Origin of the sequence: Luteolibacter algae (genome assembly GCF_042683045.1) — a bacterium.
GTDB classification, from domain to species: domain Bacteria; phylum Verrucomicrobiota; class Verrucomicrobiia; order Verrucomicrobiales; family Akkermansiaceae; genus Luteolibacter; species Luteolibacter algae.
Genome location: NZ_JBHUIT010000027.1, coordinates 1 through 57,671 on the forward strand (window position 1 = coordinate 1; position 57,671 = coordinate 57,671).

45 protein-coding genes and 3 tRNA genes (1 of these 48 running past the window's edge) are annotated in these 57,671 nt (G+C 52.4%); 25 read left to right on the forward strand and 23 right to left on the reverse strand.

From position 1 onward, the window contains the following. Positions 1 to 540: 540 nt before the first annotated feature. Complete coding sequence (locus ACFSSA_RS11685) at positions 541 to 1,335, reverse strand: HPP family protein (RefSeq protein WP_386820632.1); 795 nt, start codon at positions 1,333 to 1,335, stop codon at positions 541 to 543. A 52-nt stretch (positions 1,336 to 1,387) separates the two neighbouring features. Here ACFSSA_RS11685 and ACFSSA_RS11690 point away from each other — a divergent pair, with 52 nt between their 5' ends. From ACFSSA_RS11690 to ACFSSA_RS11700, 3 genes are all read left to right on the forward strand, one after another. Beyond that, positions 1,388 to 1,816, forward strand: coding sequence for a MarR family winged helix-turn-helix transcriptional regulator (locus tag ACFSSA_RS11690; protein ID WP_386820633.1), 429 nt, complete (start codon positions 1,388 to 1,390; stop codon positions 1,814 to 1,816). Beyond that, positions 1,816 to 3,534 (forward strand): chloride channel protein, encoded by a 1,719-nt coding sequence (locus ACFSSA_RS11695; protein WP_386820634.1) that lies wholly within the window; start codon positions 1,816 to 1,818, stop codon positions 3,532 to 3,534. The genes ACFSSA_RS11690 and ACFSSA_RS11695 overlap by 1 nt, the downstream gene beginning before the upstream one ends. A gap of 119 nt (positions 3,535 to 3,653) precedes the next feature. Beyond that, positions 3,654 to 5,744, forward strand: coding sequence for an ATP-binding protein (locus ACFSSA_RS11700; protein WP_386820635.1), 2,091 nt, complete (start codon positions 3,654 to 3,656; stop codon positions 5,742 to 5,744). A gap of 41 nt (positions 5,745 to 5,785) precedes the next feature. On the opposite strand, the gene hemW is transcribed toward ACFSSA_RS11700, so the two are convergent. From hemW to ACFSSA_RS11715, 3 genes are all read right to left on the reverse strand, one after another. After that, positions 5,786 to 6,901: a radical SAM family heme chaperone HemW gene (gene hemW / locus ACFSSA_RS11705; protein ID WP_386820636.1), complete on the reverse strand. Its 1,116-nt coding sequence runs from the start codon at positions 6,899 to 6,901 to the stop codon at positions 5,786 to 5,788. Between the two features lie 9 nt (positions 6,902 to 6,910). Beyond that, positions 6,911 to 7,693 carry a 3-methyl-2-oxobutanoate hydroxymethyltransferase gene (gene panB, locus ACFSSA_RS11710; protein ID WP_386820637.1) on the reverse strand — a complete coding sequence of 261 codons (783 nt, stop codon included), beginning with the start codon at positions 7,691 to 7,693 and terminating at the stop codon, positions 6,911 to 6,913. 80 nt (positions 7,694 to 7,773) lie between these two features. Further along, positions 7,774 to 7,848 (reverse strand) — tRNA-Glu (locus ACFSSA_RS11715). A 378-nt stretch (positions 7,849 to 8,226) separates the two neighbouring features. Here ACFSSA_RS11715 and hisS point away from each other — a divergent pair. From hisS to ACFSSA_RS11755, 8 genes are all read left to right on the forward strand, one after another. Continuing rightward, positions 8,227 to 9,522 (forward strand): histidine--tRNA ligase, encoded by a 1,296-nt coding sequence (gene hisS / locus ACFSSA_RS11720; protein ID WP_386820638.1) that lies wholly within the window; start codon positions 8,227 to 8,229, stop codon positions 9,520 to 9,522. 55 nt (positions 9,523 to 9,577) lie between these two features. After that, complete coding sequence (gene aspS / locus ACFSSA_RS11725; RefSeq protein ID WP_386820639.1) at positions 9,578 to 11,368, forward strand: aspartate--tRNA ligase; 1,791 nt, start codon at positions 9,578 to 9,580, stop codon at positions 11,366 to 11,368. Positions 11,369 to 11,453: 85 nt separating this feature from the next. Further along, positions 11,454 to 14,954: a translocation/assembly module TamB domain-containing protein gene (locus ACFSSA_RS11730; protein WP_386820640.1), complete on the forward strand. Its 3,501-nt coding sequence runs from the start codon at positions 11,454 to 11,456 to the stop codon at positions 14,952 to 14,954. Further along, positions 14,951 to 16,993 (forward strand): BamA/OMP85 family outer membrane protein, encoded by a 2,043-nt coding sequence (locus ACFSSA_RS11735; protein ID WP_386820641.1) that lies wholly within the window; start codon positions 14,951 to 14,953, stop codon positions 16,991 to 16,993. The genes ACFSSA_RS11730 and ACFSSA_RS11735 overlap by 4 nt, the downstream gene beginning before the upstream one ends. 44 nt (positions 16,994 to 17,037) lie before the next feature. Continuing rightward, positions 17,038 to 17,499: a low molecular weight protein-tyrosine-phosphatase gene (locus ACFSSA_RS11740; protein ID WP_386820642.1), complete on the forward strand. Its 462-nt coding sequence runs from the start codon at positions 17,038 to 17,040 to the stop codon at positions 17,497 to 17,499. Positions 17,500 to 17,620: 121 nt separating this feature from the next. Beyond that, on the forward strand, positions 17,621 to 19,093 hold the full coding sequence (locus ACFSSA_RS11745; RefSeq protein WP_386820643.1) for a prenyltransferase/squalene oxidase repeat-containing protein: 1,473 nt from the start codon (positions 17,621 to 17,623) through the stop codon (positions 19,091 to 19,093). Between the two features lie 72 nt (positions 19,094 to 19,165). Next, a tRNA-Thr gene (locus ACFSSA_RS11750) sits at positions 19,166 to 19,241 on the forward strand. A gap of 660 nt (positions 19,242 to 19,901) precedes the next feature. Then, positions 19,902 to 20,348 (forward strand): 3D domain-containing protein, encoded by a 447-nt coding sequence (locus ACFSSA_RS11755; RefSeq protein WP_386820644.1) that lies wholly within the window; start codon positions 19,902 to 19,904, stop codon positions 20,346 to 20,348. Between the two features lie 45 nt (positions 20,349 to 20,393). Here ACFSSA_RS11755 and cls read toward each other — a convergent pair whose 3' ends face one another. Further along, positions 20,394 to 21,836: a cardiolipin synthase gene (gene cls, locus ACFSSA_RS11760; protein ID WP_386820645.1), complete on the reverse strand. Its 1,443-nt coding sequence runs from the start codon at positions 21,834 to 21,836 to the stop codon at positions 20,394 to 20,396. Between the two features lie 101 nt (positions 21,837 to 21,937). On the opposite strand from cls, the gene ACFSSA_RS11765 reads away from it, so the two are divergent. The 9 genes from ACFSSA_RS11765 to ACFSSA_RS11805 all read left to right on the forward strand — a co-directional run bounded on the left by ACFSSA_RS11765 (position 21,938) and on the right by ACFSSA_RS11805 (position 33,890). Beyond that, on the forward strand, positions 21,938 to 22,489 hold the full coding sequence (locus tag ACFSSA_RS11765; protein ID WP_386820646.1) for a shikimate kinase: 552 nt from the start codon (positions 21,938 to 21,940) through the stop codon (positions 22,487 to 22,489). After that, a complete protein-coding gene (gene queG, locus ACFSSA_RS11770) occupies positions 22,486 to 23,538 on the forward strand; it encodes a tRNA epoxyqueuosine(34) reductase QueG (protein WP_386820647.1) in 1,053 nt (350 codons plus the stop codon). The genes ACFSSA_RS11765 and queG overlap by 4 nt, the downstream gene beginning before the upstream one ends. 136 nt (positions 23,539 to 23,674) lie before the next feature. Beyond that, positions 23,675 to 25,108, forward strand: coding sequence for a complex I subunit 4 family protein (locus ACFSSA_RS11775; RefSeq protein ID WP_386820648.1), 1,434 nt, complete (start codon positions 23,675 to 23,677; stop codon positions 25,106 to 25,108). A gap of 53 nt (positions 25,109 to 25,161) precedes the next feature. Continuing rightward, the gene (locus ACFSSA_RS11780; protein ID WP_386820649.1) at positions 25,162 to 26,634 is read left to right on the forward strand and encodes an NADH-quinone oxidoreductase subunit N; all 1,473 of its coding nucleotides are present in this window, start codon (positions 25,162 to 25,164) and stop codon (positions 26,632 to 26,634) included. Between the two features lie 588 nt (positions 26,635 to 27,222). After that, positions 27,223 to 28,638 (forward strand): sodium:solute symporter family transporter, encoded by a 1,416-nt coding sequence (locus ACFSSA_RS11785; RefSeq protein WP_386820719.1) that lies wholly within the window; start codon positions 27,223 to 27,225, stop codon positions 28,636 to 28,638. A 177-nt stretch (positions 28,639 to 28,815) separates the two neighbouring features. Next, on the forward strand, positions 28,816 to 29,934 hold the full coding sequence (locus ACFSSA_RS11790; RefSeq protein ID WP_386820650.1) for an aspartate/ornithine carbamoyltransferase family protein: 1,119 nt from the start codon (positions 28,816 to 28,818) through the stop codon (positions 29,932 to 29,934). Between the two features lie 21 nt (positions 29,935 to 29,955). Then, positions 29,956 to 31,911 (forward strand): asparagine synthase (glutamine-hydrolyzing), encoded by a 1,956-nt coding sequence (gene asnB, locus ACFSSA_RS11795; RefSeq protein ID WP_386820651.1) that lies wholly within the window; start codon positions 29,956 to 29,958, stop codon positions 31,909 to 31,911. Next, on the forward strand, positions 31,908 to 33,170 hold the full coding sequence (locus tag ACFSSA_RS11800; RefSeq protein ID WP_386820652.1) for a Zn-dependent hydrolase: 1,263 nt from the start codon (positions 31,908 to 31,910) through the stop codon (positions 33,168 to 33,170). Before asnB ends, ACFSSA_RS11800 begins: the two co-directional genes overlap by 4 nt. Positions 33,171 to 33,173: 3 nt before the next feature. Next, positions 33,174 to 33,890: a cysteine hydrolase family protein gene (locus tag ACFSSA_RS11805; protein ID WP_386820653.1), complete on the forward strand. Its 717-nt coding sequence runs from the start codon at positions 33,174 to 33,176 to the stop codon at positions 33,888 to 33,890. A gap of 3 nt (positions 33,891 to 33,893) precedes the next feature. Here the strand turns inward: ACFSSA_RS11805 and thrC are convergent, their stop codons facing one another. The 4 genes from thrC to ACFSSA_RS11825 form a co-directional block, all read right to left on the reverse strand. Continuing rightward, entirely contained in the window at positions 33,894 to 35,198 is a 1,305-nt protein-coding gene (gene thrC / locus ACFSSA_RS11810) for a threonine synthase (protein WP_386820654.1), read from the reverse strand. Positions 35,199 to 35,219: 21 nt separating this feature from the next. Beyond that, the gene (locus tag ACFSSA_RS11815; protein WP_386820655.1) at positions 35,220 to 36,161 is read right to left on the reverse strand and encodes a homoserine kinase; all 942 of its coding nucleotides are present in this window, start codon (positions 36,159 to 36,161) and stop codon (positions 35,220 to 35,222) included. 99 nt (positions 36,162 to 36,260) lie between these two features. After that, a complete protein-coding gene (gene glnD / locus ACFSSA_RS11820) occupies positions 36,261 to 39,014 on the reverse strand; it encodes a [protein-PII] uridylyltransferase (protein WP_386820656.1) in 2,754 nt (917 codons plus the stop codon). Between the two features lie 240 nt (positions 39,015 to 39,254). Continuing rightward, positions 39,255 to 40,208, reverse strand: a complete 954-nt coding sequence (locus ACFSSA_RS11825) for an AEC family transporter (RefSeq protein WP_386820657.1) — start codon at positions 40,206 to 40,208, stop codon at positions 39,255 to 39,257. Between the two features lie 129 nt (positions 40,209 to 40,337). Here ACFSSA_RS11825 and ACFSSA_RS11830 point away from each other — a divergent pair, with 129 nt between their 5' ends. Then, on the forward strand, positions 40,338 to 41,366 hold the full coding sequence (locus tag ACFSSA_RS11830; RefSeq protein ID WP_386820658.1) for an Mrp/NBP35 family ATP-binding protein: 1,029 nt from the start codon (positions 40,338 to 40,340) through the stop codon (positions 41,364 to 41,366). A gap of 52 nt (positions 41,367 to 41,418) precedes the next feature. Here the strand turns inward: ACFSSA_RS11830 and ACFSSA_RS11835 are convergent, their stop codons facing one another. From ACFSSA_RS11835 to ACFSSA_RS11865, 7 genes are all read right to left on the reverse strand, one after another. Continuing rightward, complete coding sequence (locus ACFSSA_RS11835) at positions 41,419 to 42,810, reverse strand: TolC family protein (protein WP_386820659.1); 1,392 nt, start codon at positions 42,808 to 42,810, stop codon at positions 41,419 to 41,421. A gap of 43 nt (positions 42,811 to 42,853) precedes the next feature. Further along, on the reverse strand, positions 42,854 to 45,997 hold the full coding sequence (locus ACFSSA_RS11840; RefSeq protein ID WP_386820660.1) for an efflux RND transporter permease subunit: 3,144 nt from the start codon (positions 45,995 to 45,997) through the stop codon (positions 42,854 to 42,856). 33 nt (positions 45,998 to 46,030) lie between these two features. Next, positions 46,031 to 47,086: an efflux RND transporter periplasmic adaptor subunit gene (locus ACFSSA_RS11845; protein ID WP_386820661.1), complete on the reverse strand. Its 1,056-nt coding sequence runs from the start codon at positions 47,084 to 47,086 to the stop codon at positions 46,031 to 46,033. A 171-nt stretch (positions 47,087 to 47,257) separates the two neighbouring features. Beyond that, positions 47,258 to 47,959 carry a sensor histidine kinase gene (locus ACFSSA_RS11850; protein ID WP_386820662.1) on the reverse strand — a complete coding sequence of 234 codons (702 nt, stop codon included), beginning with the start codon at positions 47,957 to 47,959 and terminating at the stop codon, positions 47,258 to 47,260. An 84-nt stretch (positions 47,960 to 48,043) separates the two neighbouring features. Continuing rightward, positions 48,044 to 48,697, reverse strand: a complete 654-nt coding sequence (locus ACFSSA_RS11855) for a hypothetical protein (protein ID WP_386820663.1) — start codon at positions 48,695 to 48,697, stop codon at positions 48,044 to 48,046. After that, the gene (locus ACFSSA_RS11860) at positions 48,694 to 49,386 is read right to left on the reverse strand and encodes a response regulator transcription factor (protein WP_386820664.1); all 693 of its coding nucleotides are present in this window, start codon (positions 49,384 to 49,386) and stop codon (positions 48,694 to 48,696) included. Before ACFSSA_RS11860 ends, ACFSSA_RS11855 begins: the two co-directional genes overlap by 4 nt. Position 49,387: 1 nt before the next feature. Next, positions 49,388 to 49,864, reverse strand: coding sequence for a DoxX family protein (locus tag ACFSSA_RS11865; protein ID WP_386820665.1), 477 nt, complete (start codon positions 49,862 to 49,864; stop codon positions 49,388 to 49,390). A gap of 323 nt (positions 49,865 to 50,187) precedes the next feature. On the opposite strand from ACFSSA_RS11865, the gene ACFSSA_RS11870 reads away from it, so the two are divergent. Further along, positions 50,188 to 51,318 carry a porin gene (locus tag ACFSSA_RS11870; protein WP_386820666.1) on the forward strand — a complete coding sequence of 377 codons (1,131 nt, stop codon included), beginning with the start codon at positions 50,188 to 50,190 and terminating at the stop codon, positions 51,316 to 51,318. 224 nt (positions 51,319 to 51,542) lie between these two features. Then, positions 51,543 to 51,613 (forward strand) — tRNA-Gln (locus ACFSSA_RS11875). A gap of 224 nt (positions 51,614 to 51,837) precedes the next feature. Here the strand turns inward: ACFSSA_RS11875 and dgt are convergent. Further along, positions 51,838 to 53,145: a dGTP triphosphohydrolase gene (gene dgt, locus ACFSSA_RS11880; protein WP_386820667.1), complete on the reverse strand. Its 1,308-nt coding sequence runs from the start codon at positions 53,143 to 53,145 to the stop codon at positions 51,838 to 51,840. An 87-nt stretch (positions 53,146 to 53,232) separates the two neighbouring features. Here dgt and ACFSSA_RS11885 point away from each other — a divergent pair, with 87 nt between their 5' ends. Both ACFSSA_RS11885 and ACFSSA_RS11890 read left to right on the forward strand, forming a co-directional pair. Continuing rightward, the gene (locus ACFSSA_RS11885; protein WP_386820668.1) at positions 53,233 to 53,727 is read left to right on the forward strand and encodes a tetratricopeptide repeat protein; all 495 of its coding nucleotides are present in this window, start codon (positions 53,233 to 53,235) and stop codon (positions 53,725 to 53,727) included. Positions 53,728 to 53,796: 69 nt separating this feature from the next. After that, positions 53,797 to 54,231 carry a Minf_1886 family protein gene (locus ACFSSA_RS11890; RefSeq protein WP_386820669.1) on the forward strand — a complete coding sequence of 145 codons (435 nt, stop codon included), beginning with the start codon at positions 53,797 to 53,799 and terminating at the stop codon, positions 54,229 to 54,231. A 19-nt stretch (positions 54,232 to 54,250) separates the two neighbouring features. Here the strand turns inward: ACFSSA_RS11890 and ACFSSA_RS11895 are convergent, their stop codons facing one another. From ACFSSA_RS11895 to ACFSSA_RS11920, 6 genes are all read right to left on the reverse strand, one after another. Next, positions 54,251 to 55,252 carry a hypothetical protein gene (locus ACFSSA_RS11895; protein ID WP_386820670.1) on the reverse strand — a complete coding sequence of 334 codons (1,002 nt, stop codon included), beginning with the start codon at positions 55,250 to 55,252 and terminating at the stop codon, positions 54,251 to 54,253. A 32-nt stretch (positions 55,253 to 55,284) separates the two neighbouring features. Beyond that, the gene (locus tag ACFSSA_RS11900) at positions 55,285 to 55,755 is read right to left on the reverse strand and encodes a GNAT family N-acetyltransferase (protein WP_386820671.1); all 471 of its coding nucleotides are present in this window, start codon (positions 55,753 to 55,755) and stop codon (positions 55,285 to 55,287) included. A gap of 135 nt (positions 55,756 to 55,890) precedes the next feature. After that, positions 55,891 to 56,844 (reverse strand): transaldolase, encoded by a 954-nt coding sequence (gene tal / locus ACFSSA_RS11905; RefSeq protein ID WP_386820672.1) that lies wholly within the window; start codon positions 56,842 to 56,844, stop codon positions 55,891 to 55,893. A 39-nt stretch (positions 56,845 to 56,883) separates the two neighbouring features. Then, positions 56,884 to 57,231 carry a VanZ family protein gene (locus ACFSSA_RS11910; protein ID WP_386820673.1) on the reverse strand — a complete coding sequence of 116 codons (348 nt, stop codon included), beginning with the start codon at positions 57,229 to 57,231 and terminating at the stop codon, positions 56,884 to 56,886. 139 nt (positions 57,232 to 57,370) lie between these two features. Next, the gene (locus ACFSSA_RS11915) at positions 57,371 to 57,643 is read right to left on the reverse strand and encodes a CopG family antitoxin (RefSeq protein ID WP_386820674.1); all 273 of its coding nucleotides are present in this window, start codon (positions 57,641 to 57,643) and stop codon (positions 57,371 to 57,373) included. Positions 57,644 to 57,646: 3 nt separating this feature from the next. Then, a protein-coding gene (locus tag ACFSSA_RS11920) for a BrnT family toxin (RefSeq protein ID WP_386820675.1) crosses the window boundary here: on the reverse strand, positions 57,647 to 57,671 show its end. It continues 254 nt past the right edge of the window; the window shows 25 of its 279 coding nt (coding positions 255-279); the start codon falls outside the window, past its right edge; it ends in the stop codon at positions 57,647 to 57,649.

The window sequence follows — 57,671 nt, forward strand, 5'->3', positions numbered from 1 at the left end:
CCGCCCCTCTCCTTAGACAAACACCAGCCACGTTAGCTCTAGTTTAGAACTGTCCAGAAAATGGGGTCAGGCCATAGTGTGATCAAAGTGATTAAAAATATACCTGCGACCCATGTCCACTGGGTCGAGATGGCTCTATTTATCCCAAGAGGCTCGGTTGAGACGATGCTGTGTGAGTCTTCTACAGTCATGAAGCCCATAGTTTTTACAAGGAATGCGGTAAATCCAGCCACGCCGATAAATATGGAGGTATATCCTACTCTAAAGGAAGTCCTGAGAACAATATCTGTCGCTGGCTCCTTTGACTTGATGGCGTGAGCTATAATCACTCCTAGAATGGCAAGCAATCCCCATGATAACAAGCCCAGAATACAGCAGATTAGAGCTATATAGGCAGTGGTAAGATGGGATTCCCCGATTTTCATAGGTAAATTGGATCGATTGTCTGAAGCTCTACAACCTGTAAGATATGTATTATTCCCTGTTCCGATTGTCTATTAGATAATAGGACTACCAGTGACCTTATAGTGATCCCGTTTTCTAGGCAGATTTTTTGAACCTATATTTGGAAGGCTTCTCCGCTAATATTTGAACGAGTTTGACGAGGTCTGCCTCACTGATATCGATAAAGGAATCCAAACTGCGGATCGCTTCGACGATCTCCTCATGTGTGGGGGCTCTTGAGTCAGAATCCGTCGCCGCGATCGGAGAACCCAAGGCGCCGAGAGCAATCGGATAGCGGCGCCATTTGAAGGCGAGATTGAAAAGAACAGCCACCGCGACGATCATTACCGCGTTGATGGCTACGGGAAAAACTGCGTAGTAAAATCCCATTTTATGAACTGCCTGGCCACTGATCACTGCGGTCAGAGCGGTGGCTCCACCAGGGGGATGGATGCATTTGAGTTGATGCATGGCGGCAATTGCCATTCCGACTGCACATGCTGCCGCGAGGATTTGATAAGGAATCCACCTTGCGCACGCGATCCCGATGAGAGCGGAGACGATGTGTCCGGCAATGACCGGCCACGGCTGCGAAAGTTGTCCGTGTGGGACTGCGAATAGCAGAACCGTGCTCGCGCCCATTGAGGCGATCAACGCGGAGGCCTTTGGAATATCCAATACACTCCCTGTGATAAGCATTAACAATGCAATAGCGACAAAACCACCGAGGCCGGCGATAAGCTTTTCCTTTTGGCTGACAACATTGAGTTCCACCCCGGACCATCTGAAAAACTGGTCAATATTCGTCTTCAAAGCATGAGTGACACGTTTGCGGTAGCTCGGTCTGAGGGGGAGCTTTGGTTCTGAATTTTTGGTATGAAAATAATTCATAGTTTGGAAAACGCGCTTGATTTATGTCGGGATGCGATACAAATCAAGAGGGATGTCACACAAAATCACAAAACTTTCGGATGACGATTATGCCCGGTTGGCAAATTTCCGGTATTCACTGCGTTGCTTCTTTGAGTTTAGTGCGAAAGCGGCTGAAAACGAGGGGGTTACGATGCAGCAACATCAGGCCCTTCTGGGGATACGGGGAAATCCGAATCCTCCCACACATGTGGGATACCTTGCGGAATTTTTGAGAATCCGACCGAATACCGCTGCAGAGCTTAGCAAGCGATTGGAAGCGGCTGGGTTGATCACACGGACCATAAATGCGTCCGATCGGCGGGCAATGGATTTGGAGCTGACAGAGGAGGGTCTAACGAAGTTGGAGGCTCTGACCCATGCGCATCGGAAGGAGTTATCGCAGTTGAAGCCCGGATTTTTGGAACTGATCGAGAGCCTGAACCCGGAGGGAACAGATTAGTGCCAAGACCGCTCTCCGCGCAGAGGCTTAATTTGATTGCGGCAACTGTCGGATTGTTCAGTGCCGTGATCGGCTTGGGCCTGTTGGCACTAATCCATGGGATTACCAATCTTTCCTTTCACGGAGAAATTTCTTTCAACGAAAGAAACGCGGATTTCACGACCTGGGGAGTGTTGGCGATTTTTTTGCCAGCGGTCGGTGGGTTGATCATCGGGTTGATAGCCCGCTTTGGCAGTCCGGCCATTGCCGGCCATGGCATTCCCGAGGCGATGCAAGGAGTAATACAGAATCGCAGTCGGATTCCGCTAAAGGTTGCGATTCTCAAGCCCCTATCGAGCGCGATTTCCATCGGAACCGGCGGACCCTTCGGAGCGGAGGGGCCGGTCATCGCCACAGGCGGGGCGATCGGTTCACTTTTTGGCCAATGGTTTCCGGTAAAAGCAGTGGAACGGAAAATTTTGCTCTCGGCAGGCGCGGCTGCCGGGATGACGGCGGTTTTTGGCACTCCGTTGGCAGGAGTTTTATTGGCTGTGGAATTATTATTGTTCGAGTTTCGCTGGAGAAGCTTGATGCCTGTAGCGATCGCGGTAGGGGTAGCGATGGCATTCCGGGGGGTGACCGATGAGCCTTTTCCGATGTTGCCGCTGCCATCGCCGGAAGCGCCGGGACCTCTTATCGCGATCGGGGCTATCGTGGTGGGTATATTTAGCGGCGTCTTTTCTGTCGGTATGACCCATGCACTACACCGGATTGAGGATGGTTTTGAAAAAATTCCATTTCCAAAAATGTGGTTTCCGATGCTCGGTGGCCTAGGGGTGGGACTAATTGCTTATCTGGATCCACGGATTTTGGGCCCGGGATATTTCAATTTGAGGGATTTGCTGGGTGGTGAAATGACCCTTGCGGCAGTCTTCAGTTTGCTGGTCTTCAAATTTTTTGCTTGGGCGATATCATTGGGAAGTGGAACGGCGGGCGGAACCTTGGCACCGGTGATGACAATGGGCGGATCGATCGGGGTTATAGTTGCGCTGGGTTTGCGGTTATTGCCGGGTTTCGGCGATTTTCCCATAGGGATCGCGGCGCTGATAGGGATGGCGGCAGTATTCGCGGGGGCTTCAAGAGCTTTTCTCACATCAGTGGCATTTTCCTTCGAGGCCACTCATTCGAGTGCGGCGTTTGGTCCGCTGTTATTGGGGTGTGCTATGGCGGTGCTGGTTTCACGGTGGTTGATGAAGGAGTCAATAATGACCGAAAAGCTCTCGCGGGCGGGGGTGCGTGTGCCGTCGGATTACGCCCCCGACGTATTGGCGGGGCAGATTGTGGGGAACGTGATGCTGAACGAAGTTTTGACCGTGCCTCCCGGTATGTCGTTGCAGGCTTTGCTCCATAAAGTGAACGGTGATTTGAGTCCCTGGAATCGGGCGCGGCTATTCCCGATCGTCAATGAGCAGGGAATACTGTGCGGTGTCGTAAGCAGGGCTGATATTCTGGCTGCTGCCAGACATCCGTTGAAGAATGCTCTTACCGTTCTGGAAGTGGGGACCGAGGAGGTGTATAGCGTATCTCCTACCGATACCTTGGCTGAGGCTGCAAACCTGATGATTCTACACGAAGTGGGACGTATGCCGGTGGTGGCGGATAGGGAAAATCCGGTCTTTCTTGGCCTGATCACACGGCGCGAAATTCTGGCCGCGCACGGTGTGGATACCGAGGAGTGAAGCCATATGCTTATTTTTTCTATGTCACTGAATTTTAGTAAATTCCGGTTATCGATTTTTTAGTTCGAGATATAAATCGACAATTGACGTTAATCTCACTACTGAGCATTTTTACGGCCATGCCAGATCGTATTAGTGCCATTTCTTCCGCGGATAGGTTGTTGGCACTGAAAACCACCGGTTTGATGGATAGCGAGCGAGAGGAAGCTTTCGATCGGCTTACCGAGCTTGCTTCAAGAGTGTTGGAAGCACCGGTGGCATTGGTTTCACTTGTTGATGATAGTCGGCAGTTTTTCAAAAGTTCCTGTGGCCTCCCAGGGGCGGTGGAGGCCCAGAGAGGCACGCCCTTATCCCATTCCTTCTGCCAACATGTCGTCAATACGGGCAGTGCGCTGATTGTGGAAAATGCTGTGGAGCATGAGCTGGTGAAGGATAATCCCGCAGTCACCGAGCTTGGTGTGATTTCCTATCTTGGCTTTCCGATCCGGGTTTCCGGCGGCCACGTGCTAGGTTCTTTCTGCGTGATTGATACGAAGATCCGCAGATGGTCCACGAGCGAAATCTCCCTTGTTGAGGATCTGACTGCAATTGTTTCATCCGAGATAGAGCTGAGGATTTCACGAAACAATTCCGTGGATACGGCGGAGCGCTTGGAGCTTCTGCTCGACTCCGCCGGTGAGGGAATCTACGGCATGGATGTTGCCGGTAACTGCACTTTTGTGAATTCCACTTGCGTGGAGTTACTGGGTTATCCCGATGGCGGGGAGCTGCTGGGGAAGAATATGCATCAGCTGATCCACCATTCACATGGCGATGGAAGCGAGTTCCCCGAGGAGGATTGTGCGATTTTCAAGGCCTGCTGCGCGCGCGAGGTTTCAAAAGTTTCTGGAGAGGTCTTCTGGAAAAAAGACGGGTCTTCCTTTCCTGTGGAATACAGTTCCAGCCCGATTGTCCGCGAGGGAAAATTGGTTGGGGCAGTGGTTCTTTTTTCCGATATCACGAGACGTCTGGAAACAGAAAATGCGTTGGCAAAAGCTCTTGAGGATGCAGAAAAAGCCAAACGGCGCGCTGAGAGGGCCGATCGGGAGAAAAGCCGTTTCCTGGCAAACATGAGCCATGAGATCCGCACTCCGATGAATGCGGTAATCGGATTTACCGAGCTTCTCGGAGGATATATCCAGGATGCGAAAGCCAGACGCTACCTTGATGTGATCCGGAGCAGTGGCTCGTCGTTGCTCAATTTGATCAACGATATTTTGGATTTATCGAAGATTGAGTCAGCCGAGATAGAGCTTAGTCCCGGTCCGTGTAATTTACGTGATATGGCCTCGCGGCTCCAGTTGCTATTTAGCCAGAAAGCTGAGGACAAGGGGCTACGCCTGAATGTGGTAGTCGCTCCGGATGTGCCCAAGTCACTGAATCTGGACGGGGAGCGCATCCGCCAGGTGATGGTGAACCTGCTGGGAAATGCTCTCAAGTTTACCGAGGGAGGCGAGGTGTCGTTGAGTATTGCGACGCTGAAGGATGAGGGGTATCCGGAAAAGACCACATTGATTTTTAACGTCTCCGACACTGGCTATGGAATGACCGAGGAGGATCTGAAAAAGATCTTCAAACCATTCCAGCAGGCATCCAGTGCAGCCCGCACCTCGGAGGTGGGGACGGGATTGGGGCTGAGTATTTCCCAAAGTATCGTGCAGCTCAGCGGCGGGAAAATCAGTGCCCAAAGCACGTTCGGAGTAGGCAGCATGTTTTCTGTCCGGATTCCCGCAGTGGAGATACTCAAGGAAGAAGAGCAAAGCATCGATACACCTGCCCGCATTGATTTCGATGACTTCGAAACATCCAGAATTCTCATCGTGGATGACAATTTGCTCAATCGGGAATTGTTGGACGGGTATTTCGCGGCAAGTTCACACAAGTTGTTCTTCGCGCACAACGGCGAGCGGGCTGTTGAGCTGGCAAAGGAGCATCAACCGCACCTTATTCTGATGGATATACGGATGCCGGGTATATCTGGCTCTGAAGCCCGTGAGATCATCGCTTCCTCTCCGGAGTGCAATCAGGCCAATATCATTGCAGTAACGGCATCGAGTATGCTGGGACAGGAAATGAAGTTGCGCAAAGTTTTCCATGGTTACCTGCGCAAGCCAATCCGTCCGCACGAGCTGTATGAAGAAATTGCAAAATTCCTTCCTCAAAGAAAGTAGAGGAGGCGCAAAACGTTTGTAACCTACCCGTAGCTGGAAACCTAGATAAGTTCTGCCGCGATCGGATCGACCAATGGTCGGCCTAGCTGTGTTAGCGAAAGATGGGTCTTTCCAATGGTCAGAAGCTTCTCACAAGCCAGCGTCTGAGCTTTCTGCAAGGTTTCCGGATCCAATAGATGCAGAGGAATGCCACGGGTGGTCCGCAGACCCAGGGCGATGAGCTCAATGCGCCGATGGGCGGGCGTAAGAATTTCCGACTCGTGCAGCGCATGCCCGATAGTGTTGACCTGCTTGATGTAGAGGGCTGTGTCCGGAATGTTTTTGTGCCGTTTTCCAAACAGGGTCGAAACCGCCGAGGGGCCGAGACCGATGTAATCACTACCTTCCCAGTAGCCTTGATTGTGGCGGGAATGATGGCCCGGTTGCGCGTAATTCGATGTTTCGTAATGATCGAATCCGGAGGCAAGCAGCATCTCCTCCGCTAGATGATAGTGATCCGCATCGTGATCTTCATTCTCCTCATAAGTCCCGTTTTGTAGGGAGTCGAAAAATGCCGTGTCTTCCTCATAGGTAAGATTATAGGCGGATATATGATCGGGTTTTAACGAGATTGCATGCGACAGAGTGCTCCGCCAATCATCAAGGGATTGCCCCGGGATGGAGAACATAAGGTCGATGTTGATAGAGCCGATTTCCGCCTGCCTGAGGATGCGGACTGCTTCCGAGGCCTGCTCTGGAGAGTGCTCGCGGCCGAGGGTTTTCAACACGCCTGTGCTGAAGGACTGGATACCCAGGGAAACACGGGTGACTCCGAGCGATTTGAAAAGCCGGGCTTTCTTTATATCGAACGTGGCAGGGTTTGCCTCTAGAGTAATCTCCTCGAGCTTTGTGAAATCAAAGCTTTCACGTAGTTTCTCGAAAAGGGTGTCGAGGTGCTTCGAGGAAAGCATCGAGGGCGTCCCCCCACCTAAATACAGTGAGGTCGGATGGGTGAATTCTTCTTCCTTGGAAAGAGTCAGATGTTTCTTCCGCCAGGCGGCTTCTGCGCCGATCGCGAGGATGAAATCTCCAATGCGGGTATTGCCCGGCGTGTGCTTGTAAAATGAGCAATAGGGGCAAACGCGGTGACAAAATGGGATGTGGAGGTAGAGCAGCACGGAGGAGGGCTAGGGTATCAGACTTTTTTGCTCGCGGACGCGGGAGATGTATTTTTTTGCGGCCTCCGTGGTGCTGTGGGAAAGGTCTGCCTCCGGAGTGGCGAACGGAGGGACGAACCATGGGAAGGAGCCCAGCAGATCCGTGATCACCGCAATCTCACCATCGCAAGTCCCATTGCCGCAACCAATTCCAATCGTGGGAACCGGGATGTTTTCTGTGATAATCCTTGATGCTGCCGGGGTGACCGATTCCAGAACAATCGCAAATACTCCGGCATCTACCAATGCCATTGCCCCATCCAGAATCGCTTGCGTTTGCTCGGGAGTCTTGCCTTTTTTCTGATATCCGCCTTCTTCGATCACGCGTTGGGGTAGCATACCCAAATGGCCGCATACCGGTATACCTGCGTCGGTAATTGCACGGACCTTTTCCGCCTGGCGTATTCCACCCTCCAGCTTCACAGCATCGGCGCCAGCCGCGAAAAGCTGTTTCGCGGTATCCAGGGCTTGTTCCGGTGTATCATAGGTATGAATCGGTAGATCGGCCACGACCAGTGCCTTCGGTTTAGCGCGCACGACAGCCTCCAGATGATGGAGAATGTGAGAAAGCTTTACACTGGTGGTATCCGGAAAACCAAGGACCACCATGCCGAGAGAGTCGCCAACGAGAAGGAAATCTGTTCCAGCCTCGTCCAGCATGCGGGCCATTGGATAGTCGTAACAAGTAAGAGCTGCGATGGAGCCAGCTCCTTTCATCTTTGAAATGGCGGCGACTTTGTCTTGGTGCGGCACGTTTTTACTTTGTTAGGAAATGAAAAAGCCTCCGGGAGCGTTGCTCTAGCGGAGGCTGTTTTTTGCCATTTATGGAAAAATGGCGACCCGTAAGGGAGTCGAACCCTTCTTGCCAGGATGAAAACCTGGAGTCCTAACCGATAGACGAACGGGTCGTTGTCGCGGTGCGGCGGAAAGAAAGCGGAATGACGGATTTGTTTCAAGAATTATTTGGCTAAAAATGAAAAAAAGTTTCCGAGTCGGGTATTGTATGTTCTGGGATCCTTTTAAAATAAGGCTTTTTGGGAGTTTTGAGATGGTGCATATTTTTCGCTTTCTGAGCTGGGGAAGCTCCTTTCGCGCTCTCAAAATGCAAAAATGGGACCGGAAACTGTTTTGCCGGAGCACACAGAGGCAGAAAAAAGAGGGATTTTTTTCGTTTTGCCGGTTCGGAGTCTCATCCGCTTTGTCGGATGGAAGCCGAACTATGATGGGAGGACTAAAGGAAGAGACTTGATATGTCATGTAGGCTGTGCATTGTCGCGCCCCGCGCAATGGCTGGTTCAACATTTCAAGCACTTCCTGGTTTCCGAGATTTCACCCCACGTGAATGTGCGGTGAGAAATTACTTATTTGAAACGTGGAGGGGAGTTGCCCGGCGTTGCGGATATGTGGAATACGAAACTCCCATCCTTGAGGATACAGGACTGTATCTCAAAAAATCCGGCGGCGAGCTTTCATCCCAGCTTTTCCGGTTTGAAGATCAAGGTGGGCGGGATGTGACCTTGCGCCCGGAAGTTACAGCGTCTCTTGCGCGGATCGCCGCTGCAGAGCAACGCCAGTATCCGAAGCCTCTCAAGTGGTTCGAGATCGGGCAGTGCTTCCGCTATGAGAAGCCGCAGAAGGGCAGGGGGCGGGAATTTCACCAGTTCAATGTTGATATTCTAGGCGAGGCCGGAGCTGCAGCGGATGCGGAACTGATTTCTCTGGCGATCGAGACGATGCTTTCTTTCGGGTTTGTTGAAGGCGATTTCGTCGTCCGTGTTTCAGACCGGAATGCATGGCTGAAGTTTGCGGAAGGCAAAGGTGTCGAAGACGAGAAGATCAGCGATTTTCTTGGACTTGTCGACAAACTCGAGCGCGAAAAGCCTGAGGTGCTCACGGAAAAGCTAGCAGCTTTCGGGATGACCCTGGATGAGGTGAAAGCCTTTGTCGCCAATCCCGAGAATGCATCCGCCGATTTTGATTTGATCAGAGAGGATCTTACCGCCCGGGGGTTCGGAGCTTTCGTAGAGCTTGATCTTTCGATCGTTCGCGGACTGGCTTACTATACGGGAGTTGTTTTTGAGGTGTTTGATTCCAGTAAATCGATGCGCGCCGTCGCAGGTGGCGGACGCTATGACACGCTGGTAAAAACCATCTCAGATGGAAATGTTGATATGCCGGCGACGGGTTTCGCGATGGGCGATTATGTGATCCGGAATCTTATTGAGGAGACTCCGCACGCGGCCATGCAGATGGAAGTCTGGCTGCAGAGGAATGCGGCAGGCTGTGAGGCTTATATGGTGATCCCGAACGATCAGCACCGCGGCGATGCCTTGAAGCTTGTCACCGAGCTACGCCGCGCTGGCGTGTCTGTCGATTTGCCTCTGGCGAATGCAAAAGTTGCAAAACAATTCCAAGCCGCAGAAAAGTGTGGAGCACGGTTCGCGCTGGTTATCGGGGAAGAATTCCCGCAGGTGAAAATCAAAGTTCTGGCGAGCCGCACCGAAGAGTCCTGTGAAGCAGGTGAACTCGTCCCGTGGCTTCTGCAAAGGCTCACCGAGCCTGACGGCCCCTTAATTGCGTGAGCGGCAACGATGCCCGGTCATTTTGTTGATAGAATTTATTTAGTTTAGAAAAGTTATGCGTAGTCATCATTGTAGTGAGTTAAGAGAAAGTGATTTGGGCAAAACCGTTCAGCTTATCGGCTGGGTGAATTCAGCAAGGGATCACGGTGGCGTGATTTTCATCGATTTGCGCGATCGCGAAGGGCTGACCCAATGCGTTTTCCGTCCGGAGGAAGGCGCGGAAATTGCAAAGCTATCCCACACTCTCAGAGAAGAAGACGTGGTGCAGGTGACAGGAAAAGTCGCCCTACGCTTGGAAGGTGCTCAGAATGAAAAGATGGCCACCGGGGCGCTTGAGGTTGTCGCCAGCGATTTGAAGATCGTCAATAAGGCGGATGTGCTCCCTTTCCAATTGGACAAAGAGCTGTCCAATGAAGATATCCGGATGAAATACCGTTATCTGGATCTGCGTCGTCCGCGTATGAGCAAAAATATCCGCCAGCGCAGTAAGATTACTTCCGCCGCACGCCGCTATCTGGATGACTCCGGCTTTTACGAAATCGAGACCCCGATCCTTTCCAACCCGACTCCCGAGGGCGCCCGCGATTTCCTGGTTCCTTCCCGTTTGAACCCGGGGAAATTCTACGCACTTCCGCAAGCACCGCAGCAATACAAACAATTGCTGATGGTTGCTGGGGTGGAGAAATACTTTCAGATTGCCCGTTGTTTCCGCGATGAGGATCTCCGTGCGGATCGTCAACCGGAATTCACCCAGATCGACCTGGAGGCAAGCTTCGTCGATCAGGAAGATATCATCTCTCTGGTGGAAGGCCTCCTCGCATCCATGTTCAAAGCTGGTCTCGATGTGGATTTGCCAGAGAAGTTCCCGCGTATGACCTATCGTGAAGCGATGGATGTCTACGGCTCGGATAAGCCGGACACTCGTTTCGATATCAGAATCACGGATCTGGCTGATGTTTTTGGCGCTACCGAGTTCAAAATTTTCCGTAACGTTCTGGATGGCGGAGGCGTTGTCCGGGCGATCAACGCCAAGGGCTTTGCTGGGATCACGACCGGCCAGATGAACCGTCTCAATGAGATCGCGGTTCAAGCAGGCCTACCGGTGAAAAACCTGGCATTTATCAAGCTGGAAAATGGCGAATACAAAAGCCCGCTCTGGAAAATCTTTTCGGAGAGCGAGAAGGAAGCTGTTACCGCGAAGATGAACCTGGAGGATGGCGATATTGTTTTCTTCGCCGCTGGCTCGCGTGAGAGCGTCAGCACGATCCTTGGCCGCGTCCGCAGCGAATGTGCGGTAATGATGGATTTGAACAACGATCCCAATAAGTTCAATTTCCTTTGGGTTGTGGATTTCCCACTGCTCGCCCAGGATGATGAGAGTGGTGAATGGGTAGCTGTCCACCATCCGTTCACACGTCCTCATCCAGACGATATCGAATTGCTGGAAAAAGGCGATTTCGCCAACGTTCGCGCAATAGCCTACGATGTGGTGCTGAACGGTTATGAACTGGGTGGAGGCTCGATCCGTATCCATGAGAAAGATCTTCAGGCCAAGATGTTCGAGGCTCTCGGTGTAACTCCGGAAGAGCAGGAGATCAAGTTTGCCCACATTCTTGATGCGTTCCGTTTCGGAGCTCCGCCACATGGTGGTTTGGCGCTTGGTCTTGACCGTATTGCAATGCTCGTTTCCGGCGAGGATAGTATCCGTGAAGTCATCGCATTTCCGAAAAATAACAAGGGTGCCGATCTTATGGCACAGAGCCCATGTGAGATTGGTCTCAAGGAATTGCGCGAAGTCTATGTTCAGAGCACTTATAAGAAAAAGACAGCTGAAGAGGCTAAATAATCCGCCCGGAGAAAAATTCTAATTCCAAAGAACGCCAATGGTAAGATCCGTTGGCGTTTTTTGTATTATCAACTAGTGTGCGGCAGTGGCAGACCAAAACGAACACGACAAAGATCCCGAACTTAAGAAGCGTCCCGGTTGTCTCTTCAGGCTGGTCCGCGCTTTCTTTGTTTTTCTTCTTTTGCTTACAGCGCTGCTCACCTGGTTCAACGGGCCGGGAATGCGTTGGCTGGGTCCGAAGATTGCCCAGCATTTTATGGGAAAGACCGACTTTTCCGGCAGCTTCCGGCTGAATGGAACGTTATTGGGTGGTATTGAAGTCTATGATCTGGATCTGGTGAGTCCTGGCTCTCTTGAGCGGCTGGTCATAGATCGTTTGCAAACCGATTACCGCTTCCGCGAGGTGATCAAAGGAAAAATCAGAAGTATTTCCGGTGAAGGTGTTCATGTCGATCTGAGGCTGATCGAGAAAGAAAAAGAGGAGTCCCAGCCTATCGATTTTGCTCAGTTAGGGAAAACGCTTAATAATCTGAGAGAGAAAATTGTCCCGGTGAATATCGATCTGGAGGATATGAGTGTCTCCGTGAAAAAGGATGGCGAACTCATCGTCGGCATTGAGGAGAGCGGCTTGTCACATGAAGTGAATGATGACCTGATTGAGCTGAATATTGGCAGAATCACCGATGCCGCAGGTCGAAGTTTAGAGCCCCAGGATTCAAAAATTGTCTGGGATCCCGGCAAGCTTACGATCGACAGATTGGATGTCCTCCCGATTGTGGGAATTAATAATTTGGAAATCCTTCTCCCCGAGGATGGAGACATCGCAGCGACAGGAAATATCCGGCTCGATGAGGCTGTTCTCCGGCTGGATATCGGGAGCGGTATCAAGGATGTAAGGTTGGATCTGGCGGAGGGAGCGGTTGATTTTGACAATGTTAGGGAGAGTTTCGGGCTCGAAAGTCTTCCTCTAAGCGGGCGTTTGACATCGTTGGCGTTGGAGTTGCAGAAAGTTTTCCCGGAATGGCAGGAGGCCGTCGGCTCTGCGGAACTCTTCGTGGAAGGTTTTTCATTCGGCGATTGGGGTGCCCCGGAGCTTGCCCTCGGCGCGAGACTCAACGACGGCGATATCTCGGCGAAACTCACCGGCAGGGCTTTGGAGACGGGTTTTTCAATCACAGCAAACACTGCTTTCGAACGCTCGAAGCTTGAGTCCGAAGGTTTTCTTCTCGGGACTGTTGATGGAGATTTGAGTATTGAGCGGGTCGCTCTTCTGCTGGGGGAATTGAATAACAAGCTGGAGCTGGGACAGGACTTTGCAGAATTTCCACAGAGTGACCTCGGTGGAAACTGGGTGGTGAAGTTCAAGGACGGGGTGTTTGATTCAGTGATCACCGATCTTCTGCTAAATCCTTCGGAGGAAAAAATTGCTCCGATCACGCTCCGAGCTTCTTACCAAAAGGATTTACTGAAAATTACCGAGCTGGCAACCAGGGGGCTGAGCATCTCCGGGGAATATGACATTGCAGGGAAGACATATCAGATGAACGAGAGAATGACCGAGTTCAATACCGAGTCCATCGCTCCGTGGCTGAACGGTTCAGGTATTGTTTTGCCGGGTGATGGTGTGTTTTCCATGGAATGGAACGGAACCGGCGATTTGGGAGAAAAAACCCATACCGGTGAGGTTAGGAATTTTTCGGGCCTGTGGCAGTGGGATGAGATCGAGGGAGAACCGGTTAGAGCACCGATCGGTCTGGAGTTCGATGCCGATTATGCCTGGCCGGAGCGGGTGGCAATCGAAAATCTGGTGGCGGATACCGAAGGGCAGCAAGTGACTCTTGATGCTGTGCTCGCAGAGGATTTCCTGACCTTGGAGAAATTCAGCTGGGCAAATGGAGAGGATGAAATTGCCACTGGTGCTGGCAGGCTACCGGTGCCTGAGGATTTCTCCAGGTTCAAAGAATTCCTTGCGAATGACTCCCGTCCGCTGGACTTGGAAATACATACAAAAACTTTGCCTCTGACCTTGTTCCGCCCGTGGGTAAAGGGCCTGGAACAGATTGACGAGAGAGCGAATGCCCGTCTGGACTTGACTATCGCTGGGAGTCTGGCCGAGCCAGTCGTCGAGGCTCAACTGGATATCAAGGATATAAGCACTCCAGAGCGGAGTGAGATTCCACCCACCGATCTTGAGGTAGAGATGAGTGCCGCGGATGGAGTGGCAAAAATTTCCGCTGAAGCAATTGCGAAAGATTATGCCCCGGCCGTTTTGAAGGCTGAGATGCCATTCCTACCAAAACAATGGGCGGAAGACCCGGAGAGCCTTCAATCATCCGAAATATCGGGTAAACTGGATTTTCCACGGTTGGATCTTTCCCGTTTCATTGCTCTGGTTCCAGGCGCCAAGCGCTTGGATGGGGTGATCACTGGCGATATGACGATTGCGGGGACGCTCGGTGAGCCTGCAATTGATGGAAACATCAAACTGAGCGGCGGCACCTTGCACATGAAAAGCGAGACGGTGCCGGATATCAATGGCATCAATCTGAATGCGGATGCCAATCTGGAGAGACTGGAACTCGAAGGCTCGGTCTCGGATATCGAGGGCGGAACGCTGCGATTGGAGTCCACTGTGCAACTCAAAAACGAAGCGGGTGAAGGCCTCGGAGATATTGAGGTAAGCATCAGGGGGGAGGGTTTACCTTTGGTCAGGAACGATTTCCTCCTGATGCGGGCGAACGCTGATTTGAGCTTGAGTGGCACATTGGCAAACGCGCGGCTCACTGTTGAAGTCGGCATTGTTGATAGCGTTTTCTATAAAGATATGGATCTCATTCCAATCGGTAAGCCGTTTCTGGAGCCGAGTGCTGCCTCTCTTCCAAAAGTCGATACGCCGTCGAACCCCGGCTCTGCTGTTCCTTCTCCATTCGATGATTGGACGATTGACATTGCGGTGAGAACCATAGATCCAATCCTTATCCGGGGAAATCTTGGCACGGGCAGCGTAAATGTCGGCCTGAGATTGGAAGGAACATTGGGCGACCCCAGACCGAATGGAAAGGTGCGCATCGAGGATGCCGTCGCTCGGCTGCCATTCAGCACGCTTTCGATTCGCCAGGGGTTCCTTACCTTCACGCCGTCCACCGGATTCGACCCAATCCTTGAGATCCGGGGATTTGCGGAACCGAGACCTTATCAAGTGGAAGTTTACGCGTATGGCAGGGCCTCGGATCCGCAGCTCTTGCTCACCTCCCAGCCTCCTCTCCCGGAAAATGAGATTATGACCTTGTTGGCAACGGGCACGACGGCCGAGGGATTGGAGGATTCCCAAGCGGCTTCTTCCAGAACTACCCAGCTTCTGATTGAGGAATTGAGACGCGGTCGCTTTCTATTCGGCAAGCAATTACGGCCCGTGCTCGGCCTATTGGATAATGTCGATTTCAGTCTGGCGGAGGAAGACCCGTATGACTCGGATTCCTATACCTCGGCGACTTTGAAAATAAGTGAGAAATGGTTTATATCCGCCGGTTTCAGCGAGGACGGTGATCAACGGGCACTTGCGACATGGAGGTTGAGATTCCGATGAAGACTTACTCCGAAATTTCCCAGAAAATGCTCTACCACACCGGTCATCGCCAGTTGTGTATGTTTGCCGCATTCATCGGAATGCACTGCGCAGTTTTTGCTGAAACGGAAATCGAGATCGAAGGCTTGGAAAGTAAAAGCGAGGCCCAGGTCCTACGGTTGATGGGGGACAGGCTGATTTATGTTCGTGAGAAGCCTGCTTCTGCTTCCCGCGCACATGATGCGGCATTTTTGATGGAGCAAATCCTCCGCGAGGACGGTTTCAATGATGTGGTGATTAGTCCGCAGGTCCTATCCTCAAATAGAATTCTTCTCAGAGTCAATGAAGGTAGGAGGTTGGAGCTCGGTGCGGTCACCATTCAAGGGGATGCCGAAGGCGAGGAGCACGAAAAACTCGCTGAGCTTTATGCCACTCCGGCAAAGGCGGATACGCCATTTGGAGCTGGATCCGCGCCTTTCCGTGAAGAAGATGTGGACACTGGATTGGAATTTGTGACCAGTGAGCTGAAATCGCAGGGCTATTGGAATGCGGAAGCCGTGCTGCGGAAGCAGACCGTCAATGCCGAAACCGGAGCGGTAGATGTAGAACTGGATATCGATAAGGGTAGACGATTCAAAATCGGCCGGGCGACGGTGAAGAGCTCTGACGGACGCGGCGTGAAACGGGTGGCAACCACAGCGGAACCCTTTACCGGGCAGTGGGCGACCACAGAAAATGTCAATAAGCTACGTGCGGCGATGGACGAGGCATTTGTCAGCCGTGGTTACCCGGATGCAAAAATTCTGATGAACCGGAGGCTGGTGGGTAGCACCTACTATCCGGACTTTGAGATCGATCTCGGGGTGCGTGTGAAGTTGCTGAAGGTAGAGGTAACCGGTTTGGAGAGAACGAAACCAAAACGTGTCAGGCAAATCATGTCCCCGCTGGAAGACGATTGGTATGACCAAGCGGCCATGAACAAAAAAGTAAAAGCTCTGTTGGGGACCGGGGCTTTCAGGTCTGTCCGGACGGAGACTTACGAAGTCGCTCACAAACGAATCAACGCAACGCTTCATTTCGAGGAGGCCAAAGCCAAGGAAATCAGCCTTTCCGCTGGTGCAGGATCGTTTCACGGACCTCTGATGCGGGCGGTTTATACGGACAGGAATTTCCGGGGGAAGTTGCGTAGCTTTTCAGCAGGTGGAGAAATCAGCGGTCTTGGCGCACTGGGTGAGCTCAAGCTCACAGACCCATGGTGGCGGGGGACCGACTTCTCCCGCACTCTGCGGTTGTATTCCTTGATCAACGGATTCGAGGGGTATGAGTCTTTTGAAACGGGCTTGGAAAGCCAATGGACTTGGAAAGCGACGGATCATTACACCTTGAGTCTCCTTTTGGGATATTCCTTTGTGTCTGTCTCCAGCGATGGTCTACCCTCGGCTTTTCTGGGCGAGACCAATTACAATCATCTGAGGATGAATTTTACCCAGACGTGGGATTATCGTGATAACCCGATTCTGCCGAAATCCGGTTGGCACCTCAATATCCCCATGGAATATGGAGCAGTTGTGGCCAGTGATAGCAGCACGTATACAAAGCTGGGGCTAAATGGTGGCTGGTATCAGCCATTGGGCGAAAAATATCAGCTGGGAATCGGCGGTTTTGCGAGTCTTGTGATGCCTTCGGGCGAGCTCCGCGACCTGCCGGTCGATCTACGTGTTTTCAACGGCGGTGCAAGAAGTGTGCGCAGCTTCCCGGAAAGAGAGCTCGGACCTAGCTTTAATGGCGATCCCTATGGTGGAGATTTTGGATGGGCGGTGAATACGGAATTGAGCAGAAGCATCAATGGAGCTTTGAGAATCGTCGGATTTGTCGATGCCGGCGGTGTGAGCGGCGATTATATCGGCGCAAGACAGGATGGTCTGGAACTGGCGGCTGGATTGGGCCTGAGGCTCGATCTGCCTATCGGTCCGGTTACTTTGGAATACGGGCACAATCTAACGCAGGATGAGGCCGAGCCCAGCGGAACCTGGCATTTCGCGATAGGAACAACCTTTTAGGCATTCTGATTGGATAATTTGACCGAGGCGTTTTAATCCCGCTCATGACACGGGTTCTTTTCGTATGTATGGGTAATATCTGCCGCTCTCCGGCTGCCGAAATCGTTTTCCGGAAAATGGTGGATGCGGCTGGAATTGAGGACCGCATCGAAATTGATTCCGCAGGCACCATCGGCTATCACATGGGAAATCCTCCGGATTCCCGCATGGCGACTCATCTGGAATGCCGTGGCTATCAAGTGGCAGGGCGGGCAAGGAAACTGGTGAAAGAAGATCTGGCTACTTTCGACCTTGTCCTGGTTATGGATGAAGAAAATCTGGCGGACGCGAAGGCTCTGGACCCTTCGGGAGAGTTGCATTCGAAAATCAGACCTTTCGTAGGCTATTTGAAGATTCATTCGTCCTCCTGTGTCCCGGATCCCTATTATGGTGGGGACGATGGCTTTGCGCATGTGATAGATCTCCTCGAAGACGGATGCTCGACGCTTCTCAAAGAAATTTCGTAATAATGGAGGAAAAGTGGATTATTTCCTAAGATCCTGCGATCCAGTCCGTTACTTCCACGATCAAATTTTTCCTCTCGCCAGTCCGGCGCAAATTACTATTATCGCAAAAAATCCTGTTTAAATGAGTATCCACGTCCAATTAAGCGAAGAAGCCAAAGCAAAGCTGAAGGCCCAGAAGCGGAATTCCACAATTTCCTCAATTGTCATTGCGGCGATGGTGGTCGTCCTGATTTTTTTGGTATTGGGGATTTTCCTGCTGCCCAATATCATCAAAGAAACTCCGACGATTGTCACCTATTCGGCCTCCTTGAATGAAGAGGTGGAGGTTCAGGAAAAAAAAGTGACCAATCAGATTCAGCGGAAACCTTCCGCACCTGCGAACTCAATGACAAAGGTGATTGCGTCGAACACATCGTCACCTACCGCCATTCCGGTCCCCGATGTAAATGTGGATGCTCCCAGCGTTGATTTCGGAGACGGGCAAGACTTTGGCGGAGGCTGGGGGGAAGAAGGCGATAGTGGCAGCGGTGGTGGATTCGGGGCGGTCCCTGCAACGATGCGCAAGCGTTGCTCCAAGGAAGATCGTATGGCTCGCCTTCAGGAAATGGGAGGCAATCCCCAAGCCGAGGAAGTCGTTGAGAAAGGTTTGGAATGGTTGAAGGCGAATCAGAATGCGGATGGCTCATGGACAGGGAGCAATAAGGCTGCCATGACTGGCTTCGCGGTGCTGGCATATCTCGGCCGTTGTGAAACCCCGCTTTCAGAAAAATACGGTGAGTCTTGTCTTCGTGGAATCACTTATCTTGTCAATTTGGGAATGAAAAACAATGGCAAGCTCTCAGCCAACCTATCCGACAAGCATTGGCCATACGAGCACGCCATTGCGAGCTATGCGATATGCGAAGCCACAACTTTCAGCAATCAGCTCAGTATCAACATTCCCAACATCGCGGAAGTCGCTCAAATGGCCACGGAGTTCACACTCGATAATCAACACAAGAAATCCGGTGGCTGGGATTATGCCTATGATACGGAAGGAAAACGTGGCGGCGATCTTTCCATCGCCGCATGGCATATCCAGGCACTCAAAGCAGCTAATCATACCGGTTTGGAATTTAGCGGAATGAGCCGCGCGAAGGGCAAAGCCCTTGATTACGTGGAGTCCCTCCAAAACAAGAACGGCGGATTCGGCTATGTGACAAAAAATTCTCCCGCTGGAAAAGACGAGGAGTATTTCACAATGACAGGCGGTGGAGTTCTCGCACTTCAGATGTGGGATAAGGAATCTGCCGCTTCCGTGCGAAACGGTGCGCAGTATATTCTCAAAAATTCCAAATTGGATTATAACAGCAAGGACTCGAACCTTTACGCGCATTATTATGAGGCGCAGGCAATGATGATCCGGGGCGGCAAGGAGTGGGAGACCTATAACAGCATGTTCAAGGATCAATTGATCAAAAACCAAATGCCTGATGGTAGCTGGAAAGCACCTGGAATGGGTGGGGAATACAAGAACGCACACTACCGCACCTGCCTCAATATCCTTATGTTGGAGGTTTACTACCGCTTCCTTCCAGGCACTGGCGCAAAGTAATTCAAATTTCCTGTTGCCTTTTTCCGGAGACACGGATAAATCCTCTGCCCCGTCCGAAAGGATGGCAAAGAAGCCGGCTTAGCTCAGTTGGTAGAGCAACTGATTTGTAATCAGTAGGTCAACGGTTCGAATCCGTTAGCCGGCTCCATAATAAAGCCTCGTAGATCAAATGATTGCGGGGCTTTTTTGTTTTGGGAAGGGGGGAGCGGTTAGCCTAAAAATTGAAAGTTCTGGCTGCGATGGCAGAGTGAGTGGGAACTGTCCTACTATAAGCATCGGAGGTGGACAATGGATCCGGCGGGTATATGTAATCGTGCAATTGGTGGGGTTCGTTTCAAGCTCGTATTTTTTACTGTTCTGAGGAAACGCGTATTCGAGGAAAGATTTTTTGTAGTAGGGAAACACCTGAAAAAATCATGGATTCCCGTTCGTAACTAACTGATTACACGGATTGAATGATTTTTTAGATTGCGCGAATGAGCGATTGCGGTTAGTGATATGCGTCTTTTGAAAAAGAAGGCATTTTGCATGGTGAATATTGCTTATTGCACTCTGCAAGTTGAACAAACCCAGTCGTTAGCCGTATCCCCATCAGCAATAATTTATGAGGTCCACAAAGCTCCTTTACCTATCCGCATTTCTTTCCATCCCTTTTCTCACGAATTGCGGTAGCAGCATTAAGACGCTAGCCAAGGGAGATATCAAATCGACCCCGGTTTCTTTTTCGGCAAATCAGAAATTCACGAACGAGAGTCCTTCAGCTTCCTTACTTTCAAACGCTGCCTCCAAGCCAAAGGATAAGCACTCGATGCCTATCTATACATTTGCCGAGCGGAATCGAGTCGTTCGCACCACAGCCTACACCTGCTCGGAAGACGATCATCTTTGCTACGGAAGCAAGAATGCCACAGGGACAAATCTCCGCTATTCGGATCGCGTCCGGAGCACTGCCGCAGATTGGTCCTATTACCCGGTAGGGACAGTTTTCAGAATCAAGGGGATGTCGCAGCTATATGTTGTGGATGATTACGGTTCTGCGCTCACGGGCACGGGAACCATCGATATCTATCAGCCCACCAAAGATTTGATGAATCAATGGGGACGGCGAAATGTGGAAATCAGTGTGGTGCAATGGGGGTCATTCACGCGGAGCGCGGAAATCCTTAGCCAACGCACCAGCTACGCCCACTGCCGTCAGATGCTTGCGAATATCACCCGGCAGCGTCCGGATTTGCTAAAGGTGGCATCCCGCTAAGCGGAATGTTTTTTTCCGCTAGGAGTAAGGGGCATCAGCGATAGCTTATTGCACTGGCGCCATTAGACGCGCCGCACGACATGCCGCTCTGAACAAGAACGGCTTTTTCGTAAACTCCTCAAGCTGCACCTCAAGGCTCTTGGAGAAATCCTCTTCCAGCATCGATTGCACTTCTCCGATGAACTTTGTATCAGAGACGAAGGCGGTGATCTCGAAGTTCAGTCTGAAGGAGCGATTGTCCAAATTCGCGGTTCCCACCGTTGCAATGCGATCATCGATAAGCATGATCTTTTGATGGAGGAAGCCGTCTTGATAGCGGAACAACTTTACTCCAAAGGGGATAGATTGCTCGTAGTAGGAGAACGCGGATAGCCAGACCAGAAGATGATCTGCACGATTTGGCAGCATCACGCGGACATCGACTCCGCGGATGGAGGCTAGTTGAAGGGCCGTCATGACTCCGTCGTCTGGAACGAAATACGGACTGGTGATCCACAGCTTTTTGCGGGCGGAGTTTGCCGCCTCCGTGACGAGCATTTGCCAAGAGTCCACGGGATCGGCCGGGCCGGTGGGAATTACAGCTGCAATTTGATCGGAGGGATTTGTATCAGCGCCCCAGAATAACTCTGGCACCTCATTGCTGGCCCAGAACCAGTCTTCAAGGAAAACCATTTGCACAGCTTGAACGGCAGGGCCCCGCATTTCCAGATGGGTGTCCCGCCACGCGCCAAACCGCTTATCCCGTCCCATATATTCATCGCCCACGTTCAATCCGCCGAGAAAGGCCGATTTTCCATCAACCACCACAATTTTACGGTGGTTGCGGAAATTTAGCTGTAAGCGAGACCACCAATAACGGTTCGCTCCAAAGGATCTGCATTCTACTCCGGCATCGGTTAACTCTCCAAGATAGGTGGATGATAACTTGTGGGAACCGATTTCATCAAAAAGGAGGTAAACTCTAACTCCTGCCTTAGCTCGCCTTATGAGGGTTTGCTGAAATTTTTTACCGATTTTATCATTCTTAACGATGAAGAAGTTTACGCAGACATAGCTTTTCGCCTGATTAATGGCAGCGAACAGATGCTCGAAGGTTTCCGCTCCATCGATCAAGAGTTCCACATGGTTTCCCCGGGTAAACGGAAGGCCGCCTAATTCCTCGGCACCCCGTTCGAAGATGTTCTCCTCCGGGAGATCGATGCCATAGTGACGCAGCTTGTGGTGCATTTCATGCGCCAGTTTCCTTAATTCCGCATCGTTGCCACGGCGAGCTCGGACATAGCCAGAGAATTTACTGCGTCCCAGCAGCCAGTAAAGCGGGATCGCGAAAAACGGCATGAACAACAAGGATACTACCCACGCGATGGTTCCCTGGGAAGTTCTGGTGTTCATCAGGGCATGGAGGATGTGCAAAAGACCGACGATGTAGAAAGAGATGACCGCCAGGAGGCCCCACCATGTTGTCGCATCAATTTCCATTCCAAACATGCCCCGAACGCTATCGGGATTTTTCCATCAAACAAGCAGGAGCAAACCTGTTTTTCATTTTGCGGTTTATAATTACAGACAATTGGATGTAGCCTCGATCCATGAATCAAACGGAAGTCATTCCAAAGAACATTGTTCTGATCGGCTTCATGGGCAGCGGAAAATCCACGGTGGGGCGGGAGCTCCATCAGCGTCTGGGCTATTCGCTTACAGATATGGATCAGCTGATCGAAGAAACCATGGGTAAAAAAATTACCGAAATTTTCAAAGAGGAAGGGGAGACTGCCTTCCGGGACTTTGAGACCTTGCAGCTTATCGAGATCGCCAAACAAACTGAAAGTCGGCATATTGTATCAACTGGCGGGGGAATTGTGATTCGTCCGGAGAACCGGAAACTTCTCAGGAACCTCGGTTATGTGGTGTGGCTGCATGCACCAGGCGATGTGATCTACGAGCGAACAGCCCGCAACAAGGACCGGCCCCTCCTGAATCTCCCCAACGCGAGGGAGCGTATCGATACATTGATGGCCGAGAGGGAGCCCTGGTATTGTGAAGCCGCACACCTGAAGATCGATACCGCTGGACTGGATTCCAAGGAGATCGCGACAGGAATTTTGGAAAGCGCACGCTATTTTTTCACTCATCCGATATGAGTGTTATCAAAGAGCAAATCAAGGCTTGGGCAGCAGAGCTCGGCTTTGATGACTGCCGGATTGCTGCCGCGAAGCGCGCCACCCACGCGGATGCGTTTGATGACTGGCTCGCCGATGGAAGGAATGGTGAAATGAAGTGGCTCGAGCGAAATCCCGGGCGTCGTTGTGATCCGAGAGAGGTATTGGCGGGTTGTAAGTCGGTGATCTGCCTGGCAATCAATTATTACACCGGGCCAAGTCCTTTCCCCGAAGGGCATCCGCAGGATTACCGGATCGCCAAGTATTCATGGAACAACGATTATCATGATCTGGTGGAAAAACGTCTCGCGGAATTTGACACAAAGCTCAAAGAGCTTGGCGGCACGCAACGTTATTATGTCGATACCGGCCCTGTGCTGGAACGTGATTTCGCAACCGATGCCGGGCTAGGGTGGAATGGAAAATCGACGGTCCAGATCCATCGTCATATGGGGACTTGGTTTTTCCTGGCCGAGCTGCTGACTACCCTGGATCTTCCTCCGGACCCGGTATTCGGGGATCATTGTGGAAAATGTCGGCGCTGCATGACGGCTTGTCCTACTGGCGCAATCACCGAGCCACACCGCATGGACGCCCGGAAATGCATTTCATATCTCACGATCGAAAACAAAGGCGCAATTCCAACGGAATATCGCCGTGCGATCGGAGACAGGATATACGGTTGCGATGATTGTCTGGATGCCTGCCCCTGGAACCGTTTCGCCAAAGAGTCGCGGGAGATTAGTTTTCAGGCACGATCCGAGATCTTCAGCCACACGCTCCGTGAATTCCTGGCGATGGATGACGAAGCTTTCAGGGCGGTCTTCGCCAAATCTCCTATCAAAAGAATCAAACGCGTCCGTTTTTTGAGAAATGTCTGTGTGGCTCTAGGCAATACGGGTAGCGAAAGCGATCTTCCCGCATTGCGGAAAGCGGCGGAAGACGTCGACGAGCTGATTTCCGAGCATGCGGAATGGGCTATTTCAGAGATTGGCCTCCGTTCCCGGGAGAGAACTCCTGCAGTAAAATAGCGATCAATCAGGGCGCGGCGGAGGGCCCGGGAAATATTTCCTGCTTTTCTGAAGATTTTGCCCTTTTCGATCTGCTTCTAGTTCGCTGTATTCGCCCTGCGGAAATGGACTTTCCGCCACACTGCCCCATTTTTCTATGCTCACCCTTCTAGTTGCCCTGCCGATTCTGGCCTTTATTGCCATTCTTTTCGGTGCTCCTGCCCGTCTGACAGCCATTGGCGCTTGCGCGATCAATCTTGTTCTTGGCGTAGTCTCGCTGTTTTCCTGGAAAGAGAAAATCTGGGATTTCTCCGTGATGGTTCTCGAAAAGCCAGCGATTCATCTCAGCTTCGGGTATTTGGATGGCATGAGCCTGGTTATGGTTCTTCTCTCCGTCATCGTATGTATGGCGGCGGTGCTCTCGGGGAAAGCACCCATCGGTAACGAAAAGCTATATTACGGTTCTTCTCTCCTGATCGCGGCAGGAGCTATCGGTGCGTTTGCCTCTACGGATCTCTTCTTCTTCTACGCTTTCCACGAGATGGCTCTCATTCCGACATTTTTGATGATCGGTATTCTCGGCCGTGGGGACCGCCGGGGGATTGCTTGGAAAATCACGATCTATCTGGGATTGGGTTCACTTGTGCTTCTTGCGGGACTTGTCTGGCTGGCCAGCTTGGTCGGAACCTTTGCGATTCCGGAGATGCTTGCCGCTGCGCCGTCCATTGATCCCGCTTCTCAAAAAGGCATTGCCGCACTGTTGCTTATTGGGTTTGGCACGTTGGTATCGCTCTTTCCATTCCATTCATGGGCTGCTCCCGCGTATGCAAGCGCGCCTGCTCCTACAGCGATGTTGCATGCCGGGGTTCTTAAGAAATTTGGCCTTTATGGCATGCTCCGGCTTGCGTTGCCTCTGGTCCCGGAAGGTCTCCAGATGTGGCTTGTACCCCTATTGGTCCTGCTGGTTGGAAATATTCTATGGGTGGGCTTGGTTACCGTGTCCCAGAAACGTCTGGATACGATGCTCGGTAACTCATCCGTGATGCACATGGGCTATATTTTCCTCGCTATTGCCGCGCTCATCGCTGTGCCGGACAATACGCTCGCTCTGCCTGCCGCCGTGCTCTTGATGTTTGCCCACGGTATTTCCATCGCGCTTCTTTTCGGCCTTGCCGACCGCGTGGAGCAAAGCACGGGTTCACTTGATCTTGCTGATATGGGTGGCTTGGCGAAATCCGCGCCGAAGATGGCTTTCCTTTTCGGTATTGCGGCAATGGCCTCTATCGGGCTCCCAGGCTTGGCTAATTTCTCCGGTGAGGTTCTTGTTTTCCTTTCCGCTTTCCAGAATTACGTGCCTGCGGATAGTATGGGGCCCGTCCAAATTGCCTGTATTTTCGCCATTTGGGGGGTGGTGATCTCCGCCGTTTATATGCTGCGTGCTTACCGGAATATTTTCCAGGGACCGGCCGTCAAATCCACTGAGCGAGCGCCTGACCTGACTCTGGCCGACCGCATTCCAGCCATCATCCTGGTAGTCGTTCTACTTGTTGTCGGCCTCTACCCAAACCTCATTCTGAACCTGCTGCGCTAAATTTCGCTCCGCCTGAACCAAGTTTGGAATAAAAATTTTTACTACTCTACGCAATGCCCGCTTATTACCTGGAAGCACTCACAGTCACCCTCGGATTTATCATTTTGGTAGCTGAGGCCTTTGTTCCTACGAAAAACAAATCTTGGGCCGGATTCGCCGGAGCTATCGGACTCATCGCGATCCTCGTGCTTACTTTTTTTGCCGTGGGACCGGACGCCAAACCGGAAGCAGATTGGGCCGCGTGGCCTCTGTGGAATTTTTATCAGATGGATTCATTGGCCCGTTTCTACAAGCTGTTCGCTCTTTTGGCCACCTCGCTGGTTCTGCTGATGGCGATAGATTACCGCGGAATCCTTTCCCGTTATACCGATGAACCCGGTAACGAAAATGGAACCGGAGAATTTTACTCACTTCCGATCTTTGCGTGTGCCGGCATGATGTGGATGGCTTCCGCAAAAGATCTTGCAGGAGCATTCGTTGCCCTGGAGCTCGTGACAATTACGTTTTACATTTTGGTCGCGTTCATGCGCCGCAATGTTGGTTCTCTGGAGGCAGGGGTGAAATATCTTATCCTCGGAGCACTGAGCACGGGCTTCCTGGTTTACGGAATTGCCTGGATTTACGGGACAACGGGAACCATGAGTATGGAACTCTTCCCCGCAAGAATCGCCGGAATGGAGAACACCGTTCCATTGCTCTTTGGTATTGCTCTGGTGCTTGTCGCCCTTGGCTTCAAGGTCGGTGCTGTTCCAATGCAGATGTGGATCCCCGATGTGTATCAAGGCGCTCCGACGCCAACCACTGCGTTTCTCTCCGTCGGTTCGAAGGCGGCAGGGTTCGTCCTGCTTCTCCGTTTTCTTGCCCCATTTGTAGGCGAAGCCTCGCCCGTCCGCAGTCAAGTGCTCACCATTTTACTTATTTTAGCCGGTGCCACGCTACTGTTTGGAAATCTTGCGGCTATTGCTCAGTCGAATTTCAAGCGTTTGCTCGCCTATTCGTCCATCGCCCACGCGGGCTTCCTTATTCTTGCGATTGCCGCATGGACACCCACATCCGAGAGTAACATTAGTTCTGTAGAGGCGGTTTCATTCTATCTCGCGACTTATCTGATCATGACCCTCGGGGTATTCTTCGTAGTTGCGCAAATCCGTATCCACAGGAATGGGGAATCGATATCCGATTTCAACGGTCTTGGAAAAACTCATCCCACATTGGCTCTTGCGATGACAGTGTTGCTGGCGTCACTGGCCGGGGTTCCACTGACTGCTGGATTCATCGGTAAGTTTTTTGTATTCCAACTCGCTGCAGGAGCCCATCTCTGGATCGGCCTGGGAATTGCAGTAGTGGCCGCGGCTGCGGGATTCTACTACTATTTCAAAACAATTCGTGCGATGTGGTGGATCGATGCGGCAGACGATCATGTGATCAAGCTTCCTAGAATTACCAAATTTGCTGTGGCTGCAATGACTGTTCTGACACTTGTCTTTGGAGTTTATCCTTATCCGGTGCTGGAACTTCTGAAGTAACCATTTGCTTCAGACCCGATCAGGGCCATGGTGTCCAGCGCAGCAGGAAATGTTGTTATTCGAACCTTGACCCCTGGAGGGCTGCCCGTTTGAATTTTGGCGCACTCTTGATGAACAATTCTCCGGACTGATCGGCTTTTTTACTCACATTCTCCCAGTTTTTGCTATCGCGATATTTTTCTGCGAGGATGTTTTGGGGGCTGTAGCCACTGATTTCAGCAATCGATCACAGATTGAGTCCAGTGTTTCGGACAATGGCACGGTAACGTTGAGCTGGGCCGGGATCGAGGGTAGTGAAGTCGAGCTACAGCAATCATCCGACGAGTCATTCAGCACATCCTTGGTTCGTTATAAAGGTTCTGATCCGGGGTCCGTTATCACGGGGTTATCAGAAGGGATACATTTCTTCCGGATCCGCGAAGTCCCGCAAAACAGATGGTCGGAGCCCTTGAAGGTAACGGTGGAATTTTTTCCTCAAGGGCGGCTCTTCCTCATTCTGGGGCTGGGTGGTATAGTTGTGGTTTCGACAATCGGGACCATTGTCTATGGCCATGTTTCGCATAAACGTGAGATGGGAGGTGAGGCGTGATGGCGTCAACTGCTGTAATTTCTGTAACAACCGGTTGGCTGATTGTCATCGTTTTGGGAATCGTGTGGATTGGGCTGGGAATCTATTGGGGAAAAAAGGCGGAAAATTCGGAAGGGTTTATGCTGGCGGGCCGGAAGGTCGGGCTTTCTCTTGGCTCTGCAACCGCGATGGCGACGTGGGTCACTTCCAACACGACCATGCTGGCCCCGGTCTTCGCGCTGACCCTGGGAGTCTGGGGAATGCTCGCCTACTCGACGGCAAGCTTTGGCCTGATCCTGTTTTCGTTTTTCGCGGTTAGAATTCGTAAAATTCTTCCCCAAGGAGTTACTGCGGGTGATTTCTTCCGTCTCCGTTACGGAAGGACCGGATGGGCGATATTTTTAATAATCACGATGTTGTATTCGCTTTCCTGGTTGGTGAGTATGGCTATAGCCGGTGGGGATCTAATGAACGCGCTAGCCGGGATTCCCTATATTCAGGGAATGTCGCTGATTTTGGTGGTTTGCGTTCTATACACCCTTTTCGGTGGGCTTTATGCCGTGATCGGCACAGATTTTATCCAGAGCGTGGTTATCCTGATCGGGATTGTATTTATCGGTTGTCTGGTTGTGGGTCGCCTGGATTTTGACGCGGCATATACCCATGTTCAGACCTATCAACCGTCTCTACTGAAGATCGCGATGCCTGCGGCGTTACTCGCGGTTTTCAATAATATGCTCTTCGGTTTCGGAGAGGTTTTTCACAACAATGTGTGGTGGTCCAGGGCTTTTGCGATGCGGAAGGATTTAGCACCCAAGGCATTTTTCCTCTCGGGACTTCTTTGGTTTCCGATACCAATTGCGGCAGGATTCATCGCTCTCGCGGCAGGCCCTCTTGGGATTAATATTGTAGATGAAAATCAAACCGGCCCGACGGTGGCTGCGGAAGTCATGGGCCAAGCGGGCTTTGGCGCAATTTCCGGAGCGCTGATTCTGATTGTGCTATTTTGTTCAATGGCTTCGTCAATCGATTCATTGCTCGCTGCCACCTCAGACTTATTGATCCGTGATGTTCACGAAGGTCTTCTGAAAAGAGAGCATTCGGAGAAAAATTTCCGCAAAATTGCTTTCGTAGTTATCATTACGGTCGGGTTGATTTCCTGGCTTTTGGCGGTTCCCCATTGGCCAATTATCAACGCACTATTCATCTCCGGTCCCTTGGTTGGAAGTCTGATCTGGCCGGTGGTAGCAGGGCTTTATTGGAAAAAAATCAATAGATCGATCGTTCTCATAGGCATTTTGCTGGGCTGTGCGGGTGGAGTGACGGCCTACTTTACCCTTGGTTGGTTCACTGCCTCCCTTGCGGGAACGGCAATTTCGATGATATTTACTATTTCCGCCCGTTTTCTGAATCCCTCGCCCGTTAACCGCAGTTAGACTTCCCATGTTTTCCCAAAGCTTTCTCCATATCCTCATTGTCACAGCTCTGGCTTGGACAATGTCGGGCTTACTGCTGCTAATCGTTCTCTTTGTCAGAGATTGGCTGAAAGGAACTCTATGGTGAGACCTGATGATGCAATGATTTTACCTCCTAAGCCAAACTTTAGATCCAATATGGACCAAGAACCCAATGCGACCCTGCAGGCGGGTATTCGCGAAAATGCGATCACCCAAAACATCGAACCTCCGGAAGGATCCGAAGCGATCCGTCCGGAACCTTCAGATCTTTTCATCAATAATCCTGTCGACTTCTCCGTGTTGAGGGAACTCGAGGGAAAGAGTGTCCTCACTGCGAGTCAGTTTTCATTCGATCAAGTAGTGGAGCTTGCCAAATTGGCAGCAATTTTGGAAAAAATCGAAATTTGGCCTTATCATCCGCTGGACGGTAAGATTGCGGTCACAGCATTCTTTGAAGCTTCTACCAGGACAAGAACCAGTTTTGAAAGTGCGGTTCTGCGTCTGGATGGCAAAGTAATTTCTATTGCCGACGGCAGAACCACCGGCCAAGCGAAGGGGGAATCACTTTCGGATATTGGCGAGATGTTCAACGCCTATGCGGATCTTGTGATCATGCGGCATACTGATACCAATGGGCCGGATGAAATTTTGAAGAATCTTCGGATTCCCCTGATTAATGCTGGAAATGGTTCTGGCGAGCATCCCACCCAAGCGCTCGCGGATTGGTTCGCTCTATTGAAATGGATGCCAGCTCTGGCAAGTCCTCATCATGAAGGCGAGCCGCTTCTTAACTTCGGCATATTGGGAACACCCGGTTCAATGCGGGCGGTGAAGTCATTCCTTTTGATGTCGCTTTTGTTCAAGGATCACATCGGCAAGGTCACGGTGATCTCGGAAATGGCGGATCCTTTCGGAGAAGAAGTTACGGCTCGCCTTACCGAGGCCGGAATCGATTACGAAGTATCAAACGACGTCCGGGAGCATCTTCCGACCCTCGATGTAATCTACATGAATTCCATCGCCTTCCTGGGTGACTCCTATAAGAGCATGGACAGTCGTTTCAAGCTGAACTCGGAGAGTGAGATCAAGAAAAGCACAGTAATTCTCCACCCGATGGCTCGCCTTGACGAGCTGGATACTTCACTCGATAGCACGGCTCACAATCTCTACTTTTCGCAAGCTCACGGAGCTGTGTTCATCCGGCAGGCGCTGCTGATGGCGGTGCTGGGGCGCCTGAGTGCGCTTCCTAATCTTACAGATCTCAAACCTATCTAAAACAACTACTATATTTATCTTATGTGCGGCATTGCCGGCCATTTTTCGGCCAAACCTCTTCCTGAAAACTCACCTGAACTACTGGATCGCCAGTTGGAAACTATCGTGCACCGTGGTCCGGATGGGCGGGGGCATTATATCGATAACGCGAAGGGTGTGGCGCTGGGCCATACACGCCTTGCGATCAATGATCTGGAAGGTGGTTGCCAACCTTTGCACGCAGTGGATGGAAGATACGTGCTGACGACGAACGGAGAGTTTTACGACTTCAAGCGCCATCGCGCAACGATGATGGCAGAAGGTGATAGGTTTCTGACTAAATCCGACTCTGAGATAGCGATCGGGCTATACCGGAAGTTCGGCTTGGATTTTACCGAGCACTTGCGGGGAGAGTTTGCTTTCGCGTTGTATGATCGAACCGCAGACGAGCTCATCTTGTTGAGAGACCGTTTCGGAGTGCGGCCACTTTTCTTTTGGGTATCCCCGGATAAAAGCAAGATCGTCTATGGCTCCGAGGCGAAATCCGTGCTGGCTCATCCAGATGTGCCGGCACGTTTGGATCGCAAGGCGGCCCTACATCAGCTGATGCAGACAATCGCTCCTGGAATGAGTGCGTTTGAGAACATCGAGTCGTTGGCACCAGGCCATTTCCTGCGCATCAGAAAGCGAAACGGACAGCTCGACATCCATCAGCAGCGTTACTGGGATTTCGATTTTCCACATGAGGAAGAACGACCAGGCAAGGTGGATGAAAAAGAGCACGTGGAAATTGTTCGTGAGGAATTGATCAAGGCTATCGTGCTAAGACTCGAGGCTGATGTGCCGGTTGGCTGTTATCTTTCCGGAGGGATTGATTCCTGCTGCATCCTTGGCCTTGCGACCGGGGCGATGCAATCACCTACAAAGGCCTATACCATCTCCTTTGATGATGATGCCTACGATGAGGCTCCTATTGCCAAGCAAATGGCGGAGTCCATGGGGGCGGACCAGGAAGTCATCAATCTGAACGCTGCCGACCTATATGGAGAGAATTATGTGAACACGGTGTGGCATGCGGAGCGGACATTTTACAATACCTTAGGCGTGGCGAAGAATCTGATGTCCAAGCGGGTCAAGGAATCAGGCTATCGATGCGTGATTACCGGTGAGGGTGCGGATGAGCTTTTTGCAGGCTATCCAGCTTTGAAGAGAGATATGTTTCTGCACGGATTAAAGCATGAGCCGGAGAATGTTCGTGCGGAGTATCAGGCAGCTTTGGAGAAAACGAACTCTCTCTTCAAGGGCGCGATTCTGGCAGAAACCCAGCGGACCCATCACAAATGGGAATCACTTTGCGGATTTACTCCGTCGTGGATCCAGCCATGGATGGACACGTTGGATCTCGCCCGTCCTTTGCTCTCCGACGATTTATTGCATGAGCTGGAAGGCTATGATCCCATTGAGGAGATAGCCAACCGTATCGATCCGAGTATGGTCGAGGGGAGACATCCGCTGGATATTGCTCAATACACTTGGTCGAAATGTCAGCTGGAGGGGCAGATTCTAAACTGGGGCGGTGACCGGGTGGATATGGCAAACTCCATGGAGTCCCGTCCGGCATTTCTTGATCATCACCTGGCAGCAGCAGCGGTGAAGGTTCCCCCCAACCTGAGAATCAAGGGAAACATCGAGAAACATGTATTACGGGAAGCTGTGAAGGGTGTCTTACCGGAAGTTCTCTACAAACGTGAAAAGTTTGCCTTCATGGCCCCCCCGGCTCACACGGATAAAGCCAAGATGGCGAAAGTGGAGGAACTCGTCAGTCAATATCTCAATGCATCTGTAATTGAGGATGCGGGTATTTGCTCCCCGGAGCGTGTGGCGAGGTTCCTGGAGGGTTACCGCCGCGATACGGATCCTACCTCTCTGGTCCGCAAAGACACGTTGCTGAACCATTTGCTCACGCTTCATATTCTCCACCGCCAGTTTACTTCGTGAAAACTCCTGAAAAGCTCAGAGTCGATATAGAACGGATCAAATCCGACATTCTCACACTCGCCGCGATAGGAAAGAACGAGCAGGATCGTGGAATATACCGGATGGCCTTCTCCGACAAGGATATGGAGGGGAAACGCTGGCTGACGAAGAGAATTTCGGAGAATGGCCTCGAGGCCTCGAGCGATGGCGCTGCAAACGTATCAGGCGTATTGAAGGGAGAAGCAGATTATCCGCGCATCTACGTAGGCTCCCACATTGATACGGTTCCATGTGCGGGGATGTTGGATGGAACCTTGGGGGTGGTTGTCGGTCTGGAATGTCTGCGCGTGCTTTGTGCGGAAAAAATACAGCCAAAAAAGAGCTTGGAACTGATCGCCTTCAGCGACGAGGAAGGCCGCTTCGGCGGAACTTTTGGCTCTGAAGCGTTTACCGGCACGTTAACGATGGAAAAGGTCGAGAGTGCAAAGGATCTGAACGGTGTAAGGCTGTGGGATGCGATGGCAGCACATGGCATGGATCCCTTGAAAGCGCTTGATGCAACCCGGCGCCCCGATGAGATCAATTCCTACCTGGAGCTCCACATAGAACAGGGACCCGTGCTGGACGAGAATCGCCTGCAAGTCGGCATCGTTGAAAGTATCACAGGCCTTCAATCATGGTCCCTGAGGTTCACTGGTGAGGCAAACCATGCGGGAACCACACCGATGGACTATCGGAAAGATGCGTTCATGGGACTGGCGGATTTTGCCCATGAATTACCTCGGATTTTGGAAGAGAACGGCGGCGATCATTCGCGGGCAACCATAGGAAAGGCAGAAATCCTACCGGGTGCGCCAAATTCCGTGCCGGGCATGGTAGAATTTTCGCTCGATTTCCGGGATCCGTCTCCGGAAATTCTGAATGAGCTATCCCTCGCATTCCAGAAGGCTTTGGCAGCGATTTCACGGCGCCGCGGATTGAAATTCGAATTTCATATCCAGGGGGAGATTCATCCCGTTGCTTCCGATAGCCGTCTGACGGAACTGCTGCAGGACCAAGCCGAGACCCTTGGCTTGAATTTTACCCGTATGCTCAGCGGCGCAGCCCACGATGCGCAATTGGTGGGACGGATTGCTCCGATGGCCATGATTTTCGTGCCGAGTAAAGGGGGGATGAGCCACTCGCCCGCGGAATGGACCGCATGGGAAGATATTGAAGCCGGTGCCAATTTGATGCTCTCCACGCTATATCAATTGGCCATGAAACCCTTGGGATCATAACTTATGACAGATGATAATTTGCTGGATCCATTGACTCCGATCTATCGCGAGTCATTTGCGGAAAATCCGAAACATGAAAAGGATCTACGGAACCGGAACACCGCGCTCTTGTGTATAGATATGCAGTATCTGGATGCTGCCGAGGGGCACGGTCTCTTTGCTGAAAACGATAAATCCCCGATTCCGCTCGACGAGATGCGGTATTATTTCGATAGGCTCAAGAGCACGGTTTTCCCGAACGTCCACAATCTCCAGAATTGTTTCCGGATGCACGGACTGGAGGTGATCCACGTTCGTATTCAGTCACTTACCCATGATGGAAGAGACCGGGGGAAGGGTCATAAACGGTTGAATTTGCATGTCGCGCCCGGTTCGGCGGATGCTTGTTTCATCGAAGAAGTAGCACCGGTGGGGGACGAGATTGTGATCAATAAAACGGCAAGCGGTGTCTTTTCGTCCACAAACCTTCACTACGTCCTGACAAATCTCGGTATCAGTTCTCTTTATGTTGTAGGTGTTTACACAAATGAGTGTGTGGAAACGACGGTCAGAGATGCATGTGACCTGGGTTATCTGGTAACAATGGTCGATGACTGCTGTGCGACCGTCACGCCAGAGCTACATGAGGCCAGCCTCAAAACACTCCGCGATCGCTATGCTCGCATCATCACCGCTGAAGAGGCAATGGATGCGATCGAGCGCGAAGTGAAGGAAATCTGAGAGTTAGATGACATTGTCACCGAGCCAGGCGCGGAAGGTTTCCCAATCCTTTGGCAGCTCTGTGGCTACCTTTTCCTGATCTGCGAGGACAGCGAGCCGCTCGGGAATATCCACTTTTCCCACGCCTAGCTCTGCATCCATCACATCCGGGAACTTGGCCGGATGTGCAGTCTCCAATGTAATCGTCGCAGAGCCGGGATGCGCCGCCCGGTAGTTGCGGGCGGCCAACCAGCCCACGGCTCCATGCGGATCGATTTCATAATTGAACAAAGATTTCACTTCGCGCACGGCGGCTCGGGTTTCTCCATCCGAAAAACTTATGCCACTGACGCTCTCCCGCATTTTTTGCCAGGAATTTCCAAACAGTGCCTGCATGCGGACAAAATTTGATGGCGCTCCCACATCCATCGCGTTCGAAATTGTCGCGATACTTGGGCGTGGGGTATATTCGCCCTTTTTGAGATATTCCGGGACGACGTCATTCCGGTTCGTCGCCGCGAGGAAATGCTCGACTGGCAGGCCGACCTGTTTCGCAAGAAGTCCCGCAGTCAGGTTGCCAAAGTTTCCGGAAGGGATCACAAAGGTGGGCTTCACTCCTTCGGGAAGCTGTCTAGCACTGTGGATATAGTAGAAGCTTTGCGGGACAAGACGCGAGAGGTTGATCGAGTTCGCAGAAGTCAGGTTCATGCGCTCTGCGACCTCGCGGTCCAGAAACGCTTTTTTTACAAGCGCCTGGCAATCATCGAAGGTGCCATCGATTTCCAATGCGGTGATGTTTCCACCCAGGGCGGTGAGTTGCTTTTCCTGAAGGCCGGATACTTTACCCTTCGGATATAAAATGATCACACGGGTGCCCGGAACATTATGAAAAGCCGAAGCAACCGCGCCACCGGTATCGCCGGAGGTAGCGACCAATACGGTAAGCAGTCTGTCTTCCCCGCGGGTGAGATGTGCCATGAGCCGGGCCATGAAGCGGGCTCCAAAATCTTTGAACGCAAGAGTCGGGCCATGGAAAAGCTCAAGAATATGATCTCCCGGAGCTAGGGTGACGAGCGGGGCGTCGAAGGCAAGTGTGCCCTCAACAATATCGCGGAGTTCCGGCGCGGGGACATCCTCGCCGAAGAAAGCTTCAGCCACGGCGAAGCCAATTTCCTGAAATGTCAGCTCACGCCAGATGGTCCAGAAGTCTCTCCCGAGAACTGGCAGCTCATTCGGCATGTAAAGGCCATTGTCCGGCGGAAGAGAGCGTAGAATCGCTTCCTTGAGATCGACCTGGTGGCTTGGATTACTGGTGGAGTGATATTTCACGGCACTTGAAGATGGTTTGAGTTAGCTGACGACGTGCACGCCGTGGGGATTGATCTTGGAGATATGCAACTGGCAGTTTACCGGGATTTCCTTGAAGACCTTTTCTATCGCCGCGCCTACTTTTCGTGCGGATTCCTCACCTTCACAAAGCGCGAAAACCGAAGGACCCGCGCCGGAAATGGAAAAGCCCAGAGCACCTGCGGAAAGTGCCGCCCGTTTTGCTTTGTAGAAATCCGGGATGAGTTTCTGACGGCGAGGCTCTGCGATGACATCGTGGATGGAGCGGGAGATCAGACCGTAATCTTCCTGAATGAGTCCAAGAATCAAGCCGCCGAGGTTGCCGATTTGTTGGGTGGCGTTCTCCAAAGGTATTTCTTTGGGCAAAATTTCACGGGCGACCTTGGTTAAGATTTCGATATCCGGGTGAACCACAGCAGCCCAAAGGTTTTTCGGAGCTGGAATCTGTGCGATATCGAGCTCTTCGTTGGAGCGGATGAAAACGATGCCGCCGAGGAGACATGGTCCGACGTTATCCGCGTGCCAAGCTCCGTCCGCAGAGGCTTCGCCAGCCATCGCAAATGGGAGCAACTGGCGTTTGGAGAGCGGCTCCCCAATGAGCTTGTTCACGGCGAAGGCACCTGCCACAGCCGATGCGGAGGAAGAGCCCAGGCCGGAGCCAAAAGGCATTTTTTTATGGATTTCCATTTCGATACCCCGGTCGAGCATGCCGAGATGTTTGAGAAGATCCAACGCGGCGACTCCGGCGGTATTTTTGGTGGGATCTTTCGGCAGTTTTCCGTCATCCCCGGTGATTTTTGTGATCTGAAGGCCGGGTTTGTTTGAGTTGCGGACGACGATTTCATCGCCCGGAGAATCGATGGCAAAGCCAAGGACATCGTATCCACAGGCGACATTGGCGACTGTGGCTGGGGCGAATACGCGGATTTCTTGATTAGCGGACATGGCGGTTTTCCCTCCGAAAGGGGCGGGAGTCTGCTTCGGTTATACCTTGCATATCAAGCCCGACTTTAGGTGTCCTTTGCTCGCGGAAATGATCTCCTGTCACACGGCAGCTTCCTTGCGGGCGACGAGATTGTTGAATTTTTCCTCCAGTGCGCGCAGAAGCTGTGGATCCTCGATTTTTTTGTTCTCGGACGTGACGATGTAGAGCGTGTCCATCGCCACTCCTTTCTCGGTGCAAATCCGCGCATGTGCGGTGTCCAGCCCCGCTTCATTGATCGTGTGAAATAAATCGTGGAGCAGTCCGATACGGTCGAGAGCCTGTATCTCAACCGTTGTGCAGCTCGGGTGAAGATCATTGGAAACATGAGCGCGAACCGGGACGGAAAGGCCGGTTTCCGTGCGGGGTTTCAGGAAATTCTGCTTGAGCTTCAGGTATTGCTCCGGCTCGTATTTTTCTGACTCAAGGATTTGAGTGAAGGTTCTGATGAAACGCTTACGAGTGGTTTCGTTGGAAATCGGTTCGAAGTTGGTTGTGCAAACCCTGAAAATATTGAGGACAATATCATCAGTGCGGGTGAAAAGGTCTGCCGAGAGAATGTTGATCTGCTCCGAGGCAAGAGCGCAGCACAGTTTTTCCAGGTGCAGCGGCCGATCGTGGGTGGCAAGCACGAGTTCGGAATAGCCTTTGTCCGGATGATCGATCCATTTCACGCAAAATGCGTGGGGATTTTGTTTGTTATGCTGTTCATCGAGGAAACTGCGAATTGCCTCAATTTGCGTGACGATGAAAGACGCTTCCCGATAGGCGAAGGCAGCGTCCGGAGTGCGGGAAAAGTGCGCTTTGATCTCCTTGGTGTAATCATCCGGCATAAGCGCAATTACCTCACGGCGCAGCTCCTGCCGATCGGTATCGAGCCGTCTGGTGAATTTTTCCCGGCCTTCGATAAGGAAACGTTTGGTCGCCTTGTGAAGCTGGAGCATCAGGGATTCCTTCCAGCCGTTCCACGCATCTGGGGCGGTGCCACTAGTATCGCAGTAGGTGAAGAGCAAGAGAGCATCCAGGTTCTCTGTGGTTTTCATGATGGCAGCGAACTCTGCGATCACCTCTGGATCCTCCAGGTTTTTGGTGGTCGCTGTCCGCCAGAATGTCAGGTGATTGTCCACAAGGAACATGATGAGCGAGTAGCGGCGACCTTTGATCTGAAGTCTGGCGCAGAGTTTTACCGCCAGCATGGCGGAGCCGTCGATGTGCTCCCGGACATTTTCCGACCGGCCTGTATCGTGGAGAATCAGGGCAAGATAAAGCGCATACGGATCGACGATTTCATGGAACAGTCTTCTGAAAAGATCGAACTTGGGGTCTGTATTGTCCAAAAGCTTATCAAGCTCATCAATACAGCGGAGCGTATGCTCGTCCGCGGTGTAGCGATGGAAAAACTCGTGCTGGACCAGGCAGTCCAATGCTCCGAACTCGGGGAGGTAGCGCCCCAGAAAACCGATACGGTGCATTTGGCGGAGTGTGCGGGCGACTTCGCCCTTACGTTCGAGAATTGCCTGAAAGGTCTCACGGTTGGCTTTGAGATACCGGAAAGGCCGGTCGATATCGTTCCAGTGGCTCGCGATCAACCGCCTCATTTGAGGGGAAAGGCGCAGGCCGCGCACTTGCGAGTGCTGGAAGAGCCGCATCATGCGGTGGATATCGTCTTTGAAAATTTCATGGTTGGCCGGGTAGATCCGGCCGTTGCGGGCGATGAACCCATCAAACTCCTCACGCTTTTTTTTGCGAAAGGTCAGGAAGGAGCGCAAACCGCTTTCCGCGATGGTATCCTGCTCGATTTGGAAGGTTTCCATGAGGGAATTCGAATGGCGGTAGAGGTGGCGGGTATGGCGATAGTAATCCCGCATGAATGCCTCCGTGCGCCGGAGAATGCTACGCTGTGGGTAGGCGAAAGAAGTCGCGACCACGCCTTGGAGCTGGAGGGTGAGAATATCGGTGGACTTACCGGTATGGTAATGGAGGTCATTCCTGACGCGTAGCAGGAAATCGTTTGCTTCTTCAATTTCGCGGAGGGTGCTTGCGGTGATGATTTTTTTTTCCACAAGTTTTCCCAGATCCGCCGAGCCGGTTTTCATGCGGGCGACCCAGAGCATGTTCTGGTAATCCCGCAGACCTCCGCAGGATTCTTTGACATTCGGCTCCTGGAGAAAGACGGTGTAGGAGGATTTTTTGTGCCTGGAACGAAGATCCTGGCGGCGATTTTCCAGGAACTCATCATATCCTTTTGCAATGCAGTTTTTATCGTAGCTGACGAGAAATTCCTGATAGAGCTCCTTATTGCCCGCGATCAAACGCGTCTCCATCAGGGCGGTGAAGTTTTGTTGATCCGCCCTGGCTTCCTGAATACATTCTGCGATTGATCGGCAGGACTGGCCGACTTTGAATCCTAGATCCCACAACACGTAGAGAACCCTTTGCACAAGCTCCTGGACGTGTTTCGGGAGCTTGGTGGAAGCCCGGGGAAGGAGAAACAGGATGTCAATATCTGACCCGGGATTCAAGGTGCCACGGCCGTATCCGCCGATCGCCACCAGGGAAAGTGGTGAGCTCTCAACTCCCTGGGCATTGATCGTCGCCTGTAGAATAGTGGCCAGCAATACATCGATGAGCTCGGAACGTGCCTCCGCGATTTCCAATCCACCTGCTCCATCGCGATGACGGGCTAGGATAATCTCCTGCTCGGACTTCATGAAACTCTGGTAAAGGCCCATCCGCTCATCGGGCGAGAGCTGTCCGTCAATGGCAGGTTTTAAGATCTGATTGGCTTTTTGTTGGAGCGGCGAGGTTTCTGACATTGGAAATGGGGTAATCTAAGGAGAAAATGATGGATTTTGGAACTGGAAGCACGTCGTAACGCAGAATCTGGAATGAAATTTTTGCAGTGTTTATCGGCATTGTGGCTCCCTGATGCGGATGGCGTGCCGAAATATGAACTATTTATCGATAGGTATGAATCTGATCTGGTTTCCGGAGCTTCGGGCGGGATTTGGCTGGATGCTGAAAACCCGCAAACCGGAGGCTGGAATGGCTGTTTCTCAATGGGTGATCGGCGTCAGGTTAAGGTATCGTATTCCGAAGGTGATAATATAAGGGAGTGAAAAAATAGACACGATCGTTGTCGCGACGACAATCTGGACAGCGACGCTGGATTTTCCTCCGTAGAGACGGGCGAGAAGAATAGGTGTCATCGCCGCAGGCATGGCGGCTTGCACGAGAAGGACCTGGCGGATTTCCACTGCCATCGGGATATGTTTGGCGCAGACAATGATGATTGCCGGAATGACGATAATGCGGACTACGATGGATGCAAAAATGATTTTCCACGACGGTTTTTCCGAGCCTACCAGATCAATGATAGAGGCACCTGTCATGATGATGGCCAGAGGAAAAGCTCCCGCACCGGCCATGTGCATCGCTTCCCGCACCGGGCCGTTGATCTTGTCATCCAGGTGAAGGCTAATGAGGAGAATTCCTGTAACGACCGCGATGATCGGACCATTGATCAGTCGTTTCCAGCGAATGCCACGCTCTCCGCTCATCAGCATCACGCCGATGGACCAGAGGGCGATTTCCACGCCGATGTTGTGAACAAACAGCACGGCGACTGCGGAGGAGCCCCAGAGAATTTCCACCGCCGGAATGGATAGGAATCCGTAGTTCTGACAGCCACTGGTGAGGGCGAAGGTGCGGATGCCATTCCCGGGAATCAGACCAATGATTTTGCCAGTGCCGTAGCCGACCACCAGCCCAATGATGATAAAGGAAAATCCCAGCCCGGCCCCGGTAAATAGCACGCCTGCACTCCGTAAAACCTCGGATCCCAGCATTTTGTCCAAAATGAAGCAGGGAAGCATCACGGAGAAGATGACATGCATCACCCCCACATCGTGGTCATGGCGCAGAACGCCCAATTTCCTGAGAACTGCCCCGCCAAGCGTGAGTAGATAGATCGGTAAAACAGCAAGGACGACTGTGGCTGGCGAAATCACGCCGGGAGGTTTGTTTGATGTCGGGCGAATGTCGATTGTGGAGTGAAGCTTCGCGAAAATCGGCGCTTTCTGGTGTCGAGTGCTTGGTGGTTGCGTTGCAGGGAAAATCGGGGAGAGTGGTGGCGAGTTATGACGAACGTAGAGCAGATCAAAGAAGCACTGAAGCAGGTCAAGTATCCTGGATTTTCCCGGGATATTGTGTCCTTTGGCTTGGTGAAGGCGGTGGAGTTCGAGGGCGAGGATCTCGTCGTAAAGATCGAAGTCGCGACAAAGGATCCAAAAGTCCCGCAACAAATTTTCAAGGATTGCCACGAAGTGCTTGGAGCGATTGATGACGTGGGCACCGTGAAGATAGATATCGATGTGAAGGACGCTCCGGAAGCCGCTGGCGGTGCGATCGGGAAATCCTCCATCCCTGGGGTAAAACGAATTATTGCTGTGGCCTCCGGTAAAGGCGGCGTGGGAAAATCCACCGTCGCGGCGAACCTTGCCATCGCACTTTCCGCACGGGGGTTGAAGGTCGGCCTATGCGATTGTGATCTCTACGGTCCCTCTGTTGCCCAGATGTTCGGCACCACCGAGCGACCGAATGCGAATGAGAACGACGAGATCATCCCGATCGAGGCCCACGGTTTGAAACTGATGTCGATGGGCTTCCTTTTGGAGGACAAATCTCCCGTCATTGTGCGGGGGCCGATGGCTACCCGCTACACTCAACAGTTTCTCCGCCAAGTCGCATGGGGCGAGCTCGATGTGTTGGTTCTGGATCTTCCTCCGGGGACTGGCGATATCCAGCTGACGATCGTCCAGACGGTAGCCGTCGATGGTGCGATCATTGTGACCACCCCGCAGGAAGTTGCATTGATCGATGCGCGGAAAGCCGTGGCGATGTTTGCAAAGGTCAATGTGCCGATCCTCGGTCTGATCGAGAATATGGCTTGGTTTGAGTGCGATGCCGGGAAGCGCTACTACCTGTTCGGCGAAGAAGGCGGAGTCCGCGAGGCAGAGGATATGAATGTGCCGTTATTGGCTCAGATCCCCATCGATATGCCCACCGGTAGAGGAGGCGACAATGGAAAACCGGTGGCACTCACCGATCCGAAGAAAAATAAGGTATCCGCAGCCTTCCATGCGATGGTTGCCGATTTGAATGTCTGATGCGGATGACCGGTCATTTGGTTTCCCGGTCATCCGTTTTCCGGGAAGTCAATTACCTAGGGTGACCCAGCGCGGCGAGCAGGCGGTGCTGGGCAATATTGTAGTCCAATACCGCATCGACTTCCGCTTGCTTGGCTTCTGCGAGAGTCTGGATGGATACGAGAGCTTCAATCGGCAAGCCCTGGGCTTCCTGCAGTCGATCCGTTGTCAGGCGATACGCGTTTTTCGCATGCACGGCAGCTTGTTTTCCGAGAGGAATCCGGGTGCGTTGCGCATGAGCTTCTGCACGTGCGGCGGCGACTTCGTTGACAATGATATCAAGGGCTCTGGCTTCATTTAGCTTTGAAAGCTTTAGCTCCGCTTCTTTTTCCCGGGCGGCCGCCGCGTTTCCAAAGCCAAGCCCTTCAAGTTTCCAATAAATCATTGCGGTGACTTCCTCGCGGTTGTCGGAGTCTTCGGTGGAAGAGCCCCGGCCCGCACCAAAGTCAAAATTTGAATATCCGGCGGCGACGTTCGGTAAAAATGGCTTTACCTTCTGCTCGGTCAGACGATTTGCTGCGGCGGCGACTTCCGATTGCATTTGCCTCGTTTCCGGACGGAAACGGAAGGCGGTTGCCACCATTCTTGAGACAGACTCATCCGGATCGACGAGATCGATCGGAGAGACCGATTTATCCACGGGAATCAGGGTCAGGGAAGGGGACAGATGAAGGAGCCGGGCAAGCGCGGCAGATCGGCGCAGGAGGTCAGCCTCGGCACGTGCCGTCTGTCCCTGGCGCAGCAAATGATTGGCCAAGGTGCGCTCGGAATCGGCTTCCAGGCCTTCCCCCGCAGCGGAAAAAGCTTTGGTGGACTCCGCCAGTTTTCTGGCGGATGCCTCGACCTCACGGGAAAGCTGTAGGACCGCGCGGGCGCGAACCAGCTCGTAGTAGGCCGCTGCCGCATCGGCAAAAATTTCGTGCTCTTTTGCTTCTGCTGCGGCGACGGCAGCCTTCCGATCCTGACGGGTGGCAAGCGGAGCGAATATCGCGCGGCTGACATTGAGATCCAGTGATAAACCAGGTGCTCCGGAAGCGGTGCCAAGACCGGAAGATTCGGAAACACGGGAGGCGTTCACCGGCGTTCCGAGTGTATCCTGCAAGAGCCCGTTTTGTTTCGCGAAAGATGCACCAACGGCTAGGTCCGGCACTAGGGTCAGCATCGCTCGATCGGCGCGTGCAGCCGCACGATTGGATTTTTCGATAGCTATTGCGAGATCCAGGTTACGTCCGGCTGCGAGTTTCAACGTCGTTTCCAAGTCGATGGGAAATGTGCCGGACGCCGGGACGAGGCTCGCAACCGAGTAATCGGATGCTGTGGAGCCCTGATTGGAATCTGTGGCCGATGGGAGATTAGTGCAGGAGCAAATAGCCGCAACCGCGGGAATGAAAAGAATGTTACGCATAAGTCAATGTGGGGAAATGGCTTTCTAAAAAGTGTGAGGAAACCTAAGGCACGGAGTGGGCGCTCTCGGGATCGGTGGGATCGAGGGAAGCGGAAGTTACCTTTTTATTGGTAAATAGCGCGAAGACCGAGGGCAGGACGAACAGGGTGGCAAGAGTCGCACAAACCAGGCCGCCGACCACTGCGCGCCCGAGAGGCGCCGTCTGATCGCCGCCTTCACCCAGACCCAGCGCAAGGGGCAACATCCCTGCCGTCATGGCGCAGCTGGTCATCACCACCGCTCTAAGGCGAGAACGCGCACCTGCTATTGCGGCGGCCGCCGGATCAGCGGATTTTCTCCGTTCTGTCTCCGCGAAGGTGACGAGCAGGATCGCGTTCGCCACGGCTACGCCGATAGCCATGATGGAGCCGATGCCGGACTGGATATTGATCGTGGTGCCGGTGACCCATAGTGCGAGGATAATACCGGAAATTACTGCAGGTGTGGTAGAAATGACGACCAGTGCCAGACGGATCGATTGGAAGTTTGCGCACAGAATGAGGAAAATCACGATGACCGCGATGATCATCCCGGAGCCGAAGCCTTCGCTGAGCTGCTGGAAGGGAACGACCTGGCCCCGAAGATCGACTTTCGTTTTTGGGTCTTTCGGCGGACCGACCTTATCCAGCACCTCTTGAACCTCTTTTATCGCGGTTCCGAAATCGGTGCCATGGATATTGGCCGTGATACTGACTACACGGGCGAGGTTGTAGCGCTCATAGGTGCCGACAGCTGTGCTTTGCTCGATCTCGGCGAGGTTCCGTAGGAGAACGGGCTTTTCATTCGAGGAGCTGATCGGGATGTTTTTGAGATCTTCTATGGATGTCGTTAATTCCTCCGGGATCTGCACCTGGAGATTGTAGGAAACCCCGGATTTTGGATCCGCCCAGAAGTTCGGCACTGTGAAGCGACTGGACGTCGTTGCCGCCACAAGAGACCGGGCTATGTCATCGACTTCCACTCCCAGTAGCCCTGCCCGCTCCCGGTCGATGTGGACATTGACGGTCGGGAAATTAAGGTCTTGGCTGAACTGGAGATCGCGTAGGGAGCCGACCTTCTTGAGTTCTTTTAAGAGAAGTTCCGCATGTGCTTTGCTCACAGCGATGTCGGGGCCGCTCACGGCGATCTCCAAGGGTGTTGGCGAGCCAAAGCTCATCACCCGGGTGACGATGTCCTGGGGCTCGAAGGAGATGGATACCTCGGGCATTTCCGCTTTGAGAACGGACCGCAGTTTTTCTTTCAAATCTGCAATTCTGATCCCGGAGTCCTCGGTTAGCTGGACGGCGAGAAAACCTTCGCCCGGACCGCCGTTCCAGAGGTAAACCAGATTGACAGGGAAAGATGAGTTGTGGACGCCCACCATGCCGATGGACATCTCGACCTTGTCTTTCCCGCCGACCTCACGGGCAACGGTATCAAGAATGCGGATTGCGATTTTTTCTGTGATGGCGACCTGGGTGCCGCTCGGGGCGCGAAAGCGGATGGCAAATTGGCCGCTATCTGTCTGAGGGAAAATCTCGCGGCCGATCTGCGGACCGATCAATCCAATGACGAGCAAAGTAACGGCGAGGTATGCCGATACGACCAGCCAGCGGGCCGAGACGAAACCTTTTACCAATGGGGCGAAGCCACGGGCCAGGATGCCTTCTTTTTCCTCGTGGATCTTTTGTTTCCCTAGTAGCCAGACAGAGAGAACCGGCACGAGAGTGCTGGAGAGAAAGAACGAAGCGATCATGGAGAATCCCACCGCAAGGGCGAGGGGAACGAAGAGTGCCTTGGCAGCGCCGACCATGAAAAACGCGGGAATGAAAACCGCGAGGATACAAAGCATCGCGAGAAAGCGGGGAAGAGCGGTTTCCCGGGTGCCGGTGAGTGCCGCCTGGGCAATGGAATCACCTTTGGCGAGACGTGAATGGATATTTTCCACGGCAACGGTTGCCTCATCGACGAGGATTCCGATCGCCAGAGCCATGCCGCCGAGCGTCATCAGGTGAATCGTTTGGCCGGAGATCCATAAAGCCAGGCAGGCTGCCATCAGGGCGAGGGGAATATTGATCACAACGATGAAGGCACTGCGCCAATCGCGGAGGAAAAGCAGAACCATCAGACCGGTAAGGATCGCTCCGATGCCGCCTTCTTTTAGAAGATCTCGGATGGAGCGCTCGACAACGGGTGATTGGTCGAACTCGTAGCTGACCTTGATGCCATCCGGCAGGAGCTTTTGGAATTCGGGAATGTTCTCGCGAACGGTTTTTACCACGTCCAGCGTAGATGCTTCCGCGCGTTTCGTGACAGGTAGATATACCGAGCGTTTGCCATCTGCCAATGCGTAGGCGGTCGTGGTGTCCGCGCCATCGGTGACGGTCGCGATATCACGGACGAACACGGCACGGCCGGAATCTGTCTTGAGGGGAATGTTCTCCAGCTCCTTGATGTCCTTCACGATCGCATTGGTCGGGACGATAGGATACTTGCCATCGATATTGATGTTGCCGGAAGGGCTGATGAGATTCCCGCGAGCCAACGATTGGACCACCGAGTCCGGGGAGAGTCCGGCGGAGCGCATCTTATCGGGATCAATATTCACGATGATTGCCCGCGATGATCCTCCGAATGGCGGCGGAGCGGAAACACCGGGGAGTGTGGCGAAGGCCGGACGCACCTTATTGAGCGCTTGGTCCTGCATTTCGTTGAGCGTGATATCCGGATTATCCGTAGAGAAAACCAGATTGCCCACGGCGACGCTTCCGGCATCAAAGCGCATGATAAACGGTGCCGCAGTGCCGGGAGGCATGAATGCGCGGGAGCGGTTCACCTGGGCTACGGTCTCCGACATGGCTTGTGACATATCTGTTCCGGGGTGGAACTGGAGCTTCATGATCGATGCGCCCTGGATCGATTTTGATTCCACGTGCTCGATGTTGGAAATGTAGAGGAAGTGATACTCGTAGCGGTAGGTGAGATAGCCCTCCATCTGGGCCGGATCCATTCCACCGAAAGGCTGCGCCACATAAATGGTGGGGATTCCCAAGGGCGGGAAAATATCGCGGGGCATGCGTTTTACCGCGATCGAGGAGCCGAGAATGAGCGCGATCGCGACGACGATGATCGTCAACGGGCGGCGTAGGGCAAACGTGAGAATATTCATTGCTGTAATGTGAAAAATGGCTTCTGGAGCCGGTTATGGGATAACGACCTTCTCACCTTCCGCAGGACCTTCCGAAAGAATGGCCATTTTGCCGTCCACGGCTGCAAGCTTCACCAAGACCTTCCGCTCGGCTTCACCTTCGAGCACCATCACAAACCGCGAACCATCGGAGCCGGTGCGCACTGCGGAAAGTGGGACGCGGCTGGATTTTTCCAGCTTTTCGAGCTCAATCGATCCGCTGCCCAGCACTCTGGGTAGCAAGGCAGCGCCCGGGAGATCGACCTCTGCCAGCATCGTCTTCGTAACAGGATCAAGTGAGCCGGATACGCGGGTAAGCTCACTGTTGAAATCCTGGCCTGCGATCTTCAGTGATACAGGATCGCCGGCATTGGCAAGACCCGCGGCGTGTTCCGGGATTTCCAAACGGACGCGGATGGTTTCGGTCTGCTCAACGGTGAAGAGATTTTCACGCATGGAAGCGGGACCCAGAAAATCGCCGGGCTCGGCTTTCCTCTCGACGACGACACCATCGAAGGGCGCTTTGATTCTCGTATATTCCAGTGCCGCCGCCGCCTCCGTTTCACGGGCTGCTGCTGCGAGTGCATCCGCTTCAGCCGCAGTGATGCCCGCTTCCGCTTCGCCGACTTTCGCTTCTGCCGCGATGAGACGTGAATTTGCCTCGTCGCGCGCTTTATTGGTTACCGTGCCCGATTTTGCCAAAGCGGTAATGCGGGTGGTTTCTGATTTGACTGCGCTCATGGAGGCTTCCGCGGAGCGCAGCACGGAGGCTGCCTGGGAGACACGTTGCTTGGCGGCACGGGCTTTATGGGCGGCGTCCAGCTCTGGGGCGTGAATGATCGCGAGTATATCGCCAGCTTTGACTCTAGAGCCGATATCGACTCTCAGCTCCTCGATCCAACCTGTAGCAGAGGTGCCCAGATGGACCCGGTGGTAAGGAAAGGCTTCGGCGGGGAGGGAGATGTTTTTTTCCCAGGGACCGCCGGTCACCAATGCGGTTTCCACCTGGGAAAAAGCCTGCGGCAAAGCGAGCGAAGTTAGGGACAATACAAAAAGCGTAGGTTTGTTCATTTCGGGTAGATGTGCGTGTGGAAATAGTGGGCCGTGCGGTGCCAGCGTGTTTTCGAAAGCGCACCGCCACCGGGATTTGCGGGCAAGCCTCTGCAATGGAGAGGGGAAGGGCTATTTGAATAACCTTAAGATTTGTTCAGAAACAAAATGGGGCTGCCTTCCGGGACGGTATCAGCTTTCCGAGCAATTCAGCGGGAGGCTGATGCGGAAACGGCATCCTTGCTGTCCGGCTTCACGGAGCTGGATAGAACCGCCGATCTGTTCGATTGAGAGCTTGGCGATCGCCAGGCCCAGTCCCGAGCCACCTTCGGTTTGTGAACGAGCTGAATCAATCCGGTAAAAACGCTCGAAGACTTTTTCGCGGTGTTCCGCAGGGATCCCGGGACCGTTGTCGGAAATCTCAATAATGGCTCGGTCACCTTCCTCGAGGCAGCAGACATCGATTTTTGCCTCCCGGGGGCTGTAATGAATAGCGTTGTGGACGATATTCATGATCGCGTGGCGTAGCAGGAGCGCATCGGATTCCAAAGAAACATCACCTTCTCCGGAGACGGTGAGTTGTTGTTTTTTCTCGACCGCAAGAACCTCTAGACTGTCACAGATTTCCACGCAAAGGGCACTCACAGAGAGCGATCGGATAACCGGATTGGCGCTACCGCCTTCGGCTCTGGCAAACATCAGCATGGTGCTGACGAGGTTATTGAGACGGTCCGCCTCCTCCAACATACTGCTGATGGTTTCCCGCAATTCGTGTTCGTTTTCGTTCCCGCGGAGCGCGATTTCGCCAACACTCCGCAGTGCGGTCAACGGTGTGCGCAGCTCATGGGATGCATCCGCGGTGAAACGCTTGAGCGACTCAAACGATAGTTCCAAGCGCTCCAATGTCTGATTGAAAACGGTGGCGAGTTTACCGAGCTCATCATTGGGGTTGGGATTGGGGAGACGCTTGCCGAGGGACTAGGAAGTGATTTTCCCTGCTTCACTGGCCATTGCCCTCAGTGGCTTAAGGGCTTTTCCGGCCATCAGGTATCCACCAGCACCTGCCAATAAGATTGAAATGGGTAGGCCGAGAACGAGACCCGCCAAAATTTCCCTCAGCGTGGAGCGAATCCCGGATTCATCACGAAAAACCCTCAGAATAACTCTGCGTCCATCAACCCGGGTGACCGTCTGCAAGCTGCGTGCCGGGGTATTTTCCTCCAGCTTGATGTTGTAGAAAATTTCAGCTTTTTTCCCTCCCCGGCGTGGTGGCTGGAGAACCTGTGTGGCGTCCTCCGGCCAATGGCTCAGTAACATTTTTTTCCCGGACCAGACATCGAACCAAGTGGATGCGTAGCCGGCGCTGCTGGGAGTGGCCGGACTGTTGGATCTCCATTGGATTCCTCCGTCTTTGGTGGCTTCCAGATGTGCTTCTACGAGCGCCCAGTCGATGCGTAGTTGGCGATCCTGTTCCAGATGGAGCCTCTGATCGATCAGAGTATAAGCCGCTGGGATGAGGACGAGACTCACAGCGCCGGAGACAACCGTGAAGCAGGCTGCCAGCCGCAGCTTCAGCGAGCGGCGGGTCCACCAATCCCGCGGGATGAGAGCTTTCCTGAGAAAAGTTATCACGCGGTGGCTTCAAGGTTACTGCTCAGGAGAAAACCCACCCCGCGAACGGTTTTTATCAGCTTCTGAGGTCTTCCATCATCAATTTTTCTACGCAACCGCGCAATGTGGACATCGATCACATTGTCCAACGGCGTGGAGCGATTCGGTTCCCTCCAAACTTCCTTCGCGAGCATCTGGCGGGTTACCGCTTGCCCTTCATAACGAACGAGAAATGCGAGAAAATCGTATTCCCGCGGCGTGAGGATGATTTCTTCACCCGCTCTCCATGCCTGGCGGGATCTCAAATCGATCACTAGATCGCCGATTTGCTTACGCATGACCTCTTCGTGAATCGCTCTGCGCATAAGAGCTCTCAAGCGAGCCAGCAATTCGGTGAAGTCGAACGGCTTGACCAGGTAATCGTCCGCTCCAGAATCCAACCCCATCACCCGGTCTTCCACAGAGTCCCTTGCGGTTAGCAGCAGAACGGGTGGTTTGAGGGCCAGGTTGCGCAAAACCCGCAGAAGCTCAATCCCGCTGCGCTCCGGTAACATCCAGTCTAGCACAATCAGATCGAAGGCCTCTTCGGTGATAAACCGATAGCCTTCATTGCCAGTTTTAGCGACCACCGCCTCATACCCTTCGGCCTTCAGGCCGTTGCGGATTGCCCGGGCCGTTTTTTGATTATCTTCCACAATCAAAATTCTCATATCAAAGATCTTCGTTATTCGCGGTTGTCAGCACGGCATCGAGCGACCACCGGCCAGCGCCAACGATCAAGAGATAAAGGGAACCAAATGTCATTGATAGATCGGTCCTCGATTCGTGAAGCATGCCCAACAAGCCGTATCTGTCCAACGAACGCGGAGCAAATCCAAAGAACTCAGCCCCAAGCAAGATTGGAATTTTGGTCGTGAATATTGCTACGGCCATGATGGCCAAGAGAGGAATGACCGCGTAGCGGGTGGCAAGCCCGAGAAGCACAAGCACTCCACAGACGATCTCGGTGGAGCCTACAAACGGTCCCATAAGATCAGGAGACGGGATGCCGATTTTTTCAAATCTCCCGCTACCCATTGTTTCGGAGTAGAGAAATTTCTGAATACCCTCACCGAGAAAGACTCCCCCGATCATGATGCGAATGAGTATCGTGGAAGGTGGGGCGGTGCTAATCAGTAGCTTTCTCATAATAGGAAACATGAGGATGGTCACACAGAAGGATCTCTGTCGGAAAAAGAAATCGGCAAGGCACCTCCCGCAGAGCGTCACTATACGATGACACGGAGGCCGGCTTTTCAGATTTCATCATGAGTTTTCTTCATGCTTTTGTCACAATTCACGGTTTTGCGAGTTCTTTATGTGACAGATATGTCACATTGAGCAGCTAGGCTGGAGATTTCCGCGGTGACAATGTCGCGCCATTCCCAGTCCGGACCTGACTTTCCGGAGATGGACGACCTAAAACTAACGATATGAGAAGAATACAAAACAGTATCCCGGCTGTGACTATTATGTCACTTTTTACCGTCACCGGAATGAGCAGCGCCGCGGATGTCGACGCTGTTGAAAATTGGGCAAAAGATGTCTGGAGCCACGCCGTTCTATACGAGAACGAAAACAACCCGATTCTACAAAAGTTCGCCTTTACGGGGCGCGCCCAATTCGACTATGTCGTGATCGATGGTGAAGGCACGACCGCTGGCGGGCCCGGTCGTGATCTCAGCTATGACAACTTTAATACGCGTCGGTTGAGAGCTGGTTTCAAAGCCGGTTTGTTTCAGGATTTCACCCTTCACGTCGAGGCTGACTTCGATCCTGATGAAGATCCGTTTTATCGGCGCCTTACCGATGCGAATCTCGCGTGGAAACCTAGCGACGCCTTTGAGCTGAAAATCGGCAAGCAGGGAATGGGCTTCACCCTGGACGGTAAGACTTCCTCAAAGGAGCTTCTTACCATCGATCGTAGCGCTCTCTCAGGAAACCTCTGGTTTTCGAACGAATATATTCCTGGAATCACCGTTAGTGGTGAACTTGGAAACTGGCACTACAGCACAGGGTTCTTTTCCCAGGGCGAACAGGATAACGAGTTCGGCGAGTTCAATAGCGGCACCTCCTGGGTGGGAACTATTGGCTATGATCTGAGCGACATGACAGGTGCCGATACGGCGGTGGTGGCTTTCGATTATGTGATCAACGAAGAGAATCCGTCCTCTCCGGCATTGTTCACGAACCGCTCGTTCGGACAGATCGCCTCCCTGAATACGATTTGGGAGAAAGATCAATACGGATTCCGCGGAGACGTGAGTTTCGGTGATGGCTTTCTGGGCCAACCGGATGTCTGGGGACTTGTTCTGATGCCTTACTACGATATCACAGATCGCCTGCAATTGGTCGCCCGCTACACATTCCTCAAGAGTGATGGGAATGATGGTGTTCGTTACAACGGCTATGATTCCATCGTAGTCAATGGCCGCCGGGGCGATCAATATCAGGAAGGTTATCTGGGCTTCAACTACTACCTTTACGAGCACAAGATCAAGCTCCAGACCGGTCTCCAGTATATCAGTATGCGTGATCAGGCCAATAACGGCGGTGCATTTGATGGTTTCAACCTTACGACAGGGATTCGCTTCAGCTGGTGATCCGTTCTGTAAATGCTAGTTTATAGTTGTTGATAGATAGCGTTTTGCTGGTGGCAGTCCCTGTGGTTGTCACCAGTTTTTTTGTGATCTGATCGCTGAAACCGAGCAGCTACGGGCGTTCTACCGGAGGTGTAAAAAAAAAATCAAAGTTTGCTGATTTCTGGGTTGCCAAGAGCGGGGGTGGGGTATTACTTTCCCGCGCCCCGAGGGAAACCTCCGAGAAAAGCCTTATAGTGTAATGGTAACACCCCGGATTTTGATTCCGTTATTCTAGGTTCGAATCCTAGTAAGGCTATTTATCTTTTCAGGAAAATGGATCAGTGATCCGGTTGGAATCCAATATTTTACGCGTTCCCCACCAAGCAATTCCGGCTCCTCGGATCGATAGGGATTGGTGGGCTAAACTACAGCTTGGAGGGATCTGCCGGGTTGAACATTTTTTCTTTGGGCCAACCGAATTGGACAATGAGGGGAGGTTGTGGTTATTGACGAAGACGGGGCATCGCTACTTTTTTCCACCTATAGGTCATTGATCGAACCAAAGTCCGGAGAAAAGAGTCGCTTGTAGGTCCTGGCCGCATAGCCGTCTGTCATCCCTGCAAGGTAATCACAGATCAGCCTGGCCCGGACGCTTTCCTCCTTTGCTTCATCGATTTCCCGCACGGTATCGGCTGGGAGCAATTGGAAGTCCTGGCCATCAATGAGTTCGCCTCTGATGTATCGGGTTTCCAGTATTTCCCACATGCCACGAAGCATGTGGGATCCTTTATGCTCAAGCTGTTTGAGCTTGGGTGAAAGGAAGACCACCTCATAGGCGAGCCTTTTGAAAAGCTCTGATTCCGACCGCACTTCAGGATCGATCACCAAGCGGTATTTGTATCGATTGCTTAGGGAGGAGAGAACATTGCTATCCTGTTCGAGACGGGCAGCTCTGATATATGTTCCGATTCGTTTACCGACGAAAGGATCCACCCGACGCTTTTTGATCGCACGAATCAGATCTCCCAGTGGAGTGTTTTCCGAGAAATCATAGCTGTGCGCTTCCGCCCACGTTTCGATTTTTTCCACATGAAGAAAACCCGCCCGCACGCTATCGGAGAGGTCATTGAGAGAATATGCGGTATCATCCGCCCAGTCCATAATCTGACATTCCACGGATTTGAACGCATCCCGGCATTTACCGGGAGTATACTCGACGGGAAAATCGATATCGCCCATGGCCCAATCGAGAATATCTGCCTGGCTGTCGTAGATGAAGTGATTCCTTGGGGCCTCATCGCCGCACATCAATTCACTGCGCAAAGTTTTGTATTTCAGGATGCCATCGAGAAAGGCGCGTGATGGATTCATTCCTTTCCTGCTGGCGGAGAAAATCCGCTCTTTCAGCAGTCTGAGCGTTTGTGCATTTCCCTCGAATCCGCCATGTGAGCGCATCAAATGGTTCAACGTTCGTTCACCGGCATGACCGAATGGTGGGTGCCCGAGATCGTGGGAAAGGCAAATCGCCTCCACCAGATCCGTATCGATGTGGAAATCGCTTTCCAGCACGCTCCCGGGCTGGCGCAGCAGCCATGCGCAAATGGATTTTCCGATCTGGGCCACCTCCAGCGAATGGGTCAGACGTGTGCGGTAAAAATCGTATTCTCCTGACCAGAAAACCTGTGTTTTGTTCTGAAGCCTGCGAAATGCCGGAGTGTGGAGCACACGGTCACGATCGATTTGAAACGGTGTGCGGTAATCTTCGATAGGATTTTCACCGAGAGGTCTTTCAGTATCGAAAGAGCGGTAGAAACTGTTCGATACACCATTCCGCAAAGCGTTGATCATGCGGAAGTTTGCGGGCGTTTGGATTTTGCTTTCAAGAGAAGAGTTTTTTCTTTTTTAGGCAGCTTAAAGGAAGAGCGAAGTTGCGCGATGGTGCAGGATCTGCTAATGGTAGGATCAATGGTTACCAAGCAGATTTTGAGAGCAGCATCGGGATGGTTGGAGTTGGGTATGCCCGATGACGCATTGGAAGAGCTGAAGTCTTTGGGATCGACCGGTAGCGGGCAGGAACGCCGTGCTCTGGAGCTGAAGCTTGCGGCGGAGATGGCGAAAGAAGATTGGACGGAATCTTCCAAAACCGCGGGAATTCTCTGTAGAATGGCCGTGGACGATCCCGAGTTTTTCCTGAGCGCAGCCTACTGCAATCATGAGGCAGGCAATACCGAAGAAGCAAAAAACTGGTTGATGAGGGGCCCGGACGTTCTCAATGAAATGCCGGTTTATCATTACAATATGGCCTGCTATCTGTGGAAGCTCGGCGAATCCGAGCGGGCAAAGAATCATTTGGCAAAAGCGGTGCAAATGGACGAGTCCTTTTTGGACTCGGCAAAACAGGATCGCGATCTTGTTGGAATGGAGCTTTGAGAAGGTTTCCCGCTCGCGTGCGCTGGAAAGCGCTTTGACAGCCAGAGCGCATTTTGGCAGCCTCGCGGAATGCAGCCCATTCATTTCGAGGAGTCAGTCGCATCCATTCTACAACGTGAGAGTCGATATGACGGGCAAGCGTATTTTTTTCTGAAAGATGCCCTCGATTTTACCTTGAAACGCTTCATGGAGTCCAGCCACGGGAAAGGGCGGCACGTGAGCGGTGAAGAACTTCTGGGAGGGTTCCGCGATTTTGCGATCGAGCAATTCGGCCCGATGGCGGTGACCTTAATGGAAGAATGGGGAGTGAACGAATGCCGCGATATAGGGAACATGGTGTTCCGCATGATAGAGGAGCAGGTCTTCGGTAAGCAGGATTCCGATAAACCCGAGGATTTCGAAGGTAGCTTTGATCTTAAATCCGCTCTACGCGAGCCCTTCGAACCAAAGGGCGTGAGAAACAATATCAAATCCCTAAAATCTAGCGGGACGCTTGCTAGCTGATAGAGATCGCGGGCAAAATCTACTGATCCGGATATAAAATTCCGGGATTTGGATTTGTCGACGCAAGTGGGATATTTGGAGCGGGTGCGGGAAAACTTTTAGGAGCCTTTGGGGTGCGGTCCGTATTCCATGCCAGATACGCGATTAATAGAACACCTAGAATACTGCCAAATCCGCAGGTGCATGCGGCAATCGCCCCGATGATGAAAGGGGCGACGCCGAGCATGATCAGGATCAGGGAAGATGGTTTGACCTCGAAATTCATGACCGCCAATCGCAATCGCGAACGAGCGACGAGCAATCCTATAAAGCAGAAGCTAGAGACCATCACTACTGCACAGAGATGGTAGAATATAGCGGAAGGCACGAGCCATCTGGACGTTTTTGCTAGATCCATCACCATGGCGGGACCAATCATTCCAATTCCGCCGCCGAGCAGAGTGCAGAACAGAAAGAGTATGAAAACCGAAGCTTTAGCGGCCATGTGTTTGAAGCCGGAAGCAGCAAGAGAGGCCGCCGCAATTATGGCTGCTACAGCCAAGACCGTCCCCGAATTAGCAAGCTCGTGCAGCCATTCAATTCCTCCAATAAAATAACGGATGATAATATAAGGAAGAAGAGAGACGAATGTTAAGAGACTAAGTCCCCAGAGCATAAGAAATTTTTCAAAGACGATTTGCCAGCGGCTGAGACTAGCTAGCAACAACAGCTCGTGGTTTCCTTCGTCGGTCTCCTGGGGCATAAGAAAGAAACCCGCGAGTGGCATCAGCAAACCGCAAACACTCATGGCAATCCACCAAAAATAGCCGACCTTGTCGCCCTCCCACTGTAAAACCGCAGGATTGCCGCTCGATAGATGATTGGACCCCAGCTGAAACTCCACCAAGATGGAAGTTGTCGCGAAAATGTGGATAAAGATAAACGGATAGATGAAGCTTGTCCGGCGCAAACTCTGCCGGAGCTCCTTGACGGTGATCGCGCCGAGCCGTTCCGGGAGGTTTGTATGTAGGCTGCTATCCACGGAGAAAATATCGTCAGAGAGTGTTTTGAGGACTATGGAAGTATGTCCCGGTAAACACCCGGATCGCTCCCGGGAATTTCGATCGCACCACAGTTTTTTTCATAGAATTCGCGTGGGCCTACGCCTCCGATGATTCCATAGGCGTAGCCAATTTGATGCAGAGACTCCAGAGACTTGAATAGCAACGCTTTGCCCAAGCCTGTTCCCCGGGCTGCTTCGATAACACCTGTGGGGCCAAAGAAAGCTTTTTGCGTCGTTTCATAACAAGAAAAGCCGAGAATTTCTTTGTCGCGGGTAGCGATCCAGCAGGATACAGGCTGGCGAGTCAAAGCGACTTCGATCTCGCTGGCCCATTTTTCCGAAAAATGCTTCTTACCAAATGCGGCAACGGTATGTTTTTCAAAAGCACGGGCGCGTCTGAGGGTGATTCCCTGTGCGGTTAATTTTTGGTAGAGCTCAGTGGAGTCCGGCAAATCATAGAGGCGCACAAGCATGTCGATCATCCATGAATCAAAGTCTGATTTTGCGGGAGCGCAAAGCGCGTAATTGTGGAAAATTCATCCACGGTCTCCGGTAAGAAAATGAAAAAGCCCCGGTAATGGTATACCGGGGCTTTGATGAACAATAATCTGGCGGATTTATAGCGCCTCGTTAACCAGTTTCTCAAGCTTCACGATATCCGCTGCGAAGTTACGGATACCTTGTGCGGTTTTTTCCGTCGCCATTGCATCTTCGTTGAGCATCAAACGGAAGGTTTTCTCATCCAGAGAGATTTTTTCCACAGGATCTTTGGCGGCGTTCTCCTGCGTGAGCTTCGCTTCCACTTCATCCTCGGATTCGGCCAGCTCGGCAAGGAGCCCTGGCGAGATTGTGAGGAGGTCGCATCCTGCAAGGGCAAGGATTTCTCCTTTGTTACGGAAAGAGGCTCCCATGACTTCGGTGTTGTAACCGAATTTTTTGTAATAATTGTAGATGGCTTTCACTGAGATTACTCCCGGATCTGCGTCGCCTTGGTAATCTTCACCGGTGTTGGCTTTGTGCCAGTCAAGAATACGACCGACAAACGGCGAGATCAGCTGCACTTTTGCCTCAGCACAGGCGACAGCTTGGGCGAAGGAGAAAAGGAGGGTGAGATTGCAGTGGATTCCCTCTTTTTCCAGAATTTCAGCGGCTTTGATACCTTCCCAGGTGGAAGCGATCTTGATGAGAACACGATCTTTGGAAATGCCTTCCTTTTCGTATGCGGAAATCAGTTCGCGGGCTTTATCAAGGGTGCCCTGGGTATCGAATGACAGCCGTGCATCGACCTCGGTGGAAACGCGACCCGGGACGATTTTTAGGATCTCCAGTCCGAAGAGGACAAGAATCCGGTCCAGCACCGCATTGGTGAGCGCTTGTCCGGATAGATCTCCACCCTTGAATTCTGAAATCGCTTTATCGATGAGGTGACGATATTCAGACTTGCTCGCCGCTTGAAGAATCAGGGAAGGGTTTGTTGTGGCGTCCTGCGGTTTGAAGGATTTCATCGCTTCAAAATCGCCTGTATCTGCCACCACGGTGGTGAATTTCTTAAGTTGGTCGAGTTGTGTCATAACGTGAAAACTCATATCACGCTTCGACGCAATTACATGTCAAATTTGGGACATTTTTGTAACCCGGGATGAAAAATTTCTAAATGGTCCATGAAAGCGGTTTGCAATGATGATCCCAAATAGTGCTCCGAATACATCGGCAAGCCAATCGAAGGGATCATTGCCGGAGCGCCCGGGTGTGAACGACTGATGGTATTCGTCTAAAACACCGATGATCGAGAGAGCGATCAGTGGAATTAGTAGATGCTTGGGCGTGGCTAGTCGGGTCGTCTTCTTAAGCAGCAGCCATGTGGCAAAAAGAATTCCGCCGAAAGAAAAATAGGAGAAGTGTAAAAATTTATCGAAATGAGGTATTTGAGGACCGCCGTCCGGTAGCGTTTTGCTCATTGAGGAGAGAATGTAGAGGGCAATCGCCCACACGAAAATTCCTGCCAACCATATCTTGGGCGACGAAATAAGCTTCAATACACTGCGGAGCATCATATGGCCAAGAGCGTCTCTGATGGGTTGGAACTTGGCGCTACTGCTAAGGGTTTTTCATCTCCTCTTCCAGACGCTCGGCCAGCCATTGTTTCATCATGGATTGATAATTCAGGAAGCGCGAGCGGGCGATACGTTTCAATCGGGAGAGCATCCGGGGATCGAACCTGAGGGTGATTGTGGTGGATTCCCGGGAATCGGCCTCATGAACGGAACCCGCCATGAGCTTGGAATCGAGTTCGTGTTCTTGCCAGAATGCATTTTCCGCGGCGTCGTCGTCAAAATCCGGAAGTTCTGACCAAGAGGTGATGATTTTCATAATTTAGCGAGTTTCGTTATAATTACGG

Bases quoted from the DNA above. Each gene is read 5' to 3' on its own strand.
- ACFSSA_RS11685 (WP_386820632.1), bottom strand. From the start codon at position 1,335: ATGAATTATTTTCATACCAAAAATTCAGAACCAAAGCTCCCCCTCAGA.
- ACFSSA_RS11690 (WP_386820633.1), top strand. From the start codon at position 1,388: ATGTCACACAAAATCACAAAACTTTCGGATGACGATTATGCCCGGTTG.
- ACFSSA_RS11700 (WP_386820635.1), top strand. From the start codon at position 3,654: ATGCCAGATCGTATTAGTGCCATTTCTTCCGCGGATAGGTTGTTGGCA.
- hisS (WP_386820638.1), top strand. From the start codon at position 8,227: ATGGCTGGTTCAACATTTCAAGCACTTCCTGGTTTCCGAGATTTCACC.
- aspS (WP_386820639.1), top strand. From the start codon at position 9,578: ATGCGTAGTCATCATTGTAGTGAGTTAAGAGAAAGTGATTTGGGCAAA.
- ACFSSA_RS11735 (WP_386820641.1), top strand. From the start codon at position 14,951: ATGAAGACTTACTCCGAAATTTCCCAGAAAATGCTCTACCACACCGGT.
- ACFSSA_RS11740 (WP_386820642.1), top strand. From the start codon at position 17,038: ATGACACGGGTTCTTTTCGTATGTATGGGTAATATCTGCCGCTCTCCG.
- ACFSSA_RS11745 (WP_386820643.1), top strand. From the start codon at position 17,621: ATGAGTATCCACGTCCAATTAAGCGAAGAAGCCAAAGCAAAGCTGAAG.
- ACFSSA_RS11755 (WP_386820644.1), top strand. From the start codon at position 19,902: ATGCCTATCTATACATTTGCCGAGCGGAATCGAGTCGTTCGCACCACA.
- cls (WP_386820645.1), bottom strand. From the start codon at position 21,836: ATGTTTGGAATGGAAATTGATGCGACAACATGGTGGGGCCTCCTGGCG.
- ACFSSA_RS11765 (WP_386820646.1), top strand. From the start codon at position 21,938: ATGAATCAAACGGAAGTCATTCCAAAGAACATTGTTCTGATCGGCTTC.
- queG (WP_386820647.1), top strand. From the start codon at position 22,486: ATGAGTGTTATCAAAGAGCAAATCAAGGCTTGGGCAGCAGAGCTCGGC.
- ACFSSA_RS11775 (WP_386820648.1), top strand. From the start codon at position 23,675: ATGCTCACCCTTCTAGTTGCCCTGCCGATTCTGGCCTTTATTGCCATT.
- ACFSSA_RS11780 (WP_386820649.1), top strand. From the start codon at position 25,162: ATGCCCGCTTATTACCTGGAAGCACTCACAGTCACCCTCGGATTTATC.
- ACFSSA_RS11785 (WP_386820719.1), top strand. From the start codon at position 27,223: ATGGCGTCAACTGCTGTAATTTCTGTAACAACCGGTTGGCTGATTGTC.
- ACFSSA_RS11790 (WP_386820650.1), top strand. From the start codon at position 28,816: ATGGACCAAGAACCCAATGCGACCCTGCAGGCGGGTATTCGCGAAAAT.
- asnB (WP_386820651.1), top strand. From the start codon at position 29,956: ATGTGCGGCATTGCCGGCCATTTTTCGGCCAAACCTCTTCCTGAAAAC.
- ACFSSA_RS11805 (WP_386820653.1), top strand. From the start codon at position 33,174: ATGACAGATGATAATTTGCTGGATCCATTGACTCCGATCTATCGCGAG.
- ACFSSA_RS11815 (WP_386820655.1), bottom strand. From the start codon at position 36,161: ATGTCCGCTAATCAAGAAATCCGCGTATTCGCCCCAGCCACAGTCGCC.
- glnD (WP_386820656.1), bottom strand. From the start codon at position 39,014: ATGTCAGAAACCTCGCCGCTCCAACAAAAAGCCAATCAGATCTTAAAA.
- ACFSSA_RS11830 (WP_386820658.1), top strand. From the start codon at position 40,338: ATGACGAACGTAGAGCAGATCAAAGAAGCACTGAAGCAGGTCAAGTAT.
- ACFSSA_RS11835 (WP_386820659.1), bottom strand. From the start codon at position 42,810: ATGCGTAACATTCTTTTCATTCCCGCGGTTGCGGCTATTTGCTCCTGC.
- ACFSSA_RS11840 (WP_386820660.1), bottom strand. From the start codon at position 45,997: ATGAATATTCTCACGTTTGCCCTACGCCGCCCGTTGACGATCATCGTC.
- ACFSSA_RS11845 (WP_386820661.1), bottom strand. From the start codon at position 47,086: ATGAACAAACCTACGCTTTTTGTATTGTCCCTAACTTCGCTCGCTTTG.
- ACFSSA_RS11860 (WP_386820664.1), bottom strand. From the start codon at position 49,386: ATGAGAATTTTGATTGTGGAAGATAATCAAAAAACGGCCCGGGCAATC.
- ACFSSA_RS11865 (WP_386820665.1), bottom strand. From the start codon at position 49,864: ATGAGAAAGCTACTGATTAGCACCGCCCCACCTTCCACGATACTCATT.
- ACFSSA_RS11870 (WP_386820666.1), top strand. From the start codon at position 50,188: ATGTCACTTTTTACCGTCACCGGAATGAGCAGCGCCGCGGATGTCGAC.
- dgt (WP_386820667.1), bottom strand. From the start codon at position 53,145: ATGATCAACGCTTTGCGGAATGGTGTATCGAACAGTTTCTACCGCTCT.
- ACFSSA_RS11885 (WP_386820668.1), top strand. From the start codon at position 53,233: ATGGTGCAGGATCTGCTAATGGTAGGATCAATGGTTACCAAGCAGATT.
- ACFSSA_RS11890 (WP_386820669.1), top strand. From the start codon at position 53,797: ATGCAGCCCATTCATTTCGAGGAGTCAGTCGCATCCATTCTACAACGT.
- ACFSSA_RS11900 (WP_386820671.1), bottom strand. From the start codon at position 55,755: ATGATCGACATGCTTGTGCGCCTCTATGATTTGCCGGACTCCACTGAG.
- tal (WP_386820672.1), bottom strand. From the start codon at position 56,844: ATGACACAACTCGACCAACTTAAGAAATTCACCACCGTGGTGGCAGAT.
- ACFSSA_RS11910 (WP_386820673.1), bottom strand. From the start codon at position 57,231: ATGAGCAAAACGCTACCGGACGGCGGTCCTCAAATACCTCATTTCGAT.
- ACFSSA_RS11915 (WP_386820674.1), bottom strand. From the start codon at position 57,643: ATGAAAATCATCACCTCTTGGTCAGAACTTCCGGATTTTGACGACGAC.